General features: G+C 47.8%; 34 protein-coding genes (2 of these 34 cut by a window edge). 30 read left to right on the top strand and 4 right to left on the bottom strand.

What is annotated here, in order from left to right:
* The 28 genes from HYN48_RS00310 to HYN48_RS00175 form a co-directional block, all read left to right on the top strand.
* Positions 1 to 648 carry the 3' end of a cytidylyltransferase domain-containing protein gene (locus HYN48_RS00310; protein WP_108369240.1) on the top strand. The gene continues 1,137 nt to the left of window position 1, outside the view, so only the last 648 of its 1,785 coding nucleotides appear in the window; its start codon lies off the left edge, out of view; the stop codon is at positions 646 to 648.
* A 6-nt stretch (positions 649 to 654) separates the two neighbouring features.
* Positions 655 to 1,101 (top strand): NanQ anomerase/TabA/YiaL family protein, encoded by a 447-nt coding sequence (locus tag HYN48_RS00305; RefSeq protein WP_108369239.1) that lies wholly within the window; start codon positions 655 to 657, stop codon positions 1,099 to 1,101.
* Positions 1,102 to 1,103: 2 nt separating this feature from the next.
* Complete coding sequence (pseG, locus tag HYN48_RS00300) at positions 1,104 to 2,063, top strand: UDP-2,4-diacetamido-2,4,6-trideoxy-beta-L-altropyranose hydrolase (protein WP_108369238.1); 960 nt, start codon at positions 1,104 to 1,106, stop codon at positions 2,061 to 2,063.
* Positions 2,064 to 2,930, top strand: a complete 867-nt coding sequence (locus tag HYN48_RS00295) for a methionyl-tRNA formyltransferase (protein ID WP_108369237.1) — start codon at positions 2,064 to 2,066, stop codon at positions 2,928 to 2,930.
* Complete coding sequence (gene pseI, locus HYN48_RS00290; protein ID WP_108369236.1) at positions 2,930 to 3,973, top strand: pseudaminic acid synthase; 1,044 nt, start codon at positions 2,930 to 2,932, stop codon at positions 3,971 to 3,973. Before HYN48_RS00295 ends, pseI begins: the two co-directional genes overlap by 1 nt.
* A 14-nt stretch (positions 3,974 to 3,987) precedes the next feature.
* Positions 3,988 to 5,292 carry a lipopolysaccharide biosynthesis protein gene (locus HYN48_RS00285; RefSeq protein ID WP_108369235.1) on the top strand — a complete coding sequence of 435 codons (1,305 nt, stop codon included), beginning with the start codon at positions 3,988 to 3,990 and terminating at the stop codon, positions 5,290 to 5,292.
* Positions 5,285 to 6,814, top strand: a complete 1,530-nt coding sequence (locus tag HYN48_RS00280) for a hypothetical protein (protein WP_108369234.1) — start codon at positions 5,285 to 5,287, stop codon at positions 6,812 to 6,814. Before HYN48_RS00285 ends, HYN48_RS00280 begins: the two co-directional genes overlap by 8 nt.
* Positions 6,815 to 6,825: 11 nt before the next feature.
* Positions 6,826 to 8,361 (top strand): aldolase catalytic domain-containing protein, encoded by a 1,536-nt coding sequence (locus tag HYN48_RS00275; RefSeq protein WP_108369233.1) that lies wholly within the window; start codon positions 6,826 to 6,828, stop codon positions 8,359 to 8,361.
* A 2-nt stretch (positions 8,362 to 8,363) separates the two neighbouring features.
* The gene (locus tag HYN48_RS00270) at positions 8,364 to 9,089 is read left to right on the top strand and encodes a 3-deoxy-manno-octulosonate cytidylyltransferase (protein ID WP_108369232.1); all 726 of its coding nucleotides are present in this window, start codon (positions 8,364 to 8,366) and stop codon (positions 9,087 to 9,089) included.
* Positions 9,082 to 9,720: an HAD family hydrolase gene (locus HYN48_RS00265; RefSeq protein WP_108369231.1), complete on the top strand. Its 639-nt coding sequence runs from the start codon at positions 9,082 to 9,084 to the stop codon at positions 9,718 to 9,720. The genes HYN48_RS00270 and HYN48_RS00265 overlap by 8 nt, the downstream gene beginning before the upstream one ends.
* Positions 9,721 to 10,773, top strand: a complete 1,053-nt coding sequence (locus HYN48_RS00260) for a polysialyltransferase family glycosyltransferase (RefSeq protein WP_108369230.1) — start codon at positions 9,721 to 9,723, stop codon at positions 10,771 to 10,773. It begins immediately after the preceding gene.
* 8 nt (positions 10,774 to 10,781) lie between these two features.
* On the top strand, positions 10,782 to 12,035 hold the full coding sequence (locus tag HYN48_RS00255; RefSeq protein ID WP_108369229.1) for a hypothetical protein: 1,254 nt from the start codon (positions 10,782 to 10,784) through the stop codon (positions 12,033 to 12,035).
* Between the two features lie 133 nt (positions 12,036 to 12,168).
* Positions 12,169 to 13,155: a polysaccharide (de)acetylase gene (locus HYN48_RS00250; RefSeq protein ID WP_146171700.1), complete on the top strand. Its 987-nt coding sequence runs from the start codon at positions 12,169 to 12,171 to the stop codon at positions 13,153 to 13,155.
* Entirely contained in the window at positions 13,152 to 14,171 is a 1,020-nt protein-coding gene (locus HYN48_RS00245; RefSeq protein ID WP_108369227.1) for an NAD-dependent epimerase/dehydratase family protein, read from the top strand. The genes HYN48_RS00250 and HYN48_RS00245 overlap by 4 nt, the downstream gene beginning before the upstream one ends.
* Positions 14,168 to 15,268, top strand: a complete 1,101-nt coding sequence (locus tag HYN48_RS00240) for a glycosyltransferase (RefSeq protein WP_108369226.1) — start codon at positions 14,168 to 14,170, stop codon at positions 15,266 to 15,268. The genes HYN48_RS00245 and HYN48_RS00240 overlap by 4 nt, the downstream gene beginning before the upstream one ends.
* Position 15,269: 1 nt before the next feature.
* On the top strand, positions 15,270 to 16,454 hold the full coding sequence (locus tag HYN48_RS00235; protein WP_108369225.1) for a glycosyltransferase: 1,185 nt from the start codon (positions 15,270 to 15,272) through the stop codon (positions 16,452 to 16,454).
* A 7-nt stretch (positions 16,455 to 16,461) separates the two neighbouring features.
* Positions 16,462 to 17,607 carry a glycosyltransferase family 4 protein gene (locus HYN48_RS00230; protein ID WP_181248490.1) on the top strand — a complete coding sequence of 382 codons (1,146 nt, stop codon included), beginning with the start codon at positions 16,462 to 16,464 and terminating at the stop codon, positions 17,605 to 17,607.
* Between the two features lie 34 nt (positions 17,608 to 17,641).
* Positions 17,642 to 18,157 (top strand): acyltransferase, encoded by a 516-nt coding sequence (locus HYN48_RS00225; RefSeq protein ID WP_108369223.1) that lies wholly within the window; start codon positions 17,642 to 17,644, stop codon positions 18,155 to 18,157.
* A 7-nt stretch (positions 18,158 to 18,164) separates the two neighbouring features.
* Complete coding sequence (locus HYN48_RS00220; RefSeq protein WP_108369222.1) at positions 18,165 to 19,286, top strand: hypothetical protein; 1,122 nt, start codon at positions 18,165 to 18,167, stop codon at positions 19,284 to 19,286.
* A gap of 2 nt (positions 19,287 to 19,288) precedes the next feature.
* Entirely contained in the window at positions 19,289 to 19,891 is a 603-nt protein-coding gene (locus tag HYN48_RS00215; protein ID WP_108369221.1) for a sugar transferase, read from the top strand.
* Between the two features lies 1 nt (position 19,892).
* Positions 19,893 to 21,182, top strand: coding sequence for a phenylacetate--CoA ligase family protein (locus tag HYN48_RS00210; protein ID WP_108369220.1), 1,290 nt, complete (start codon positions 19,893 to 19,895; stop codon positions 21,180 to 21,182).
* A 3-nt stretch (positions 21,183 to 21,185) separates the two neighbouring features.
* Positions 21,186 to 21,833, top strand: coding sequence for an acetyltransferase (locus HYN48_RS00205; RefSeq protein WP_108369219.1), 648 nt, complete (start codon positions 21,186 to 21,188; stop codon positions 21,831 to 21,833).
* Between the two features lie 138 nt (positions 21,834 to 21,971).
* On the top strand, positions 21,972 to 22,586 hold the full coding sequence (locus tag HYN48_RS00200; RefSeq protein WP_181248489.1) for a YdcF family protein: 615 nt from the start codon (positions 21,972 to 21,974) through the stop codon (positions 22,584 to 22,586).
* A gap of 3 nt (positions 22,587 to 22,589) precedes the next feature.
* Positions 22,590 to 23,186: a sugar transferase gene (locus tag HYN48_RS00195; RefSeq protein ID WP_108369217.1), complete on the top strand. Its 597-nt coding sequence runs from the start codon at positions 22,590 to 22,592 to the stop codon at positions 23,184 to 23,186.
* Between the two features lie 71 nt (positions 23,187 to 23,257).
* Complete coding sequence (locus HYN48_RS00190; protein WP_108369216.1) at positions 23,258 to 24,400, top strand: DegT/DnrJ/EryC1/StrS family aminotransferase; 1,143 nt, start codon at positions 23,258 to 23,260, stop codon at positions 24,398 to 24,400.
* Positions 24,401 to 24,583: 183 nt separating this feature from the next.
* Positions 24,584 to 26,485 (top strand): polysaccharide biosynthesis protein, encoded by a 1,902-nt coding sequence (locus HYN48_RS00185; RefSeq protein WP_108373228.1) that lies wholly within the window; start codon positions 24,584 to 24,586, stop codon positions 26,483 to 26,485.
* A gap of 97 nt (positions 26,486 to 26,582) precedes the next feature.
* Positions 26,583 to 27,356, top strand: a complete 774-nt coding sequence (locus HYN48_RS00180; RefSeq protein WP_108373226.1) for a polysaccharide biosynthesis/export family protein — start codon at positions 26,583 to 26,585, stop codon at positions 27,354 to 27,356.
* Positions 27,357 to 27,358: 2 nt separating this feature from the next.
* A complete protein-coding gene (locus HYN48_RS00175; protein ID WP_108369215.1) occupies positions 27,359 to 29,779 on the top strand; it encodes a GumC family protein in 2,421 nt (806 codons plus the stop codon).
* 18 nt (positions 29,780 to 29,797) lie between these two features.
* Here the strand turns inward: HYN48_RS00175 and HYN48_RS00170 are convergent, their stop codons facing one another.
* The 3 genes from HYN48_RS00170 to HYN48_RS00160 form a co-directional block, all read right to left on the bottom strand.
* Complete coding sequence (locus HYN48_RS00170; RefSeq protein WP_108369214.1) at positions 29,798 to 30,532, bottom strand: tyrosine-protein phosphatase; 735 nt, start codon at positions 30,530 to 30,532, stop codon at positions 29,798 to 29,800.
* Between the two features lie 84 nt (positions 30,533 to 30,616).
* Entirely contained in the window at positions 30,617 to 30,829 is a 213-nt protein-coding gene (locus HYN48_RS00165; protein WP_108369213.1) for a hypothetical protein, read from the bottom strand.
* Positions 30,830 to 31,038: 209 nt separating this feature from the next.
* Positions 31,039 to 32,628, bottom strand: a complete 1,590-nt coding sequence (locus HYN48_RS00160) for a peptide chain release factor 3 (RefSeq protein WP_108369212.1) — start codon at positions 32,626 to 32,628, stop codon at positions 31,039 to 31,041.
* 149 nt (positions 32,629 to 32,777) lie between these two features.
* Here HYN48_RS00160 and HYN48_RS00155 point away from each other — a divergent pair, with 149 nt between their 5' ends.
* Entirely contained in the window at positions 32,778 to 33,419 is a 642-nt protein-coding gene (locus HYN48_RS00155; RefSeq protein ID WP_108369211.1) for a response regulator transcription factor, read from the top strand.
* On the opposite strand, the gene HYN48_RS00150 is transcribed toward HYN48_RS00155, so the two are convergent.
* Positions 33,416 to 36,433: a sensor histidine kinase gene (locus HYN48_RS00150; protein WP_108369210.1), complete on the bottom strand. Its 3,018-nt coding sequence runs from the start codon at positions 36,431 to 36,433 to the stop codon at positions 33,416 to 33,418. The two genes, HYN48_RS00155 and HYN48_RS00150, sit on opposite strands and share 4 nt — an antisense overlap.
* Before the next feature lie 829 nt (positions 36,434 to 37,262).
* Here HYN48_RS00150 and HYN48_RS00145 point away from each other — a divergent pair.
* On the top strand, positions 37,263 to 57,671 hold the start of the coding sequence (locus HYN48_RS00145; protein ID WP_108369209.1) for an Ig-like domain-containing protein. It continues 27,102 nt past the right edge of the window; the window shows 20,409 of its 47,511 coding nt (coding positions 1-20,409); the start codon lies at positions 37,263 to 37,265; the stop codon falls past the right edge of the window.

Genomic DNA, 57,671 nt, shown 5'->3' with positions numbered 1-57,671 from the left:
ACCAATGTCAACCATGTTATCCTGGCCACATCGACACTTGAAACCGATGCGCCTTTGAAGGACTACACATACAGTGACGCCGTGATTTTTCACCGCGGCGATCCGGAGGATGTCATACAGAGATATCTTGATATCATCAGGGAACTCAGGATTGACGTTGTCATCCGCGTGACAGCTGACAACCCTTACCTGGACAATGAAATCTGCCAGATTTTGCTGAAATCGCATTTTGAGTCCGGCGCCGATTACACTGCGGCCCGTAACGCCAGCGTGGGGACAAACATTGAGATCATGAACGCACAGGCTTTGGAAAAAGTAAAAAGCCATTTTCCGAATGCCGATTATTCTGAATACATGACCTGGTATTTCATGAACAATCAGGAGCATTTCAAGATCAATCTGGTCGACCTGCCTGAAATTTATGTGAGGGATTACAGACTGACCCTGGATTATGATGAGGACCTGCAATTGTTCAACCAGATTCATGAAAAGCTGTCCGGTATTCCGGATTACACTTTAAAGGATGTTATCGCTTTACTGGATGCTAACCCTGAGTTGGCCCAGATCAATGCCCACATCAATCCTGCCTATATGGTCAACCAGGAATTGATTGATACTCTAAACGAAAAAACAAAAATCAAATCCTAAGCCGCTATGATAACCGGAACACTGGAAAATATAAAAGATTATCAGGGCATTTACCCTGCGATTGCTGAATTGGTGTCTTATCTGCAGCACAATTCCCTGCACGATCTGGAAACCAAAACAGCATTGGAAACGATTACATTGATTCCGCTAAAAAGCGAGAAAACGGGAGAAAATTTTGACCCGCGTGTGCTTGAAGCCCATAAGATTCAGATGGACATTCACATCACCCTTTCTGGTGTTGATGTTGTCGCATACGCAGATTTAGATAAAGAGAGCGCCATTTTTAAGGAGTACGACAAGGACGGTGACTATTTACTGGCGCATTCCGATACCATTAAGACCATCAGCGTGCCTGCGGGTTATTTCTGCATCATCCCGAACCAGTTTGCACACATGGCATTGTACGCAGGCCATCAGGATGTGAAAAAGATTGTTGTAAAGTTTAACGCTTAAATTTGAAAAAACAGGTTTTTTTCAGGGCAGACGGAAGTGCACAGACCGGGCTTGGACATTTGGTGCGATGCCTTGCATTGGCACAAATGCTTCAGGACGACTTTGACATTGAATTTGTCTGCATGGAAATCCCTGATGTCATAAAGCAGGATATCATTGCCAGAGATTTTTCAGTGCGGGAAATTGCTTCGGAAAATGATTTCATTGACATACTTCCGACCGATGCCGTTGTCATCATCGACCATTATGGACTGAACGCGGATTTCCACAAAACCGTGATTGCAAAGGATTGCAAAGTGGTATGTATCGATGACCTGCACGAAAAGGAATTTTATGCGCACCTGATTATCAATCACGCGCCCGGAATTAAAAAGGGAGATTATAAGGCGCTGCCGAATACAAAATTTGCACTTGGTCCGGATTATGCCTTGCTGCGACCGGCTTTCCTTGAGGCGGCAAAGACGTCGGGAAGAAAAAATAAAATCAAAACCATCCTCATTTGTTTCGGTGGAAGTGATTATTTAAACCTGACACGTAAGATCACTGAACTTGTAGCCGATTTAAAGAAAGAGTATCAGGTTTTTGTGGTTACCGGCGCGGCGTATGCCTTTACCGACGAGTTATCGGCTTATTGTGTGGCCTATCCTGAAATTACACATTTCAGTGCCGTAAGCGAACAGCGGATGCTCGACCTGATGAAAAAATCAGACCTCGCGATCGTACCTTCGAGCGGGATCGTTTTTGAAGCGCTCGCCGCAGGTTGTAAAGTAATGAGTTCGTGGTATGTGGATAATCAACGCGAGATATTTGACGGTTTCCGTGACTTACAGGCTATCATACCACTAGACAGTTTTGAAGACATATCGGAGGAATTGTTCCTGAATATCGACAACATCGAAACCCGGCAGGTTATCGACGGTTTATCAGGACAACGACTCAATCAGTTAATCAGTACATTGTAAATGAGAATAGGGATTTTAGCATCGGGCGGACTCGGATTAAAGGTTTTGCAGCAGTGCAGCGACCTGTTGAATCCGGTGTTTATTGCCGCCGATTCGAAGTCGGACGGCATTATCGAATTTGCCAAACAAAACCAGATTCCGTTGTTTACCGGAAATCCAAGAAACGGAAGGCTCTTGTCTTTTTTAAACGAAAATGCACTGGGCTGCGACCTGCTGTTCTCCATAAATTACCTGTTCCTGATCGAGCAGGATATTTTGGATGCCATTCCGTCCTGCATCAATTTTCACGGAAGCTTGTTGCCGAAATATCGCGGGAGGACACCGCATGTATGGGCCATCATAAACAACGAATCGGTCACGGGAATTACAGCCCACTTCATCGATGATCAATGTGACACCGGCGACATTGTATTGCAAAAGGAAATCGGGATCGGACCTGAAATGACCGGTGCCGAAGTGCTCTCCCAATATGAAGCCTATTATCCGATGATGATTCGGGAGATTTACGACAAAATACAGACCGGGAAACTCTCGGTGACGGCGCAGGACCATAGCAAAGCCACCTATTTTGGAAAAAGGACACCTGAAGATGGACAGATCGACTGGAACTGGCAGAAGGAAAGAATCAAAAACTGGGTCCGCGCACAGGCCCACCCTTACCCCGGTGCTTTTACATTCCTTGATGGGGAGAAAATCACCATTGACAAGGTTACTTTTTCCGATTTCGGATTCGATTGCAACATTGAAAATGGGACTATCTTGCAAACAAACCCTTCCGTCCTTGTCAAAACACAGAACGGTGTCATCGAGCTTACGCAAATCCGCGACAATACAGATTTTTTAAAACAAGACAAAATTTTACGATAATGAAGATCGACAACTTTGAAATCAATAAGAACAGCCCTGTTTTTATCATCGCCGAACTTTCAGCGAACCATAACGGAAGCATTGAGGTAGCCATCGAAACCATCAAGGCGGCCAAGAGGGCAGGGGCTGATGCCATCAAATTGCAGACCTACACTGCGGATACCATCACCATCGATTCAGATAAGGATGATTTCCGGCTGAAGCAGGGCACGATTTGGGACGGCAAGACATTTTACAATTTATACCAGGAAGCCTACACGCCATGGGAGTGGCACAAGCAGCTTTTTGGCGAGGCTAAGAAAGCGGGACTGGTGTGTTTTTCTTCGCCTTTTGACCCGACCGCAGTGGAATTTCTCGAAGACCTGGATGCGCCGGCGTATAAAATAGCTTCTTTTGAAATCACGGACATTCCGTTGATAGAATTGACAGCTTCAAAAGGTAAACCAATCATTATCTCTACCGGAATTGCCGAACTGGAAGACATCGATCTTGCGGTAGACGCGTGCAGGAGAATGGGTAATAACGATATTGCATTGTTGAAATGTACCTCAAGCTATCCCGCCCCGATTGGCGAAGCCAACATGGTTATGGTGAAAGACCTGGCGGAAAGGTATGGCGTCATCAGCGGCTTGTCTGACCATACGATGGGAAGCACAGTGCCTATTGTAGCCACGGTCATGGGTGCGAAAATCATCGAAAAACACTTTATACTCGACCATTCCATTGGTGGGCCTGATGCCTCATTCTCTATGGATGAAGCTGAGTTTACCGCGATGGTAAAAGCCGTCCGGGAAGCAGAATCAGCGATGGGCACCGTGGATTACCAATTGACCGACAAGCAAAAAAGCGGACGTGAGTTTTCACGGTCGTTATACGTGGTAAGCGATATGAAATCCGGGGATGTCATCACACCCGAAAATGTAAGATCGATCAGGCCTGGTTTCGGCTTGCACCCGAAGCATTACAGCGAAATCTTAGGAAAGAAAGTCAATCGCGATGTTGAAAGGGGAATCGCCTTCAGCCTGGATTTTGTTGAAGCTTAATCGCACGATATCATATGATCGGTAAGATAAAAAAAGGACTCGCACAACCCGTCGTAAAACGGATGATGGTGTATGCACTCACGGATGGGCTCAGCAAAGCGGTGCCGTTCCTGATTATGCCCATCATTGCGTTGTATCTCAAACCTGCCGAATTTGGTATCGCCAGTAATTATATGGTATATACCAACATGGTTGGCGCTTTTATCGGCTTGGGGACGCAATCTTATTTTTCTGTCGACTATTACCGCACCGATATAAAGAACCGCGCGAAGTTACTTACAAACCTCGTCGCCATCAACTTCACCATCACCGTGCTGTCGAGTATCGTGATTTTACTCACAAGCGGCTACATCAAGAATTTTTTCGTGATTGGACTTGAATTCCAGTTGTTGGGAAGCCTGATGATGTTTTTTTCCGCGTTCACCGACCTGTTCGTAATTTATCTCAGGATGGAGGAAAAGCTGAAGCAATACAGCCGCTTCCAGCTGATGACCTCGTTGTCTTCCGCGTTGCTGAGCCTCCTTTTTATCACGGTGTTCCTGATGTCATGGGAAGGTCGCGTATACGCTTTACTGCTGAGCAACCTGATTCTTTTCATCATCGCGGCCATTGCTTTTGCTAAGAAAGGCCTGTTGAAGTTTACTTATGACAAGGCGATGGTAAAAGATGCACTGAAATTTGGTATACCATTATTGCCGCACCGCCTTTCCACCTGGATCAGGAGTGGTTTTGACCGACTTGTGATTACCAAAAAGCAAGGCATTAACGCGACGGGAATTTATTCGTTCGGGTCCAATATTTCCAATGCGGTAACGCTTTTCGTGAATTCGTTTTCTGCCGCCTTTACGCCTTATGTGTACAAGCAGCTTAAGATAGGAGAGGATGAAATCGAGAAGGATTTCGGCATCAAAAAGAAAATCGTAAAGACCTGTTACCTCGCTACAGTGATTTTTGGGGTATTGCTAGTCGTTTCCTACATTCTGCTGGCGCTGTTTATACAGATCTGCTTTGATTCTTCATACAGGGATGCCATCCTTTATATGCCGTTTTTCTTTATAAGTATCTTTTTTGGTTTCATATACAATATCGTTTCGATGTTTGTCTTTTACAGCAAGAAAACCAAGTTCCTGGGCATATTTACAATGACGATCGCGATCGTGCAGGCTGCCAGTGTCATTCCGCTTGTGAACTGGTTTGGCACGATGGGTGCCGCCTATTCGCTTTTGGTCGGCAGTTTCCTCAAAGCATTCATCATCATCATTTACAGCCAGAAAGTGTATCCTATGCCGTGGCTTACAAATTCGAAATCTTATGCCTGATAGTCCGAAAAACATATTATTTTATTTTGCATGGCAATTGAATCCCGTCCATTTCGGGGTGGTCATTGAGCAGCTCGAACGCGTCATCGCAGAAAATAAAGGCGAAGGGAAAATCTTCTTCTTAAGTTGTGATGGTGTCCTGAAACCGTGCCATACGAACCGGGAAGGCGATCCTGCAAAATGTACGTTATGCCAGTTTAATAACCATACAGCCTTAAGTCAGTATAAAGACAAAATCGAGGTACTCAAAATATCAGATTACAGTAAACATTTTACTGCACCGTCATTTGAATACAATTCTGTACCGGACATTAAAAAACTAAGGTATAAGGATGTGCAGATAGGATATGGCGCTTTTTCAACCTACATATCTGCGACCAGGAATCTTGAACCGGTGATGGATGCTGAGTTCCGCGAATACTTCGACAAGATGCTCGCCAGCCAGGTCATGCTCACCGACGTGGTTTTAGATCTTATCGAACAAAAGCAAATTGGAAGCAGTTATTTCTTCAACGGCCGTACCGCCGATACCAGGCCGCTGTATGACATTTGTAAAACCAGGGGAATTCCATTCGTCTCTTTGGAATTTGCCAGAAAGAATGACCAGGAATACTTCATTAACGAATTTTTCAACTGCCTGCCGCACGATATCGATTTCAACCATGAGCGGGTTTTACGTGTTTGGGAAACCGGTCCTGAATCAGAGGCGGACAAGATAGCATTCGGAACGGCATTTTACGAAAAGCGCAAAAACGGCATTGCCGACTCCGAGAAACGGAACTACGTTGCCGGACAGGACAAGGAATTGCTGCCTGAAAACTGGGATGAATCCAAAAAAAACATTGGCATTTTCATTTCATCTGAAGATGAGTTTGCTGCGATCGGCGACATTTTTGACAAGCTCGCCGTGTTTCCCACACAGGAGGAAGGCATCAAAGCCATCCTCGGGCGATTGGGTAACGCTGAAGGGTATCACTTTTACATTCGGGTGCACCCGAACCTCAAGGCGGTGAAATATTCTTATGTAACCCGGTTGCAGGATTTTCAGGACCAATATGACAATGTGACGGTGATCGACCCGAAATCAAGGATCAGCACCTATGCTTTGATCGACCATGCAGATGTGACCCTCGCTTTTGGTTCTACCGTGGGTGCTGAAGCGGCCTATTGGGGAAAACCATCTATCATCCTTGCAGCCTGCTGGTATTACCACCTTGACATCGGTTACAAGCCTAAAAATGTTGATGAGATTGTGATGCTGCTCGGACAGGAGCTCAGCGCAAAGTCGAAACTGGACGCTATCAAGTACGGTTATTATTTGTCGGGGGCTGAGAAGTTCATGCGCCCGAATGCATTCAACCCGTTTCCAATCACCTTTATGGGAAAAAAAATAGGGCTGGGACACAAACATCTTACCATTTTAGGAAGTCCGTTGCTTTACAGATTAACACTGACCACTTATAAATCAATCCTCGGATTACGAAAAAACAAAAAATTAACGATTCCCCGCAAAGGAATGTAGCAATAAGAATTATGGCAAAAATATTAGACTGTACGCTAAGGGATGGAGGATATTATACCAACTGGGATTTCAGCACGGACATTGTAAACCGTTATTTCACGTCGTTCAACCATTTACCGGTCGAATACCTCGAAATCGGCTACCGTTCAAAACCAATGGGCAAATATCTTGGGGAATTTTTCTATTGCCCGGATTATGTTCTTGAAAATGTAAAGCAGCTTTCCAATAAAAAGCTTGTCATCATCCTTGATGAAAAGGATGTGTTGAAAGAAGATGTGGCTGAACTCCTCAGGCCGTGTTTGGGGATTATTACAATGGTCCGTATGGCCATCGACCCGAAGAATTTCAAGCGCGCCCTGGGCCTTGCGGAAGAGGTCAGGAAAATGGGCTTTGAAGTGGGCTTTAACGTAATGTATATGTCCAAATGGAGGGAGCATCCGGAATTCCTGGCACAGCTTAAGGATGTACAGGGCCTTTGCGACATTTTTTATATGGTGGATTCTTACGGCGGCGTATTTCCTGAAGATGTCCGCAATACCTACAATCTCGTTAAGGGACAGGTTGATGTGCCTATCGGATTCCATGGCCACAACAACATGGAACTGGGCTTGATCAACACCCTGACCGCCATCGAATGCGGTGCCGATATCGTTGACTCGACCATCACGGGTATGGGACGCGGTGCCGGAAATCTCAAGACAGAATTGTTATTGACGGCACTGAATGCAAAGGAAAATCTGGAAGTGGATTTCAATGCCTTAAGCCAGGTCACTGACGCTTTTGAACAGTTGCAAAAAGAATACGAATGGGGTACGAACCTGCCCTATATGGTGTCCGGAGCCAATTCGCTGCCGCAGAAAGATGTCATGGAATGGGTCAGCAAAAGATATTATTCGTTTAACAGTATCATCCGTGCGCTCCACAACCAAAAAGAGAAAAAACAGGACAACGAGCATTTGCCGAAATTCACATCGGATAAAAAATATAAAAAAGCGCTGGTCATCGGCGGTGGCCCTTCCTCACTAAAGCATCGTACCGCGTTGCATAATTTCATTGAAAACACGGATGATTTATGCCTGATTTTTGCGAGCTCCAAAAATGCCGGTTATTTTGTAGATACCGATAAGGATCAATATTTCAGCCTCGTCGGGAATGAAGGTTTCAGGCTTTCTGCGGTATTTGATAAAATCGAGAATTTCCGGGGAACCTGCATCCTTCCTCCGTTTCCAAGGAAAATGGGAACTTTTATCCCGGAAAAAATCCGTAACCACAGTTATGAACTGGAGGGTGTTTTCACCAAAATCGTCGATGATTCCCATACCGTATTGGCACTGCAAACCGCTTTCGAACTGGGCGTTGAACAATTGTATTTTGCCGGGTATGACGGTTACAGCGATGATAAAATCGGAACAAAAGAGCAGGAGCTTTTCGTTGAAAACGAAGAACTTTTCAAAGCCGCTGCTGAAAAAGGAATCACACTTCATTCCCTGACACCAACACGTTATAAAGGATTAGGAACTGATTCCGTATACGCTCACCTTACATAATTATGGAAATTGTATTGATCATACCCGCGCGTTACAAGTCGACGCGCTTTCCCGGAAAACCGCTTACCGACATCAAGGGCAAAAGCATGATCCTGCGTGTTTTTGAACAATGTGCCAAAGCGTTCCCGAAAGAAAAAATTTACGTTGCCACAGAAGACAGCCGCATCGTTGACCATTGCAACCAGCATGGCATGCAGGCCATCCTGACATCCGACAATTGCCTTACGGGTACCGACAGGATCGCCGAAGCGGCGTTACAGATTGATGCTGATTACTACATCAATGTCCAGGGTGACGAACCCGTTTTCAATCCAGAAGACATCACAACCATTATTTCAAAACTGGAGGAATGCAACGGTGAGGTGATTAACGGGTATTGCGCGATTGACACTGACGAACAATACCGAAGCAGTTCCGTTCCCAAAGTGGTTTTCCGTCCGGACGGCCGCATGTTGTATATGTCGAGGAGCCCGATTCCGGGAAACAAGAATCATACATTCATCAAATCATGGCGGCAGGTTTGCATTTATGCTTTTCCAAAGAAGGCGCTTGCGGAATTTGCTTCCATAAAGGAGAAAACGCCATTGGAAGACATGGAAGATATAGAAATCCTGAGATTCCTGGAAATGGGTTATGAAGTCAGGATGCTTGAATTGTCAAACGATTCTGTGCCCGTCGATCATCCCGAAGACCTTGAAAAAGTATTGGAAAGACTCAAAGATGAATAATATAAAAGAGATTATCTGGGATTTTGACGGCGTCATTTTGCTGTCTGATGCCGTTCGGGAATATGGCTTCAGGAAAGTTTTTGAAGCCCATCCGGAAGAACAGGTCGAGCAATTGGTGCAATTCCATCTCAAGAATGGCGGTTTATCACGCTATGTGAAAATCCGTTATTTTTATGAGAATATCCTGAACCAGCCCATTTCCGAAGAGGAAGTCATGCAGCTCGCCGACAATTTTTCGGTCATCATGAGGGAAGCGCTGGTCAATGTCAACCTGTTGAATCCCGAATGGCTTGAATTAATGAAACAGATTGGTAAAAACTATGTGCATTCCATCGCATCGGGTTCAGACGGGAACGAATTAAACTATCTTTGCCGGGCGCTTGGCATCGCGGATCATTTCAAAATCATTTCAGGTTCACCCACGCCAAAAAAGCAGCTGGTGGCCGATATCATTGATGCCAGTGCGTTTTCAAAAGAAGAAATCGTGCTGATCGGCGATGCGATAAACGATCTTGAAGCAGCTGAATTCAATCAGATTCAATTCATCGGATACAACCATCACAGCTTAAAGGACACACCGTTTTTTCTCACTGATCTCACCAAAGCAGCACAAATATTAAGCAGGAATTAAATGAAAAATATCCTTTTTGCCATCAACACAGAATACCATGTTCTGGTCATCACGAGCCTGATTGAACAGTTGTATTCTGATAAAAGTCAATATAATGTCACCGTCTTACTGCATGTCAATGTCAAGGCAAACCGCTTTAAGAACCAGCTGAATTTTGAGGCGTTGGGCGTTGAGGTCGTGATTGTCGAAGTCGACATCCTGAGTAAGGTGTACAACCCGAAAATCAAGGAAACGCTTGATTACGTGTTGTCGAAACCGTATGAAAAACTGATCCTGTTTTTGGAGCAGGCCCCGATAAATCAGTACCTGATCAACAAACTCTCTCCGAAGGGCACAACCATCGCCATCGCTCCGGAAGGAACCCGGCCGTATATTACCATTGCAAGGTCGGCCATCCCGTCACGATTGAGGGCCACAATTAAGAATTACCGTTTTTTTAAAACACAGAAGCTGAGTGTGAATAAACTTTACTTCGTCAGCAACAAGAACGGTTTTCTCAAACAAACGGACGAGGTATGGATCAATCACCCGGAAAGCTATGACAATGTCACCCGTAAAAAAGTAGTGCCAATTTCATTGTATACTTCTGATAATGAAACTAAAAAGGCGTCTGAAATATTCAATTTCGATATCAGCAAGGAAATGACTGAAACCGAAGGCGTGCTTTTTTACATCAACCAATGGTATGTCGAGTTCAAGGTGTATGACTACGAACTGCAGGTGCTTCAGGCCATCCTGGACAAATATCCGGACAAAAAGATTTACATCAAGCTGCACCCGAACACGCACGCTTTCCAGATTGAGAAGTTTAAGAAAATGGATCGCATCGTGCTCAACACCAGTACCGTGCCGGCCGAGCTTTTCCTGATAAACCTGAAGAACAGCATTATTTTCAGTTTTTGGTCGGCCGCACTGTTGATCGGCAATCCATCGAGTAAGTTTTACTGGTTGCACAAACTGCTCGAAAAGCAAAAACTCATGGATTGGTGGTCGATTGTCAATCCCACAAAGCATATCAAAGAAGTGGAGGACATTAACGAAATCCAATTTTAACCCAGCAGATGTCGCAAAGCCAGGATAATACACAGAAGGACGATTCGCTATGGTTGCTGACCTTATTTTTGGTCAACCCATTCTTTTCGTTGGTCTTTTCAGTCCGTAATTACCTTTCTAAGTATTCGAAAAATATCATTTTACTTTTTTGTGGCTTCTACGGGTACACATTCTATCCTGTCCGGGAAACGATGGACTCGTTCCGTCACAGGGAGAACTTTTTGGAATGGGTGGGCGAGAGTAACCTTACCTTCGACCAGTTTACGACACGGCTTTACGGTGACGACGTAAAGTATGTTGACGTTTTCATGCCACTGCTGAAATTTGTGGTGAGCCGTTTTACTGACAGTCCAAGTGTGTTTTATGGGATACTTGGATTGCTTTTCGGATTTTATTTCTCGAGGAACATCTGGACATTGATCGAATATTCGGGTGAAAAGCTGAACCGCAACCTCAAGTTAACGGTATTCACATTTGCCTTCATCATCGGTCCATGGGAAATCAATTCTTTCCGCTTCTGGATTGCGGCACATATCTTTGTATACTACAGCTATCGTTTCCTGGTACTGAAGCAGAACCGGCATATCATCGGGTTACTCGTGACACCGTTCATCCACTTTGGATTCTTCTTTTCAGTGATTGTGTTCGGGGCCTATAAACTGATAGGCAACAGGCCACGTATTTACCTGATGCTGCTGGCCGCTTCACTCGTATTGAATAATTTCCCTGTCGTAAACGTACAAAGTCTTATTCCACAGACCTCCCTTGAAGGGATTAACAAAAAAACCTCAAGTTATACAAGTGAAGGATACATTGAAGACAGGGCCGAGGCAGCCACTTCGCTGAACTGGTATGTTACCTTTAAGGTGAAACCGCTTACATACACCACGTTCCTGTTCGCTTTCCTATTGTTTTTGCGAAGGCGGAAGGAGTTACTCAAAAGCGACCTTTTACCTTTGTTCTGTTTCACGATATTCCTGATGGCCATCTCATTTGCGGTCATGGGCGAAGTGCCTACGTTTTTCCGGTACTTCCGATTGTCGCTGTTGTTGTTTTATGGATTCCTGTTCCTTTTCCTGGCCAAATATGACGACGACTGGTACAAACGGTTTTACGGGCTGCATCTCGTTGTAGCGCTGTTTTACATGATCGTGGAAGTCAGGATCTGGTTTGATACCGCCACCATTGACACTTTTATCTCAAATCCGATAATCGCATTGATTTCGCAGACGTATATCTGCATGATAAATTTCATCAAATAAGGTGGGCCTTAAAAACTATATCAAAAGCAATCTTTACGCTATTTCCGGTTGGTCGACTTCACGGAAAATTATAGTCATTGAGAGTGATGACTGGGGAAGTATCCGGATGCAGTCAGCCGATGCCTTTAAAAAAATGTCCCAACAGTTTAAATTGAAGGACAATCCGTTCAACCGTGTTGATTCTTTAGAGACCGCAAAAGATCTGGAGCTGCTGTACGACTGTCTCACTTCGGTAAGAGATAAAAATGATAGGCATAGTATAATTACTGCCAATTTCCTGACGGCAAACCCTGACTTTGAAAAAATAAAAGCGGCCGGTTTTGAGGAGTATTTTTATGAGGACTTCAGGGATTCCTATCAAAGATATGATTGCGGAAGTGCTTTCGAACTGGTGCAAAAAGGGATTTCGGCCGATATTTTTTACCCACAATTCCACGGTCGCGAACATGTGCAGGTCGACTATTGGATGAATGACCTCAAAGCGGCAAAACAGGAAACGATTGCAGGTTTCGAACACAGGTTTTTTGGTTTCGGGCGCAATGAGATCAATCCCAAAGGATACCTGTCATCATTTTATACCGCTTCTGAAACGGAATTGAATAATGTAAAAAAAACAATCCATGAAGGACTGCAGCAATTCGAACAGGCTTTTGGATTTACATCGCGTTCCGTAATTGCACCACAGAACACCATGCATCCGAAACTACTGCCTTTCCTCAAGGAAAATGGCGTAGATGTGATTCAGGGCGCGCGCGTCAGGAAACAACCGCTGCTGAAAGCCGGTGAAAAACCTACCGCAAAAAGATTTATGGGCAGGGTGAATGAATTCGGGCAGATTGACATTGTCCGCAATGTCACTTTTGAGCCGGGATCCCATAGCGCCTCACAGGTGGCCAAAGCATTAAAGGAAATTGAAATCGCTTTCCGATGGAAAAAGCCGGCTGTAATCTGCAGCCACAGGCACAACTTTATGGGTACGCTCAAAGCTTCCAACAGGGAGAACGGCCTTAACCAACTGGGTGCTTTACTCAAAGCCATCTGTAAAAAATGGCCGGAAACTGAATTCATGACTACAGTCGAATTGGCCGATCTTATTAAATCATCAAAAAAGACAGGATGAAGAAAATACTGGTAACCGGAGCCGCAGGTTTCATCGGGTTCCACCTCGTTAAAAGACTACTCGAAGCCGGTCATAATGTCTACGGCATAGACAACCTGAATGCGTATTACGACGTCAGGCTCAAACTGGACCGCCTCAGGGAATTGGGTATTGACGTACAGGAAGAGAATTTCCTGCGGCAAAAAGAAGTCGTCAGCCATACTTTTAACGATTTTAAATTCCTTCAGCTGGACCTGACGGATGAGCACCGGCTTGACGTCCTTTTCGAAAAAGAAAAATTTGAAATTGTGGCCAATCTCGCCGCACAGGCCGGGGTAAGATATTCCATCGACAACCCAAAAGTGTATGTACAGTCAAACGTGGTCGGTTTTATCAATATACTTGAAGCCTGCCGCCAGAACAATGTAAAGCATTTGGTATACGCCTCAAGTTCCTCTGTGTACGGGAATCGCGATGAAGTGCCGTTTTCAGAACAGGACCGGGTAGACCATCCTGTAAGCCTGTATGCCGCTACCAAAAAGAGCAACGAACTCATGGCACACGTGTATTCCCATTTGTATGGGCTTCCTACAACGGGGCTGAGGTTTTTTACGGTGTACGGCCCATGGGGAAGGCCTGATATGGCGCCTTTCCTTTTTACAAAAGCGCTGTTCGAAGGCAAACCGATTAAGGTATTCAATAATGGCGATTTAAGGCGTGACTTTACATATATCGATGATATCATCCAGGGTGTAATTGGAATTATTGACAAAGAAGTCGAACAGTCCGATTATCGTGTTTTTAACATCGGGAATAACAATCCGGAAAAACTGATGGATTTTATTCAGTTCATTCAGGAATCTTCGGGAAAAGAAGCCATATTGGACTTCCTGCCGATGCAGGCCGGAGACGTATTCCAGACGTATGCAGACATCGATCAATTGCAGCAATATTCAGGTTATACACCACAAACATCCCTGAAAGAAGGCCTTCAGCAGTTTGTGCTGTGGTACAGGGATTATTATAAGATCCAGTGAAAAAGAAAGTACTTTTTTTATTGCCAACGCTTGATGCCGGCGGCGCTGAAAATTATGCGCTGCGCGTCGTCAATCATTATAAGGATGAATTTGATTTCAGCGTGCTGTCGGTAAAACTGAGAAAAGGGGATCTGCATGATAATTTTGAAAAGGTCGGCGCAAAGATTTTTTATATGTCCATAGGCTACCTCGACATCAAAAAAGTAAAAGCATTTTATGGCTTTTTGAAGTCAGAAGGATTTGATACCATTTGCACGTTCAACGGGAATTTCGGCGGACTTCCGATCGCGATTGCCAAAAAGGCCGGTATCCCCAACAGGATGGCTTTTTACAGACGGTCGACCAATGCTTTCGGGAATAATTTTTTCAAAAAGAAATACAATGATTTTGCCAACTTCCTGATCCGGAAGAACGCTACGGGGATCCTTTCGAACAGCCAGGCCGCTTTTGACAATTTCCACAAGAAATATTATCGGAATGATGCCCGGTATAAAGTCATTCCAAATGGTTCTGATGCGGCAAAATTTGATATTTCGATTTCAAAAAAAGAAGCAGCAGCAAAACTCGGAATTGATGAAAATACCTTTATAGTGGGGCATGTCGGTAGGTTTGATCCTGCAAAAAACCATAATACAATATTTAAAGTGGCTGCAAAAGTGATTTCGGAAAATCCAAACGTGCTTTTTCTTTTCTGTGGCAAAGACACCGACAGCGATGTTTTTAAGGCAAAACTTAAAGAAAATGGTATCATCGATAACTGTATCACATTAGGCCTCAGAAATGATCTTGAAATCGTTTATAAGGCGATGGATGTGTTTTATTTTCCTTCTGTCACCGAGGGTCAGCCAAACGCCCTTATTGAAGCCATGCTAAGTGATTTGCCCGTAATTACAGCCGATATTGCCTCTATTAGTGAAGCATTACCCGAAAATCATCAGCATATGGTCTTTAATCCGCTGGAAGTAAATTCCGTGGCCGATTTAATACTTGATTTTTCAAGGAAGCAAATCGATGAAAATAAATTCAAATGCGCGGCATGGGCACGGGTAAAATTTGATCTCGATAAAAACCTGAATCTTTTCAAAGAGCTTTTATAATATGGCGACAAAAGTACTTTTTGTCCATGACGGACCACTTTACCAGAATAATAACGGTGATTTTTTCGGAATCCACTATAATGACAGGATTAAAGCCAGATACCTGATGCTGGGCGATGAGCTTACGTTTTGCATGCGTCTGCGAAAAATTGAAGAAGGCAGCAGCGGGAAATTCAGCCCGATTTCACCTGATAATTTCAGCTTTATTGAATTCCCGAATTTTAAAAGTATCCGGAATTATTTACCCAACAAAGCCAAAGCCGTCAAAACGATTGAAGACGCTGTGGCTGCGAGTGATGTTGTTGTGGCACGCATGCCAAGCGCTTCGGGAACCATTGCGGTGAACGCGGCAAGAAAGTTCAATACGCCTTATCTCGTCGAATTTGTAGCCTGTACTTTTGATGCGTATTGGAATTATAACTGGAAAGGGAAAATGATCGCGCATTATAAATTGCATGAGCAGCAACAGCTTATAAAGGATTGCCCTTATGTAATTTATGTAACCAAGGAGTTCCTTCAAAACCGATACCCGACCAAAGGAAAAAGCATCAATTGCTCCAATGTTGAATTGAAGGATCTTTCCGAAGAAAAATTAAGCAAACGGCTCGAAAAGATTGCAGCAGGAATTCCTGAAACGCTTTCCATTGCCACGGTCGCCGCAATCGATGTGCCTTATAAAGGTCAGGATGACGTGATAAAAGCCATCGCTTTGCTTAAAAAGGCTGGCCGAAATGTGAAATATCACGTAATCGGTCAGGGAAAACCGGATTACCTCAAAGGCATTGCCGAGAAATATGGCGTGACCGATCAGGTTGAAATTGTCGGGGCTTTACCGCACGACCAAGTTTTTGAATTCCTGGAAAAAATGGATCTTTATATCCAACCGAGCAAGCAGGAAGGTTTGCCACGCGCGCTGATAGAAGCCATGAGTGTAGGCTGTCCGGCACTCGGGGCAAGAACGGCGGGAATTCCCGAATTGCTTTCGCCGGATAAGATTTTCAAGCCGGGTGCTGTAAAACAAATTGCCGAACTGATTACCGCTTTTACTCAACAGCAAATGACTGCTGAAGCAAAAAAGAATTTTTCGACTGCCAAAGAATACCAAAAAGACATTCTTGCTGACAGAAGGAGAGACTTCTACAATCTTTTCCTGAAAGAAGCCGTGCATGCAAATGCCAAACCTTAACCATAAAATGAAAAAGAAATTAATTGTAGGGATTACTGCGGAGCCCAGCGTGGACCTTTTAAACGGGCAGCTGGATTATTTTATAAAGAAAGGGTATGAAGTCTACCTGATGGCTCCTGAAGCGCCGCGTGTGACTAAATTCTGCGCGGAAGAAAATGTTCCGTTACTGGCTATAAAAATAGAGCGTGACATCAGCCCATGGAAAGATTTAAAGACATTATTCCAGGTTATAAAAGTATTCCGTAAAGTTAGACCGGACATCGTAAACCTGGGTACGCCAAAAGTCAGCCTGCTTGGGATGATGGCGGCAAAAATCACCGGAGTTCCGTTTAGGATTTACACCTGCCGGGGATTCCGTTTTGAGCATGAAAACGGAAAAAAACGGTCTTTCCTGATTTCATTGGAGAAAATTATTGCGAAGTGTTCCCACAAAATCATCTGCATCAGTAATTCAGTAAAAAAACTGGGGATGGATGAGGGTATTTTTAAGGATGAAAAAGCCTTTACGATTGCCAAAGGAAGCAGCAATGGGATCAACCTGTCGTTATTCGATCCTTTGGCAACAGATAAAGTTAAGGCTGAAGAAGCGCGAAAAGAGTATAACCTCGAAGGCTGTTTCGTATTCGGATACGTAGGCCGGATCGTAGAGCGTAAAGGCATTAAGGAATTGTACCATGCGTTTGATGCCTATTACAAAGAAAATAACAAAGCCCGACTATTGATGATTGGCCGGCCTTTCTGGGACCAGATCCGTGATACGCAACTGATTGAAAAGTTCAACCACCATCCCGGAATTGTCATGGCGGGAATGAAACCACAAACAGACGTTCCGCTGTATCTTTCGCTAATGGATGTTTTCGTACTTCCTGCATGGTGGGAAGGTTTCGGTAATGTGCTCATACAGGCTGCCGCAATGGGCATCCCGGTAATCAGCACCAAAGCGACCGGCTGCATGGATGCTGTTTCTGATGGATTTAATGGCCGGTTGATCAGCCCTTATTCTGAAGCGGAATTGGTTGACATGCTGCGCTATTTTTATGAACATCAGGAGGAGGCAAAACAAATGGGACGCAATGGTATCGAATGGGCTAAGAACTTCAGGCCGGAAATTATCTGGAAGGGTATTGAAGATGTGTATTCCTCCGGGAAATAGCCCCGCATTTTTATAGAATCTTAAATTATATCTTATGTTTAAAAAATTAGCTCACTATTACAAACTCAACTATTGGGATGGAGTAAGACACGCTAAGGACATGGGTGTCAGACTGGGTAAAGGCTGCTCGCTGTACAGCAGGAATTTTGGAAGTGAACCGTACCTGATTGAACTCGGAGACAGGGTACAGGTGGGGCTTGATGTGCATTTTTTTACACATGGCGCCAGCTGGATGTTCCGTGAAAAATATCCTGATTTTGATTTTTTCGGAAAGATAAAAGTGGGAAACAATGTATACATCGGCTATGGAACCATCATTTTGCCCGGCGTCACGATCGGCAGTAACGTGTTAATTGCAGCCGGATCCGTGGTCACGAAAAGCATTCCTGACAATGTGATAGCAGGCGGCAATCCGGCCAAACCGATCGGGAATTTAAGCGATCTCGAAGACAGGATCATGGACTACAACCTGAATTGCAAAAACATGAGCCGCAAAGAAAAAATGGAATTCCTGCTATCCCAGGATGATTCAAAATTTTTACAGAAATAACCGATATATGAGCTTAAAAAATCTGAAGCAGGCCTTGGCCAACAATATGAAAAACATCCGCGGCTGGAAAACTGACAGGAAGATTGTCGTGATTTCAGTGGATGATTACGGGAATGTAAAAGTGGACTCCAAAGAGGCCATTGAACAAATGGAAAAAGAGGGTGTAAAGCCGCTATCCCACTTTGATATCCATGACACCCTGGAGACCGGGGACGATCTGCAACAGCTTTTTGAAGTGCTTTCCAGCGTCAAAGACCGCCATGGAAATCCTGCAGTCTTTACGGCGTTCTCCCTTCCTGTAAATATTGATTTCGACAAAATGAAAGCCAATAATTACGAGAAGTACGAATATGAGCTGCTTCCTGAGACCTTTGCCAAACGAAAAGGATACGAAAATGTCTGGGCGCTGTGGCAGGAAGGAATGCGTAAGAAATTGATTGTGCCGCAATTCCATGGTCGCGAGCACCTGAATCTGAAGATTTTCAATGATGCGCTGAAAAATCGCGACAAGGCTACCCTAGTGGCACTCAAAAACCGCAGTTATACCTCGATATCATTAAAAAATTACCCTTCCTATACCGCCGCTTTCGATTTCAGTGATTTCAGTGAATTCGAATCGCATAACGAAATCATCGCTGACGGACTCAATGCGTTCGAGAAAGTTTTCGGGTTCAGGGCGACCCATTTCAACGCTCCGGGCGGAAGGGAAAATGCGGTGCTTCACAAAGCGCTCAAAGAAAATGGTGTGTTGTACATCGATACGCCGTTTGATAAAAAAGAACACCTTGGAGGCGGAAAATTCAAGCGCGTATTTAATTATACCGGAAAACAAAACGAACACGGACAGACATTCATGGTCCGCAACGTTGTCTTTGAACCGATCTGGAAGCGCGGATATGATCCTGTAGAACATGCGCTCAAGCAGGTTGAAGCGGCTTTCCGCTGGAATAAACCGGCGATAATCAGTTCGCATCGCGTCAATTATTCAGGATTGGTGGATCCGAAAAACAGGGAAAACGGATTGGGAGCCTTAAAAAAGTTGCTTTCGGAAATTACAAAACGCTGGCCGGACGTCGAATTCATGGCTGCAAATGAATTGGCAGAACAGATTGCAGCCTCAAAAAAATAGATATGTACAAATTTTTAAAACCTTTCCTTGAATCTTTTGCCGCGTTGGTGGCATTGGTCGTTTTTTCACCCATACTCATAGTGGTAACAATCCTGCTGTACATACAAAATGACGGCAAACCGTTCTTTTACCAAAGGCGTCCGGGCAAGGACCAAAAACCTTTTAATATCATCAAGTTCAAATCGATGACCGATGCCAGGGACGCTGAGGGAAACCTGCTTCCCGACAACGAGAGGATTACCCTGGTTGGGGCATTCGTGCGGAAAACGTCGATTGATGAAATTCCGCAGTTATTTAATGTCCTGAAATGGGATATGGGCATCATTGGCCCGCGTCCTTTACTTTTCAAATACATACCGCTTTACAACGCAAGGCAATTGCGCAGGCATGAAGTACGGCCGGGTATGACGGGCTGGGCACAGATTAACGGACGGAATTCGATAAGCTGGGCAGAGAAATTTGAGCTCGACGTGTACTATGTTGAAAATGTTACGCTGTGGCTGGACATTAAAATATTCTTTATGTCGTTTATGAAAATCTTCAAAAAGGAAGGCGTGAACCAAAGTGATGCGCGTCCGATGGAACCATTTAACGGAAGCAATTAAGATGGCAACATTCATTCAAAAACTAAGGGAGACGGCGTTCTGGACTATTGACGGCTTAAAAGGAGGCCATGTCAGGAAACACTACGATGACATTGTAAAAAGCATTGCCGAGGGCAGTCCTGAAAAACCTGAGAAACTCCGCAAGCTTTTGCAGCACGCTGCAGACACAGTGCCGATGTATAGAAATGTTACTACGGACAGCCTCGATAATTTCAGGGTGGTAAATAAGAACTTTATCCGCGAGGACAATAATGCATTCCTATCTTCCGCATTTTCCGAAAAGCAGCGGGTTGCAGCGGTAACGAGTGGTTCTACCGGAACCCCCTTCAAGGTTTTTCATGACAGGAACAAAAAAAGCAGGAACAGTGCCGATACGATTTATTTTGCGGGCAAAGCAGGATTTTCGGTTGGTGAAAAGCTGTATTACTTTAAAATCTGGAGTAAAAACAACCACAAGAGCTTTTCACAGCTTTACCTGCAGAATATGATTGCCGTTGATGTCATTCATTATGGAGACAAACAGATTGCCGCATTGATAAAAGACATGGAAAGCTATGGTGCCGATATCGGATTTCTGGGCTATTCCTCCGCATTGGAACTCACTGCGAAATATCTTGAAAAAACCAATCATGGCAAAGTAAAGGCGAAAGTGAACTCGATCATCGCGATGTCTGAAAGCCTGAATGATTATACAAGGGAGACGCTTGCGACATTCTTTGGCGTACAGCCGGTCTCGAGATATTCCAACATTGAGAATGGAATTATTGCCCAGCAGGAAACGGATGGTTCAAGGCGTTTCCTGATTAACACGGCAAGTTATCATCTTGAAATTCTCGACATGGACTCAGATGTGCCCGCGGCGCCGGGTGTGCCGGGCAGGATCGTGGTAACTGATTTGTACAATTATGCCATGCCGATGATCCGTTACGATACCGGAGACATCGGTTGTTTCGTGCCGGGTGACGAGCGTTACCTGCAAACGGTTGAGGGGCGGAAACTCGATTTGATTTATGATACGAAAGGCGAACTCGTTTCATCATACATCGTTTATAAAAATATGTGGCAGTATGTCGAAATCAACCAATATCAGTTTGTGCAGTACGGGCCTAAGGATTATGTCTTCAAGATTAATGCCGATAATGGTTTCAGCAGGGAGGAAAAACTGATTGGCGAGTTTAAGGAATACCTGGGCGAAGATGCCAATTTCAGTTTGGAATACGTAGATGAGATTCCGCTTTTGTCTTCAGGGAAAAGAAAGAAAATTATGAATACCTATCACAACAAACTGTAGCCGATGAAGGAGAAGTTAATCATTATTGGTGCAGGCAATATTGGTGGGTTTATTTCATACAACATCGATAGTTTCGGTGATTATGAAGTTCTCGGTTTTCTTGATGATAATACTGAAAAAATAGGGAAACAACTTTACGGTAATCCCGTTTTGGGGCCTATTGATTCGATTGACGAATACATTGGTGGGCAGCCACTTTCCGTGGTCGTAGCTATTGCCAATCCAAAAATCAAAAACAAGATTATCAATTTCCTGAAACCCAAAAACACGCGTTTCCCCAATTTTATTTCGCCCGATGTCTGGCTTTCCAAAGAAGTGACAATAGGGGAAGGGGTGATACTTTATCCGGGCGTTTGCATCAATTACGAAAGTATCGTAGGCGATTTTGTAGTCATGAATATGAACTGCAGCATAGGGCACAATTGCACGATTGAATTCGGATGTACATTGGCTCCCGGGGTGAATTTTGCAGGGTTTACCCATGCCGAATCATTCGCGGATATTGGTATTGGGGCAACCACCCGACAGGATATCGTAATCGGTCAGTTCAGTCGGATTGGCGGACAGGCCATGCTGTTGAAAAATGTACCGGAATATGCGATAGTCGTGGGGAATCCCGGAAGGGTCATAAAATTTGATACGCCTGCCTAAAAACAAAACGAAATGGGGTCAATTTTAAATCCGCTGCTGATTTTTTGGTTATTAATAATCGCCGCCGGAATATTTTACCGCTTCCATTTTCATAGAACGTATAAAACATTGATCGTTGTTGCGTTAACAGAGCTGTATTTGTTCACTTCCACACCACTGCCTATAGTGCTTGTCAGGCAGCTGGAAATTCAATACAAATCGAACTACGCAACCGCAAATAAAGATCTCAATCTGCCAATATTGGTGTTAGGCGGAGGCCACGTGAATGATGCCACATTGCCGTCGTTCGGCCAGTTAAACGAAAGCGCTTTGGCGCGTCTGGTGCAGGGTGTGATGCTGTACAGACAAAATCCGGGAAGGAAGCTGGTCTGCTCCGGCTATTCCCATTCAGGCAGGACACCAAACGCCACGGTGATGGCCAGTACGGCGGTCGGCCTTGGGGTAAATCCGAAAGACACATTACAGCTTGTCAAACCGTCTTCGACCTGGGAAGAGGCGGACGCATTCAAGATGCGTTTTGGCAGTAAAACCCGCTTTTTTCTCGTGACAAGCGCCATCCACATGCCCAGGGCCATGGAGACTTTCAGGAAGGCGGGATTGCATCCGCTTGCAGTGCCGACAAGCTTTATGGTTAAAAAAGATCCCGATAAGACGATCTATACCTGGCGCCCTTCGTGGTCTAAGATGCAGTTGAGTGAAAGGGCTTTACATGAATATTTTGGAATGTGGTATTACCGGTTATTCAAAGCTTAAGGCATGCTGATACGCATTTTCGACATTTTAATTTCAACGGTGGCCGCAATCATTGTACTACCATTGTTGTTCGTGTTGGCAATAGTCATGGTTATCAGGCAGGGATTTCCGGTTTTTTTTTCACAGAAACGCGTGGGAAGGGACTTCAGGCCATTTGAGATTTATAAACTGCGCACGATGAAGAAATCGAGTGAGGACGAACTCGGACTTACGAAGGGGCTTCACGATGAGCGCATTACGCCAATCGGACTTGTACTCAGAAAGTATAAAATCGATGAACTGCCGCAGCTTTTTAATATCCTTGCCGGAGACATGTCGGTTGTAGGCCCGAGGCCGCAGGTACCATTTTACGCAGAAAAATTCAGGCATTATTATGAGCGGGTACTTATGAGGAAACCGGGGCTCTTAAGTCCGTCAGCGATAAAGTTCAGCAATGAGGAAGAATTGCTCGACAAGGTGTCAGATCCGGTCGCGTATTATGAGCAGACGTTGGTACCTGTCAAATGTGAAATGGACATAGAACTGGTGAACGGCTTCAATCTTAAAAAATATTTTTCGGTACTCACAGCTTATTTCAAAAAAGTTATATTTAAGACTTAAATTTCACAATACGGCATTTGCCTTATTGGCATCAATGCAGCTTTTTTTAATTTCACATCATAAAACAGGACATGAATAACGACAAAATTTGGCTTTCATCACCACATATGGGTGGCAACGAACAAACGTATGTTCAGCAGGCATTTGATACGAACTGGGTGGCGCCTTTGGGGCCTAATGTGACAGGTCTCGAACAGGACCTTGAAAATTACCTTAATGAAGAAGTATTCGTGGGTGCGCTGAGTTCCGGAACCGCGGCAATCCATCTTGGCCTGATATTGTTAGGCGTTAAAGCGGGCGATGAGGTGATCTGCCAGAGTATGACTTTTTCAGCCTCGGCAAACCCGATCCTTTATCAGGGTGCCGTTCCGGTGTTTATTGACAGCGAACCTGATACCTGGAACATGTGTCCGGATGCGCTCGAGGAAGCGATCAAGGATAGGATTTCGAAAGGGAAAAAACCAAAAGCCATCATTCCGGTGCATTTGTATGGCGTTCCTTATAAGATTGATGAAATCAGGGAAGTCGCAGACCGTTATGGCATCCCGATCCTTGAGGACAGCGCGGAAGCTTTAGGAAGTGCGTACAAGGGTCGTAAATGCGGCACTTTTGGAGACATCAGCGTACTGTCATTTAATGGAAACAAAATCATCACCACGTCAGGTGGTGGCGCTATTGTAACAAAAACCAGGGAGTTAAAGGATCGGGCCGTATTTTTTTCGACGCAGTCGCGCGATCAGGCACCGCATTATCAGCATAGCGAAATTGGGTACAATTACCGGATGAGCAATATTTGTGCGGGTATCGGCCGCGGGCAGATGGAGGTTTTGGACAAGCATGTGCAGGCGAGGCGCGGGATGCATGATTTTTATCTTGCGGCGTTTGAGCAGGTGCAGGGTGTAAATGTTTTCGAGGTGCCCAATGAGGATTATTATCCAAACTTCTGGCTCACCTCAATTGTCGTTAATCCTTCTGAAACCAAAGGCGGAAAGACCCGTGAGGATTTCAGGCTTTATCTGGAAACACTTAACATAGAAAGCCGCCCTCTATGGAAGCCGATGCACCTCCAACCGATTTTTGCATCCTACCCGTATTATGGCGGGAAGGTAAGTGAAAAGCTGTTCGATGACGGACTTTGCCTTCCTTCCGGGTCAAATATGACTCAAAACGACAAGGACAGGATGCTCGAGGCAATCAAAGTTTTTTTTGGATAAACTCGGAAAAAATCTGCATATTTGAATTTGTTAACGGCAACGCCTTATATTTAACTTATTTTTGCCGGTAAATAGACATTATAAATACAATTCAGACCATTGGCCGCAATCAAAAAAAAGAATCTGGTATCATTCTCCAAGCTTGTTGTAGACAGGCTTAAAGGCATTGGTGATGTCAGGAATATGAGTTATCTGCCGCGTTGGATTATCCTGACGCTGGACATGCTCGTGGTCTCTTTTTGCGCCTTGATGACATTTAAAATGCTCGCCGAAATGGATAAGAATTTTATCCACACGGGGTTGATTCCGTTTATCGTCGGCGCGTACCTGCTGTTCAACCTGTTTTTTTTCTGGCTTTTCAGGACTTATTCCGGTATCATCAGGCATTCCTCGTTTATCGACGCCGTGAAGATTTTCATCGCGCTGTTCCTTACATTATTGTTTCTGGTCATTACCAATTACGCATGTCTTTTACTGAACGGGCACAAATTATTCATGAATGCGGGGTTGTTCATCAACTTCATATTTTCGTTTTGCGGTTTGTTCCTGTACCGTATCGTGGTCAAGCAGACCTTCGAGATTTATTTCTCCGGAAGGCAGTCCAATGACCTGATCCGGGCATTGATATACGGTTCAGATGCCAATGCAATATCGGTGGCCAATGCGCTCAAATCTGAAAAACCGCTGCGCTTCAGGATTGTCGGGTTTGTGGATAAGCAGAACCAGAATTCTTCCAAAAGGATCCTGAATCTACCCATCCTGAACCTGTCAAAAAGAATTCCTGTCATCATGCGTTCGATTGAAGCCGAGGCGCTCATTATCGCTGATAAAAGCCTTACTAAAGATGAAAAGCTGACGTTGGTTGACGAATGCCTCGAGTACAATTATAAGGTGTACACGGTGCCATTGATTTCCGATTGGGAAGACCGCAAGGAGATTTCCCAAAAGGTGAAAAATTTCCAGATCCAGGATCTTCTGGAGCGCAAACCGATTGTCCTGGACAACAAGTCGATTTCTTCGCAAATCCACAATAAGACGGTCCTGATAACGGGTGCTGCAGGCTCAATCGGCAGTGAAATTACCCGACAGGTGATTAACTTCAATCCGAAGCGGGTGATTATGCTCGATCAGGCGGAAACCCCTTTGCACCACCTGACGCTGGAAATCAGTAAATTGTTCCCACAGGCCAAGACTACGAGCATTATCGGTGACATCCGTAACAGGCCATCGATGGAACGGGTTTTTTCGAAATACAGGCCTGATGTGGTATACCATGCAGCGGCTTACAAACATGTGCCTTTGATGGAGGAAAACCCGGCACAGGCCATCTTCGTCAACGTGATGGGAACCAAAAACATTACGGATCTTTCCTGCGAGTACAATGTGGAAAGCTTCGTGATGGTATCGACCGACAAGGCCGTGAATCCGAGTAACGTAATGGGTGCCAGCAAGCGCATTGCTGAAAAATATGTACAATCGCTGCATTGCAGGCTGCTGAACAATACGACTGATTGCCGGACAAAATTCATCACGACGCGTTTTGGAAATGTGCTGGGTTCGAACGGGTCAGTGGTGCCATTGTTCACCGAACAAATTGCCAAAGGCGGCCCGGTCACGATCACGCATCCTGAAATCATCCGTTATTTCATGACGATTCCTGAAGCCTGCCAGCTGGTCCTTGAAGCCGGCGCTATGGGCAGGGGAGGAGAGATTTATATTTTCGATATGGGCAAGCCCGTAAAGATTATCGACCTGGCCAATAAAATGATACGCCTCGCGGGATTCACACCGGATAAGGAAATTAAAATCGAGATTGTAGGATTAAGGCCGGGCGAAAAATTATATGAGGAATTGCTCAATGATTCAGCGAAAACCCTGCCCACACACCATGAGAAAATCATGATTGCGCAGGAAGTATACGATGATTCTGAGGTGGCATCCGAGCAGATCGGCGAATTAATCGCCATCGCGCATGAGCATTGCGACAATGACAGGATCGTTACAAAAATGAAGGTGATTGTACCCGAGTTCAAAAGCATGAATTCGGATTTTGCGTCTCTGGATAAGGTCGTTGGGCCAAATTGATGGTTTGTCAGGGAATTTTAACCTGAAATCACTATATTTGCCACGCTTTCCAAAGCATCTGGTAAAGGGTTTTCTGCCCGGGAATAATATATATTTTATGATAAAGAGGATTTTTTGCGTGTTGTGTGTTGCAGTGTTTCTGTTTTCCTGCCAATCGAAAAAAAAGCTGGTCTATTTTCAGGGCATCGAAAATGTCAAAGGCGGCGGCAAGGCCGATTTCGAGCCGCTATTGCAGTCTGACGACCTTTTGCTGATCATCATTTCTTCTCCTGTGCCCGAAGCTGCAGTGCCTTACAACCTGATCACGTATTCGGCCTCTTCTCTTGAAGACCAGGACCGGAGTGGGGGGTCAGGCGTCAGGTATCAGACCTACCTGATTGATAAAGAAGGCAATATTGAATTCCCGATTTTGGGATCTATCAAAGTGGGCGGACTTACCAAAAGCGAGGCGGTGGACAAAATCAAGACGGCACTCAAGAAATACATCACTTCGCCGATTGTGAATCTCAGGATCGTAAATTACAAGATTTCGGTTATGGGTGAGGTCGTGCGTCCTGGACTCTACACAGTGCAAACCGAACGCATCACGCTGCCTGAGGCGTTAAGCCAGGCGGGGGACCTTACGATTTATGGTGACCGCAAGGAAATCCTGATCATCAGGGATGTCGATGGCGTGAAAACCCATCATTTCGTGGACATTACTTCGGCGGATTTCATCAATTCCCCATTTTACTACCTTGACCAGAATGACGTGGTGTATGTCAAACCAAACCAAACGAAAGTCAACTCATCCGTCGTAGGGCCTAACGTCACCGTCGGCATATCAGCAATTTCGTTATTAATCACCATAATCGCATTGATTGCGAGATAATTATGCAAAGCAATAAATCCTCCATTTCAGAAGACTTTTCGCAAGGCCAGTATAATATCAAGGAACAGATAGGCAAATACATCTTCCATTGGAAATGGTTTGTGCTGTCGTGCCTGCTTTGTTTGTTTGCCTGCTATTTCTATCTCCGCTACGCTACGCCCATCTATAAGGTTGAGGCGAGTATCTTAATCAAGGATGATAAAAAGGGAGGGGTGGCATCTGAGCTGACCTCATTCGGGGATTTAGGCCTTTTGGGTGGAGTAAAAAGCAACGTGGACAACGAAATTGAGGTGTTGCGTTCGCGGACTTTGGTTAAAAACACGATATTGGAATTGAACCTCAATGTCGCTTATTTTAACGAAGGAAGATTCAAGACGTCCCAGGCGTATAAAAATTCCGGTATCAAGGTTAACTTCATTAACAAGGCGCCTAATTTTTACGATACCGATACGACCTTCACCGTCACTGCGGTCTCTCCAACACAATATGAATTGTCGGATGAATTGCTGAAAAAGAAAGGACGGTTTTCTTATGGGGAGACGATCAAATGCAAATTCGGTGACATCGTCATCACGCGAAATATTCTTGACAATGGGCAATCGCCCAAAGTGGGTAAGACGCTTGTTAGGCTGATTTCAATCAATAAAGTGGTGAATTCTTACCAGGCCAGACTGAAAGTGGAGCCAGCCAATAAAATGACCACGAGCGTGCTCAACCTTACGGTGACTGATCCCGTGAAAGAGATCGGTGCGGATTTTCTTAACATGCTGATTTATAAATACAACGAGGACGCTATTAAGGATAAGAACGATGTAGCCAGTAAGACGAAAGATTTTATAAACAGCCGCTTGGAGAACATTACCAAAGAACTGGGAAGTGTTGAAGATAGCATGCAGATCTTCAAAAAGAGAAATAAAATCACCGATCTTGCTACCGACGCAGGTATTTTTGTAGAGACTTCAAGCGCAGTACAAAAAGAGATATTGAATACGGGATCCAGCATCAACGTGGTGGATTTCCTGATTGATTTCCTGAATAAGAGCGCAAGTAATGAAGTGATACCGGCCAATATGGTCCAGGAAGGCGATGCGTCTGAACTGATCTTTACCTATAATACAAAGGTGTCGCGACTAGGGCGCGTGGCTCCGGGCGGAACCGAAGACAACCAGTACGTAATCGATCTTAAGAATGAAATCGCAGATTTAAAGATGAGTTTGTTCAAAACGCTCAGAAACCTTAAATCTACCCTGCTGATTAAAAAACGCGACCTGGAAGCACAGGAAAATGTGATATCGGGTAAGATTGGTCAAATACCGGAACAGGAAAAGGTTGCAAAAGGTATCGCCAGGAACCAACAGATCAAAGAAACATTATTCCTGTATTTATTGCAAAAGAGGGAAGAAAATGCCATATCGCTGGCAGCAACTGCGGCGAATTCAAAGATTATTGATGCCGCGTATCCGAACCCGACAGCCATTTCCCCAAAAAGGGAATTCATTTACCTGCTGGGGATGTTTTTGGGGCTTCTGATCCCGTTCCTGATTATTTATATCCGTGACCTGCTGAACAGTAAGATCATCAACAGATTCGACGTAGAAAGCCGTGTGACGATTCCGTTTATCGGCGATGTGCCAAAATCTGAAACCCATGACGAACTGATCAGGGTGAACAGCCGCTCCAGTTCAGCTGAGGCGATGCGGATTATCCGGACCAATCTTGATTTTATCGTTACTGATACGCCGGATGGCTTAGCGAAGACCATTTTTATGACTTCTACTTTCCCTAAGGAAGGGAAGACATTTATCTCGGTCAACCTCGCGGGCACGTTCGCCTTGTCAGGCAAAAAAGTATTGCTTGTAGGGCTTGACATCAGGAACCCAAAGCTCGACGAATACATGACATTGCCAAACCGGGGTATCACCACGTATCTGTCGTCCAAGGACGTGAACATAGATGACCTGATCATTAAACTGGAAGGCTATGATAATTTTTATGTACTTCCTGCAGGCGTCATTCCGCCTAACCCGGCCGAATTGCTGCTCAGCGATAAAGTTGGTAAGTTGTTTGAAAAAATCAAGAAAGAGTACGATTACATTATCGTTGATACCGCTCCTGTCAGCCTGGTAACCGATACATTGCTCATCGCCAAATATGCCGATTCGGTAATATATGTTGTACGGGCGAACTTCCTTGACAAGCGCATGCTGAAGATTCCGCAAAGCCTTTATGAGGATAAGAAACTGCCGAATATGTCAATCCTGCTTAATGATACGTACAGTAAGAAAGGCTACGGCTATGGATATGGATACGGCTACGGTTATGGCTATGGCTACGGTTATGGTTACGGCTATGGCTATGGCGTAGAAGTCAAGAAAGATCCGTGGTACGTTACCCTCCTCAACAAATTTAAAAGGAAGCCTTAGGCTTCCTTTTTTTTTTATTTACCGGAAAATCTTGTTGTTTTCTATTGCGGCTGTCAGGGAAGCTGTGTCTTTAATACCAACTTTATTGCCAAATGCCCTGATGTGGTTTTTGTGATGTACGTCAGAGCCTGCAAAATCAATCAATCCGTTGTCCAGTAGCCATTTGGCAGTCCGAAAGACGGCTTCCCCGTAATAACCTGTAACCGATAGTAAGTTAATTTGAAAGTCGCAGCCTGCCTTTTTTAATTTTCGGTATTCCTCCAGATTTCCATGATAAAAGAGATAGCGCTCTGGATGGGCTAAAACCGGCTTGTAACCCGCAACCTGGAGATCAAAGAGGATGCTGTACAACTGTATCGGCGCGTTGATATAGGACATTTCAACAAGCACATAATTATCTTTTAAGGTCAACAAGGGCTCAGATTGAAACTGGTTCACAAAATGGTTGTCCATCAGGTACTCCGACGCCGCGCGGAGTGGCGTGTTAATGCCGGCAGCCTCAAGCAAATTCCTGGTGTCGGTTTCCTTCGAAATGATGTCTTCCCGTGTGTTGTCCCAAACAGTAAAAATCGTGTGCGGTGTCGTGATAAAAGCCGTGGTGCCAAATTCGATCATGCTTTCGACAAGGAATTGGGAATCCTCGAAAGTGACAGCGCCATCGTCAATCCCAAAGAGGATATGCGAATGGATGTCGACATAATCGGCACCTAAAAGGTCTCTCAAAAAAGGTTTTGGTTTGCTAAAAAAAAACAATTTCGTTTGTTTTAAAGTGAAGTGTATATAAACAAAAAAAGCACCAAACGTATTGGTGCGAGTTTTGCTTTAATATCACTGATATTATGCTTCCTGCCTTTTTCTGTAAACTTTGAACTGATAAAAAGCAAAGGCAACACCTAATATAGCAAGCCAGATAAGTTGAGTATTTATCGGCGTTGGATCATTTCCCCCTGACCCTGGATCTTCATCCGGATCCGGAATCTGTGCAAAAGTCGCGAAACTTGCAGTCAACATGACTATCGAAAGCAAGAATTTTTTGTAATGAAATTTCATAATAATATCGATTTTAGATTTTAAACTTTTTGTAAATATAACATTTATTTTTATAAAACCAATGGCGATGCACTTTTTTTAAAAAAATAGGCTGTAAACCCGTGTTAAAAACTCTTAATCTTTGACAAAATTAAAATAAAAATTTAAATGAAAAGCCTTTTTACTAAACAAAAATTAAAAATATCATTGTTTCGGGACTGAAAGCAGCATTAATCGGATTCGGACGTAAAAAACAGTTTAACCGTTGGATATTTACTCTGTGTCATCTGTATTGTAAATTCAGAATCGGCCAAAAATACCAGCTGCTGGTACTTGTCTTTGGCAAGGAATTTCTGTTTGATGCGCTTAAACTCTTTAAATTCCTCATTTTTGGGGTCCTCAGGTCTTACCCAGCAGGCCTTATGTACCGGGAAGTTCTCATACGTACACTTGGCCCCGTATTCGTGTTCCAATCGGTATTGGATGACCTCATACTGTAAGGCGCCGACCGTACCGATGACCTTCCTGTTGTTCATTTCCAGGGTAAAAAGCTGTGCTACACCCTCATCCATAAGCTGGTCAATGCCTTTGTCCAGTTGCTTCGCCTTTAGCGGATCGGCATTATTGATGTATCGGAAATGTTCCGGTGAGAAACTCGGAATCCCCTTAAAACTCATGATTTCGCCTTCCGTAAGCGTGTCTCCGATCTTGAAGTTTCCGGTATCGTGCAACCCCACAATATCTCCGGGGTAGGAAATGTCTACAATTTCCTTTTTTTCGGCAAAAAATGCGTTCGGACTTGAAAATTTTAAGTTTTTATTTTGTCTGACGTGCAGATACGGTTTGTTTCTTTCAAACGTACCAGATACGATTTTAACAAATGCAAGTCGGTCGCGGTGCTTTGGATCCATATTCGCATGGATCTTGAAAACAAATCCCGACATTTTATTTTCATCGGGCTTAACCACGCGTGTTTCGGATTCTTTCGGAAGGGGCGAAGGGGCGATTTCCACAAAGCAATCCAACAATTCCCTTACGCCAAAATTGTTCAGTGCCGAACCGAAAAACACCGGCTGCAGGCGGCCTTCAAGATATTCCGCTCTGTCAAATTTCGGATACACTTCGTCAATCAGCTCCAGCTCCTCGCGAAGCTTTCCGGCCGGCTTTTCGCCAATAATCTTATCAAGTTCAGGACTTTGCACATCGCTGAATGCAATCGTTTCCTCAATATTCTTACGGCTGTCACCGCTAAACAGGTTGATGTTCTGTTCCCAAAGATTGTAAATGCCCTGGAAGTCGTAGCCCATCCCAATGGGAAAGCTCAACGGCGTTACGGTCAGTCCGAGCTTCTGTTCCACTTCGTCCATCAGGTCAAACGCATCCTTTCCTTCGCGGTCCAGCTTGTTGATGAAAACGATCATCGGGATGTTGCGCAGGCGGCAGACGGCCACAAGTTTCTCGGTTTGCTCCTCGACCCCTTTCGCCACATCGATGACCACGATCACACTGTCGACGGCGGTGAGGGTCCTGAAAGTATCTTCAGCGAAATCCTTGTGCCCCGGTGTGTCGAGGATGTTGATTTTCTTATCCTTATAGTTGAAGGCGAGTACTGACGTAGAAACCGAGATTCCCCTTTGGCGCTCTATTTCCATAAAATCCGAAGTGGCGGCTTTCTTTATTTTGTTGTTCTTAACGGCGCCGGCTTCCTGGATAGCACCGCCGAAAAGCAGCAGTTTCTCTGTCAGCGTCGTTTTTCCGGCATCCGGGTGTGAAATGATCCCGAAGGTGCGGCGTCTTTTGATTTCGTCTGTGAAACTCATAGTTTTTGAAATTGGGTGCAAAAATAGTGTTTCTTGAGCAATTTAAATATTTTTGAAAACGCGTCCGGCCAATGTTTTTTGATTTATTATTTTTTTTAATCGAAACATTTCATCTATATTTGGAAAGAGCCAATCATTCTTAAGCATTTATGGACAGCCCGTTAAATATTCTCATTGCTGATGACCACAGCGTAGTCCGGCAGGGAGCTTCAATGATTCTGAAACAGGCATTTGAAAACGCCAACATCGTACACGCCGAAATTTTCTCAAAAGTGCTCGACCTGCTTCACAGGCAGCCTTTTCACTTTATCGTGCTCGACATCGCCATTCCCGAAGGGACCGGTGTAAAAATGATTGAACAAATCCGTGCGATACAGCCCCATGTCAAGGTACTGATGTTCTCCGCCTACGAAGAAGAACTGTATGCACTTCGTTATCTTAAGGCGGGCGCAGACGGCTATCTCAATAAGCTGAGTTCGGAGGAAGAATTCAGGTTGGCGTTCCTGGCGATGATCAATAATGAAGGATACGCCAGCGACTACATCAAAGCCAAAATTGTCGGGCTCCAGCATAAAAAGCAAACCGATAATCCTATTGAGGCGCTTTCAAACCGGGAACTTGAAATTGCAAGGCTGCTGGTCAATGGTGACGGGAACCTTGAAATAGGCAACAAGCTCAAGCTGCAGAACAGCACGGTGAGCACATACAAGACACGTATTTTTGAAAAACTTTCAGTAAACAGTGTGGTGGGGCTGATAAGCGTCTTCAAGGCTTACGATGTGACAGCTTAATTTTTCTTTAGTACAATCCTGATTGTGGTTCCGCTGTTTTCCTTGCTGCTGAATTCAATGGTGCCATTGAGGATCAGCAACAATTCGATGACAATGTAAAGTCCGAGTTTTGAATGCTTTTTAACTGCGTTATTTTCATAGTTTTCCATCAGGGACGTATAGTGTTGTTTCGTCCTTTCGTCCATCCCGATGCCGGTATCCTTTACGGTAATCTCCGTCTTCTCAGCAGTGACCGATGCGCTGATAATGATTGATCCGTTTCCGGTATATTTTACTGCATTGTCAAGAATGTTGTGGAGTATGATCGAAAAAAGCTGCCTGTTTGTGACCAGCGAAACATCTTTTGGGATCAGGTTCCTGATCACCGTTTTTTGTGACTGGGCGATGCTTTGGAAAAATCCGATTTTCTCTGCTGCCATTTTGTGCAGGCTGAATTCTTCTGTGTCTGGCTCGTCGTGCTTGTAGGCTTTGGAATATTCTAGCAGGTTGTCGATAAAGTTGAACATCTGGGTTGATGACGTGAAGATGGCTTTCAGGTTTTCGCGCATCTCTTCCTTACTGTCATTTTCGGATTCATACATCATCTGGCTGGCCATCGCCATGAATTTAAGCGGCGTCTTGATGTCGTGCGTAATGTACTGCATGAGTTTCGCGTTACTTTCGACCTGCATCCGAAGGTTGTCCTTAGTGCCCCTTAACGTGCTTATCGTGTTTTTAAGGTCATGGGTCTGGTCGTTGATGGTTTTCTCAAGAAGCGCATTTCGTTTTCGGATGAATTGCAGCCTGACATTGTAACCCGCAAAAATCAGCAACAGCAGCAATGTGGCCATGAGAAGCTGAAACCATACTGTCTGCCAGAACGCCTGCGGGACAACGATCGTAATGCGCTTGTAATCATATCGGGCATCGAAGCCGTTTAGCTTGCGGATGGTCAGGGTGTAGGTTCCCGGATGCAGATTGGTGAACGTGATGCTGCGGTGTTCCTGCAAAGCCATCCATTCCTGCGAATCCGGGCCGTCAAGACGTGCTTCAAAATTCAGGTTGGACTGGTTACCGTAGTACGGACTTGACACGGTGAAGGTCACCCTTTCAAAATTACGTCCAAGTTCGATGCTGTTGCCCGGTGTCACATTTTTACCATCCACAATAATTTCGTCAATAAAGATGTCATTATCTGGAACGATGGGCTTTACGGCATCCGGATTAAACACCACGACGCCGTGCAGTGACGGAAACAGGAATTGCCCGTTGCCGAGCTTCGCGCCGCAGGGCTGGCAGCCGCCGTTGAACTCGTTGGTGAGGAAACCGAAACTTTTATCATAATATTGGTAATACACCGCATGGCATCGCGCGGCGGCATAGTCGATCAGGTTTTTCCTTTTCACCTGAAACAGTCCTTTATTGGTTGAGATCCAGAAAAAGCCATTCCGGTCTTCCAGCATGCAATGTGAGCTGCTCAGGTATCCGTTTTTGTCCTGCGGGAAAGAAGTGATTTTTTTGTTTCGGTAAAGGAACAGGCCTTTTTCATACGAAGTGAGCCAGATATACTGCTCGGTATCAATGTAGATACTCCGTATCTTGATATTTTCGGAGCCGCGCACTGCCATCGGTTTCCCGGAAATATCGTCCAGGACATATAGGCCGTTTTTTGTACCGAGCCAGATTTTACCGTTTCGGTCCTCGGTAATGCAGTTTATCTTGGTGTCCAGATCTGCCTGTTTTATAAATTCAGGCTTCAGGTCGGGTTTGAAGTGGTAGAGTTTGCCCGAATTTTTTCTGCGTTTGGCGAGATCCATCCATATCGTTCCGTTCTTGGCCACGTAAATGACCGAAATGTCATCAATAAAATCCCATTCTTCAGGGTGCCTGAATCCGTCGGATTTTTTGTAGCGGTACAGCAATGAAAAGTAGCTGGTCCAGATGTCGCCGTGCTGGTCGATGGCAATGTCGTATTTGTCTGTCTGGAAATCCAGATTTCGGATGATTTTCCTGCGGTCCATGAAAATGCCCGACGACGACACCGCAACCGAATCGTTATAAGGATGTAGGGCGTAAAATATTTCAAACAAATCCGGATGCTGGTCTTTCGAGGGCGTTACGGTAGTAAATGTCGGAATGCTGTAAATCCCCAGTCCTTTTTTGATGCTGCCCAGATAAATGGTACCGTTTGCCGTGTCAGAATAAATGGCCCAGACATTGGCCGATTTCAGGTCCTGGTTTGCAATCAGCAGCGTTTCGGTCAGTTCGTCCGATTGGATTCCGAGCTGGTACAGGTTTTCGTTGTTGTAAAGGAAAACCTGTTCCGAAATGATATTCCAGTAAATCTGCCAATCGCTTGCCGGTGTGAGCGACAACCTGCCTGCAGAAATCTTTCCATCGCGGATGATGCTGTAGTTTCCGTCAGGCGTCAGGTACACCAGATTTTTGCCAAGCGCAAAAAAGTACTTATTGGCCTCGTAAATGAAATGGATTCGGTAGTCCGGTTTTCCGTCTGCGAAAAAATGGGAAACCGAGTCGTTGACGATATAATATTGCTCGCCTTCAGGAAGCGGAATCTTGTAGGGCCTTTTGGGGCGACCGAAAAAATAGCTCGGAGTGCCCTCACACGTAAAAACGTTCTTTTCGCCGGGATCATCAAACCAGGGGTTGGGGTGTTTTTTCGGATCGATTTTTACCGCGTGCCGCTGGTTGATGAAAATAATGTCCTCGGTATTTTCGGTAGAGGAGTAAAGTGAGTCTTTTTTGGCGCTGCCCCTCAAATAGGTGATGCGGTTGTTCCTGATGCCGGTATTGCGGCTGTCAAAAATCTTAAAATCCCTGCCGTCAAAGCGCACCAGTCCGTTTTCGGTGGTCATCCAGATAAATCCGTATCGATCAGGGCCTATTGATTTGATGCTGTTCTGTGGCAACGACTCGCTGTCAGTAGTCCAACGAATCTCGTTTCCGGCTTGTGGCCACACGGAAAAACAGGAGAGGAGGGTGAACAGAAAAATGGTCTTCGCCAACGATGCCATAAGGACTGTTTTTGGTGGATGCAATGTAGGAAAAAAACAGGAGCTGTGGTCTGACAGCGCACAGGAATTGCGTCGGCTGACGGGGCAAAATGGTATCAACAACAATTTGTTGGAAAAATATGGCCGGATGTTGTCGTGCCTATTAGTGTCTTGTGATTATTGGGATTATCACTAGATATCTTTGACAATGTAGTGTTGCGGAGCAACGGTAATTTAAACATGGAAGAAATCATCAGTACACTTAAGTGTTTGTCAATCTATCGATTACCTCTTAAGGCGGTCGTTATTCAAAATTACGCTAACGATAAATTTCGTATCGAGGAGTATACATGATGCAGCTGATAGCGACCAAAAAGCTTGTGCATTGAACCGGAATTCCGGAAAATTACTTTTTCCTGAATTACCTCGAACTGTCCTGCTTTCACCTCATTTTTTTGCCTAAACACTTTACTATTCGGAACTTTGCTTCGTAGTAATAATTCTACAAATCATTTTTTTTAAGATTTCTTTTGTCTGAATTTTTTTGTTGACATTTGCATATTATTAACATTTATTTGTTGAAAAAAATAAAGTTCAATGCTGATAGGACGGGTTCTCAAAGGGTAAATCCATTGACGGATCCATTTCGTATGTATTCGAATTATCTGGGCGTTAAGTTATTTTTAACTTTTTGCGGAGGTTTATTTTGAGTGTGTACGCCTTTTATCTTTGGGCCTGAAATTTATCATAGCGTATATCAGATGCAGGAAGGCTTGCCGCCTTACTGCAATATTTATTAAAGTTAGTTTACCATTTACATAGTTATATTTCCTTACAAAATATATTCTTTATGAAAAGAGCTCTACAATTCAAAAGCGTAATTTTTACATTGGCATCGACAGCCTTGCTGTTACTTGGCAGCCATGCCAATGCACAGGTTGTTGCTGTTGACGATAACATAACCACATCGCAGGGTAAAACCGTCTCCGTGAATGTGCTGGCAAATGATACCGGAAACGTCAACCCGGCATCGATTGTTATCATCGTGCAGCCTGCCCAAGGTACGTTGCAGGTTGGAGCCAATGGAAACATCACTTACCTCCCGAATGGTAACTATGTCGGTTCTGACCAATACACCTACCGTGTATGTGACAACACCGTGCCGACGCCATTGTGTGACACCGCCGATGTGAACATCACGGTGAATCCGACTTTTCAGGATCCGTGTCTTGAAGCCAACAGGGCCAAGACGTATTACATGCCTTTCCCCGAAGCCAATCTTTGGGATGCATTCAGGAGGGCATCAAACCAGGCGGGAACCAATTCACTAGGTAACGGAGTAAGGAACGTTACCAGTATCAAGAGCCCGTATCCTAATGTTATTCTTACTTACGATCAATGGGAAGATGGTTATGAAGCCGATATCTCCAATCCTGTCCAGTCAACGACTCAGGTTTGGGGTGACGGAAACCTCAATAACGGCGTCGCTCCCGGATACCCCACGGACATACTTCCAGGAGGGGCCAGTATCGTATTGGATGATTTCTTTGCTTACGGAACCGCCAACAGGGGGAATACCCCTCCGATCACCGACATACATTATGATGGAAAGGATAAATTATACAGTACGAATGATATCGCTGTGTCGAAGGTTACGGGCGACAACGGACAGTTTGCCTTACAGCTCGCGAAATCCGATGTGTATGACACGACCCGTTTCGGGACGCTGTTCGTAATCGGATTCGGTGAGGACCAGGCGGCAACCTCGCCTGCTTTCAGCTACACCGCTTTATTTGTCAGGGCGCAGCAAAACGGAACCGTGGTCAGTCTTGATTACGACGGAAACGGTTCCATCGACGCCACGCAGAACCTCAATGAGGGCGAGGTATGGTTTTACGATGGGGCGGCCGGCGCATCGACCGGAGTGGATAATGCCACCAAGGCTACCTTTATTAATAACGCGACGGATATCAAAGCGGGAGCTACCCTGACTTCCAATTTCCCTGTTGGTGTTGACGTGTTGTTTGGTGGACTGGATAACTTCGGTACACGTAACATCAATATTTTCCAATCCCTGTTCTATGGGGATGAATATTATACGCCGGTTTCGGAAACCCGTAATGACGGACCTCCGCGTACGGCACCGACGAAAGTTCACATGTACAACCCGTTGAACACGGCCAACACAGTAAATTACAACAGCGGAACCACGCCTGCGTTTTCATCTGTTGTTATCCCTGCCAAAGGATCTGCCGTGGTGTCGCTTACAGATTTAGGTACCGGTTACCATTTCGTAAGTACCACAGGAGACGCCTTCACCGCCATCCAGATTATGGACGATGACGCGGCCGGATCAAACTACGACTGGGCCATCTCGTTGATTGCGTCAGAAAGGCTGACGAATTTTACAAGTATTGCCTGGGCGCCGGGATCGCTTAACAACGCCGCGGGAACCAACTACAACCCGATTTGGGTCACGCCGACGGCCAATACCATCGTGTATGCAAAATACGATGGTGACCTGACAGCCACAGGTCCGTTCCTGAGTCCGTGTGGTGTGCCCTACAACGTGCAGTTCCCGCTGACTGCGTTACAAGGTCAACGGATCCTGAACCCCAGCGGCAACCAGGGCGGTATGGCACTCTTTACCTGCGACGGCACACCTTTTGCTGCCGTGTACGGAGAGGACGCGAGCACCGCAAGTACTGCCAGTCCTGCGCTCGACGTAGGTACGGTGATGCAGCCTAAGTGTTTGACTAATCTGATCATCGCCAACGACGACAACGAGGTGACCGAACCCAATACACCTATTATAGTAGGGGTGTTGAGTAATGATGCCGGTTTTCTCGCCACAGTGAATCCGTCGTCAGTGATCATACTTACGCAGCCGACCCAGGGTACTGTTCAGGTAAACGCAAATGGAACCATAACATATACGCCGAACCTGAACGTGGGTATTCCTACGCCGGCGACCGATACCTTCAGGTATCAGGTATGTTCCAAAGAATATGTGAATACCTGCGATGATGCTTTGGTTACCATTAAGATTACATCATGTAACGCCAAAGCATCTGAAGCGCTGATTACCGGAAAGGTATTTGTCGAACAGTTGCCTGACGACAGCGCTTACACTGTGGGAGAGAAATTAATAGACGCCATACCGGTCAACCTGTACTACGATGCAAACTGTAATGGTACAGTCAATGTCGGTACAGACCCGCTGCTGCAAACCACTACTTCAGATTTATCCGGAAACTACGAATTCAGTGTAGTTCCCGGATTTTATGCGAAAGATGATTTCGAACCAGCTGCCGCGAACGGTAATGACGGTACGATCAACTGGACGTCGAACTGGGTAGAATCAGGTGCAGGAACCAACGACATTACAGTGTCGCCTACGAGTATCGGACCTGATCCGGCCGCCGGTTTCTCTAATGTGCTGATCTTGAACGGTGCCAACAAGACGGCGACAAGAACAGTTACTTTTGCAAATGCCATACAAGCGACGCTTTCGTTCCGTTATAGAAGGGATGCCCTCGAAGCGACAGAAAGTTACACTGTCTCTGTAAATGGAACCATATTGCAGACGATTAACAGGCTTGTTACAACCGACCCGGCCTACACCAGTGTCACCATTACAATACCGCCTGCGAATTTCAATGCCAATGGCGTGAATTCAATAGCGTTTACATCTACAAACCTGAACGACAACGCGGATTTCCTTTATGTTGATGATGTGCAGGTGACCTACGCGGTCAACACGGCCTGTTATATCGTAAGCCAGGATGTGAGCGGTACGGGAGGTAGGTTTACAAACTCCAATCTCAACAGCTATGGCGTAACAATAAACAGTGGATTGGGAACGTGCTTCAAAAACAATTTCCTTGGGGTGATTGCGCATTTGACTGCGGTTGCCGACTCCTTTAATATAGTAACCGATGTACCGCAGACGCTGAATGTCCTTGCGAACGACACTCCGGGTATGCCAAACACATCGTCTGTCACTATCATTTCCAACCCGACAAATGGTGTAGTTACAGTAAATCCTGACGGTACGATAACCTATACGCCGAACAGTGGTTATACCGGTGCGGATTCATTCCAATATAATGTCTGCAGCGCTGACGACCCGACGGTATGTTCAACAGCGACCGTAACATTGGCAGTAGCCTGTGCCTCAATCCCTGGGCAAAACGTCGTTGCAGGTCTTGTGTATAATGACACCAATAAGAATGGTGCCCGCAACGTAGGCGAGTCCGGTATTCAGAGTGTTTCAGTAAACCTCTACAACGATCCTAACAATAACGGCGTGATTGATGGAGGCGAAACCATCAACCAAACTGTAGCCACGACAAGTGGAGGCGGATACCAATTTACGATTACGCCACCATCCACAAACGGCACATTCCTTGACAGCTTCAATACCGTTGGAAACGGTACCGGAAGCAACGGTACAACTGCCTGGGCAGGAAACTGGACTGAGCTAGGTGAGGCCGACGGTTTTGCCGCCGGTGATATACAGGTAGTTGCCGCCGGACTCCGCATCAGGAACGTAAACAAAGGTGCTACGAGGACTGCGAACATGAATGGATTTGAAGTCGCGACGCTTACTTACGCTTATACAACCGCCTCGCTTGAAGCGGGCGATGCCATTGTCGTTTCTGTAGCAACTTCGGCAGGAGGTCCTTTCACCACATTGGCTACGTATACGAGTGCCAGCACTACACCTGGAACAGGATCTTTTGATATTTCTGCATTCATCTCTGCAACGACAACCATACGTTTTCAATGTACTTCAGGCGATGCCACGGATACCGTTACATTTGATAACGTACAAATTGCGTACACCAATTATACTGCTGCAAACTATAACGTAAGGCTGGCGACACCACTTCCGGCTACTTATGTGCAGACTTCTGCGCCTACATCCTATCCGGTGAATTTTACCGGTGCAGGTGCAGCGTCCTGTTCGAAAAATTTCGGAATTGTAGTTTCGACAGATTTGGCAGTCACGAAAGGAGTGAACAATGCAACACCTAATGTAGGTGAAAATGTTACCTTCACCGTTACGGCTACTAACAATGGCCCGGGTGCAGCAACAGGCGTAATCGTAAATGATTTATTGCCGTCCGGATATTCATTGGTTTCGGCCTCGCCGTCTATCGGATCCTATAATCCCGGTACCGGAGTCTGGACAATTGGCAATATGACTAACGCACAAGTCCGCACATTGACCATCACCGCTACCGTTCTTGCGACGGGAACGTATTCAAATACTGCTACAATTTCAGGAAATGAGTTGGATCAGACAACAGGAAATAATACCGCAGTGAGTACGCCGGTTCCTGTACCCCATTCAGAGATCAGCGTAACCAAAGGTGTCAGCAATGGCACGCCTAATGTTGGTACGAACGTCACGTTTACAGTGACTGCAGCCAATGCGGCCGGTTACACGAATGCGACGGGTGTTACGGTGACTGATTTGCTTACGTCAGGATATACTTTCGTAAGCGCTACGCCTTCCGTGGGTACATATAATAATGGTACCGGCGCATGGAATATTGGCAACCTTAACGCTGGAAGCAGCGCCACTTTGCAAATTGTCGCTACGGTCAGGGGCAGCGGAACTTATCTGAATACTGCGAGCGTTACCGCCACTACACCTTCTGATATTGTTAACGGCAATGATTCGGCCAGCATCACGACGACGCCATCGCCACGCGTAGATATCAGCATCACTAAAGGCGTAAGCAACCCTACACCAAATGTGGGATCGAATGTCACTTTTACTGTAACCGCGGCGAACAATGCGAATTTCAGCAACGCTACAGGAGTTACCGTTACTGACCTTCTGCCGACGGGTTACACTTTTGTAAGTGCTACACCATCTGTTGGAACATATAATAATGGTACCGGGTTATGGACTTTAGGTACATTGAACTCAGGAAGCAGTGCTACATTGCAAATCGTGGCAACGGTATTGGCCACGGGCACATACGGAAATACCGCATCTCTTACAGCCACCACACCGCAGGATGATGTGCCTGGAAATAATTCACAGACAAACACGCCAACTCCTTCTCCGCGAAGTGACATTAGCGTTACTAAAGGGGTAAATAATGCAACCCCAAGCGTCGGATCCAATGTGACGTTTACCATTACCGCCGCCAACGCTGTAAATTATACCAATGCTACCGGTTTGACGATTACGGATTTATTGCCATCCGGTTACACCTTTGTAAGCGCAACGCCGTCTGTGGGTACTTATAATAATGGTACCGGAGTTTGGAACATCGGCAACCTGAACGCGGGATCCAATGCGACCTTACAGATCGTGGCCACCGTCCGCGGAACAGGAACTTACGCGAACACTGCGTCGCTGACAACCGTCACTCCAACTGATGCGAATAATGTCAATGATTCTCAAACCAATACGCCAACCCCTACGGCCCAGGCAGAGATCGCCATCACCAAGGGAGTTGACAATGCCACCCCGAACGTGGGTACGAACGTGACCTTCACGGTTACCGCCGCCAACAGCGCTGCCTACAGCAACGCAACAGGAGTTACGGTAACCGACCTGCTGCCGACGGGCTATACCTTCGTAAGCTCGACACCATCGACAGGAACTTATAACAGCGGAACAGGTATCTGGAACATCGGCAACCTGAACGCGGGATCTAATGCGACCTTACAGATTGTTGCCACGGTACGTGGATCGGGTGTCTACCTGAACACGGCCTCGCTGACCACCTCGACACCACCTGATGCGGTACCGGGGAACAACACGGGCAGCAACACCCCGACACCATCACCACGCGCTGAGATTGCCATCACCAAAGGGGTTGACAACGCCACACCAAGCGTAGGGTCTAACGTTACCTTCACCGTTACCGCAGCAAACAATGCGGCATTCAGCAATGCCACCGGCGTAACGGTAACCGACCTGCTTCCGACGGGTTACACCTTTGTAAGCGCTACGCCATCGACAGGAACATACAACAATGGTACAGGGATCTGGAACATCGGCAACCTGAATGCCGGATCGAATGCAACGCTTCAGATCGTTGCTACGGTACGCGGATCAGGAGTGTATGCCAACACCGCTTCCCTCACCACTACAACACCACAGGATGATGTCCCTGGAAACAACACATCGACCAACACGCCAACCCCTACGGCCCAGGCAGAGATCGCCATCACCAAGGGAGTTGACAATGCAACCCCGAATGTGGGTACGAACGTGACCTTCACGGTTACGGCCGCCAACAGCGCTGCCTACAGCAACGCAACAGGAGTTACGGTAACCGACCTGCTGCCGACGGGCTATACCTTTGTAAGCTCGACACCATCGACAGGAACTTATAACAGCGGAACAGGTATCTGGAACATCGGCAACCTGAACGCGGGATCTAATGCAACCTTACAGATTGTTGCCACGGTACGTGGATCGGGTGTCTACCTGAACACGGCCTCACTGACCACCTCGACACCGCCTGATGCGGTACCGGGGAACAACACGGGCAGCAACACCCCGACACCATCACCACGCGCTGAGATTGCCATCACCAAAGGGGTTGACAACGCCACACCAAGCGTAGGGTCTAACGTTACTTTCACCGTTACCGCAGCAAACAATGCGGCGTTCAGCAATGCCACCGGCGTAACGGTAACCGACCTGCTTCCGACGGGTTACACTTTTGTAAGCGCTACGCCATCGACAGGAACCTACAACAATGGTACGGGGATCTGGAACATCGGCAACCTGAATGCCGGCTCGAATGCAACGCTTCAGATCGTTGCTACGGTACGCGGATCAGGAGTGTATGCCAACACCGCTTCCCTTACCACGACAACACCACAGGATGATGTCCCTGGAAACAACACATCGACCAACACGCCAACCCCTACGGCCCAGGCTGAGATCGCCATCACCAAGGGAGTTGACAACGCCACCCCGAACGTGGGTACGAACGTGACCTTCACGGTTACGGCGGCCAACAGCGCTGCCTACAGCAATGCTACCGGGGTAACGGTAACCGACCTGCTGCCGACGGGCTATACCTTTGTAAGCTCGACACCATCGACAGGAACTTATAACAGCGGTACAGGTATCTGGAACATCGGCAACCTGAACGCAGGATCTAATGCGACCTTACAGATTGTTGCCACGGTACGTGGATCGGGTGTCTACCTGAACACGGCCTCACTGACCACCTCGACACCGCCTGATGCGGTACCGGGGAACAACACGGGCAGCAACACCCCGACACCATCACCACGCGCTGAGATTGCCATCACCAAAGGGGTTGACAACGCCACACCAAGCGTAGGGTCTAACGTTACCTTCACCGTTACCGCAGCAAACAATGCGGCATTCAGCAATGCCACCGGCGTAACGGTAACCGACCTGCTTCCGACGGGTTACACTTTTGTAAGCGCTACGCCATCGACAGGAACCTACAACAATGGTACGGGGATCTGGAACATCGGCAACCTGAATGCCGGCTCGAATGCAACGCTTCAGATCGTTGCTACGGTACGCGGATCAGGAGTGTATGCCAACACCGCTTCCCTTACCACGACAACACCACAGGATGATGTCCCTGGAAACAACACATCGACCAACACGCCAACCCCTACGGCCCAGGCAGAGATCGCCATCACCAAGGGAGTTGACAATGCCACACCGAACGTGGGTACGAACGTGACCTTCACGGTTACGGCCGCCAACAGCGCTGCCTACAGCAACGCAACAGGAGTTACGGTAACCGACCTGCTGCCGACGGGTTATACCTTTGTAAGCTCGACACCATCGACAGGAACTTATAACAGCGGTACAGGTATCTGGAACATCGGCAACCTGAACGCAGGTTCTAATGCGACCTTACAGATTGTTGCCACGGTACGTGGATCGGGTGTCTACCTGAACACGGCCTCACTGACCACCTCGACACCACCTGATGCGGTACCGGGGAACAATACGGGCAGCAACACCCCGACACCATCACCACGCGCTGAGATTGCCATCACCAAAGGGGTTGACAACGCCACACCAAGCGTAGGGTCTAACGTTACTTTCACCGTTACCGCAGCAAACAATGCGGCGTTCAGCAATGCCACCGGCGTAACGGTAACCGACCTGCTTCCGACGGGTTACACTTTTGTAAGCGCTACGCCATCGACAGGAACCTACAACAATGGTACGGGGATCTGGAACATCGGCAACCTGAATGCCGGATCGAATGCAACGCTTCAGATCGTTGCTACGGTACGCGGATCAGGAGTGTATGCCAACACCGCTTCCCTCACCACGACAACACCACAGGATGATGTCCCTGGAAACAACACATCGACCAATACGCCAACCCCTACGGCCCAGGCAGAGATCGCCATCACCAAGGGAGTTGACAACGCCACACCGAATGTGGGTACGAACGTGACCTTCACGGTTACGGCCGCCAACAGCGCTGCCTACAGCAATGCTACCGGGGTAACGGTAACCGACCTGCTGCCGACGGGCTATACCTTTGTAAGCTCGACACCATCGACAGGAACTTATAACAGCGGTACGGGTATCTGGAACATCGGCAACCTGAACGCAGGATCTAATGCGACCTTACAGATCGTTGCTACGGTACGTGGATCGGGTGTCTACCTGAACACGGCCTCGCTGACCACCTCGACACCACCTGATGCGGTACCGGGGAACAACACGGGCAGCAACACCCCGACACCATCACCACGCGCTGAGATTGCCATCACCAAAGGGGTTGACAACGCCACACCAAGCGTAGGGTCTAACGTTACCTTCACCGTTACCGCAGCAAACAATGCGGCGTTCAGCAATGCCACCGGCGTAACGGTAACCGACCTGCTTCCGACGGGTTACACTTTTGTAAGCGCTACGCCATCGACAGGAACATACAACAATGGTACGGGGATCTGGAACGTCGGCAACCTGAATGCCGGCTCGAATGCAACGCTTCAGATCGTTGCTACGGTACGCGGATCAGGAGTGTATGCCAACACCGCTTCCCTTACCACTACAACACCACAGGATGATGTCCCTGGAAACAACACATCGACCAACACGCCAACCCCTACGGCCCAGGCTGAGATTGCCATCACCAAGGGAGTTGACAATGCCACACCGAACGTGGGTACGAACGTGACCTTCACGGTTACGGCCGCCAACAGCGCTGCCTACAGCAATGCTACCGGGGTAACGGTAACCGACCTGCTGCCGACGGGCTATACCTTTGTAAGCTCGACACCATCGACAGGAACTTATAACAGCGGTACGGGTATCTGGAACATCGGGAACCTGAACGCAGGATCAAATGCGACCTTACAGATTGTTGCCACGGTACGTGGATCGGGTGTCTACCTGAACACGGCCTCGCTGACCACCTCGACACCCCCTGATGCGGTACCGGGGAACAACACGGGCAGCAACACCCCGACACCATCACCACGCGCTGAGATTTCGATTGCAAAATCTCCGAGTACGCCTACGCCTGCTGTCGGCTCAAACATAACATTTACGATAACGGCATCAAACGATGCAAATTTCAGTAACGCTACAGGTGTTACTGTAACCGATATTCTTCCAACAGGTTACGCCTATGTCAGCGCTAACCCTTCAGTTGGTTCGTATAATAATGGAACAGGAATCTGGACTATTGGTAACCTTGCCGCCGGAAACACAGCGAGTCTGGACATTGTCGCCACTGTTCTTGGAGCGGGCGTGTATGCCAACACCGCTTCACTTACGACGACGACACCTCAGGATGATGTTCCTGGAAACAACTCGTCAACAAGTACGCCAACACCAACGGCTCAATCGGAGATCAATGTTGTTAAGATCGTCGACAATGCAACTCCTGCAGTCGGCACCAATGTGACCTTTACCGTTACGGCCTCTAATGCTTTAGGATATTCTGATGCGACGGGCTTGACCATTACGGATTTGCTTCCGACGGGTTATGTCTTTGTAAGTTCAAACCCATCTGTCGGAACTTATAATAGTGGCAGCGGATTGTGGACCATTGGAAATCTCAACGCGGGCGCTTCCGCTTCTTTAGATATCGTAGGCACTGTATTAGGCAGCGGAAACTACTTGAATACTGCAAGCTTATCGTCTGTGACGCCACCGGACGCAAACAACGGAAACAATACAGGTTCCAATCAACCGACACCAACGGCAGCTACTGAGTTGAGTGTCGTTAAGGGTGTGGATAATCCTACTCCGGATGTGGGCTCTAACGTCACTTTTACTATTACGGTTGCCAATGCAATTGGCTTCAGTAATGCAACCGGCGTTCAGGTTACAGATAACCTCCCTACAGGATATGCTTTCGTGAGTGCCAATCCATCTGTCGGAACATATAATAACGGTACCGGAGTTTGGGCAATTGGTAATCTTAATGCCGGCAGCAGTGCCACGTTAGATGTTGTCGCCGCTGTACTTGGTTCAGGATCATATGGCAACACGGCTACTGTGTCCGGAACGCTTCCGGATAATGATGGTGGAAATAACTCTTCTACAAATACACCGGTTCCTGTCCCACAGGCTGACAGAAGTCTGGTAAAATCAGTAAACAATCCTACTCCAAACGTAGGAAGTACGGTCACCTTTACACTTACTGCTTCAAATGCGGGGCTTAGCGCTTCAACCAATACAACGGTTACCGATGTGCTGCCTACAGGTTACACGTTCGTGTCATCGAATGCTTCGTTAGGAAGTTACAACCCAGGCACAGGTGTATGGACAATCGGAACATTGGCCAGTGGCGGTTCTGAGACATTAGATATTACTGTTTCGGTGAACGCTACGGGTAATTACAACAACGCTGCGAGCATCACAGGTACCGAGAATGATCCTACTCCAGGAAATAATTCGGATTCAGAATCTACAATTCCTGTTCCGCAATCTGATAGGAAAGTGACGAAAACCGTCGATAACCCTAATCCGGCGACCGGGAATACCATTACATTTAATATCCTTGCCGAGAACGATGGGCCGAGTGATTCAACCGGTGTGATTGTCAATGACCTGCTTCCTTCCGGATATACTTATGTATCGTCTGTTGCTTCTGTCGGATCATACAATCCTGCAACGGGAGTATGGTCAATAGGAAATTTAGCTAACGGTGGCTCTGAAACCCTGGATGTGACCGTTACGGTACTTGCCACAGGAGTGCGCACCAACACTGCCACGATTACCGGAAATGAAACGGATCCTGTACCAGGCAATAGTTCTGATTCTTCGACACCGGGTGTGGTCAATACTGCACCGGTTGCGGTCGATGATGCTAACACAACTGCTGAAGATACAACTCTTACTGTGGCTGATGGTTCTGCAGATGATTTATTGCAAAATGACTCAGACATCGATTTGAATACCTTAACAATTTCTCAGTTCACTGTAAATGCGATTAGCTATCCTGCCGGGGCTACTGCTGTAATTGCTGAAGGTAGTTTAACAATTAATGCTAATGGTAGCTATACGTTTGTGCCAACGCCGAACTTTAACGGCCTTGTGCAGGCAATTCAATATACAGTTACTGATGGTATCGACACGGATACCGCTAACCTGACTATAAATGTCACACCAGTTAACGATTTGCCATCTGCTGGAAATGATACGATAACAGTAGGGGAGGACAGCATAAACAATGTTGTGGTCTATGCTGTAAATGATACTTATGGCGGAGATGGTCCCGGAGTAGTGGCTGTTGCTATTGCTACGCCGGCTGCAAATGGAACAGCCACTGTTAATAATCAGGGCACCTCAGATCCTACAGACGACACTATTATTTACACGCCAAACGCAAATTATAATGGAAATGACTCATTTGCATATACTATAACCGATGCGAACGGCGACAGCTCAACGGCTACGGTGAACGTTACGATCGCACCTGATGCTCCTGGTACTGACGTGCCGGTGGCAGCCAATGATACGGCCAGCGTTACAGAAGACCAAAGCGTAAACATCGCGGTACTTGCCAACGATACCTTCGGCCCTGACGGACCATCGATCGGCGCGATCGCCATTGCGACGCCTGCAGCGAACGGAACCGCAGTGGTGAACAACAACGGCACACCGAACGACCCTACGGACGATACGGTAGACTATACCCCGAATGCGAACTTCAACGGTTCGGATTCCTTCACCTACACGATCACCGACTCGAACGGCGACAGCTCAACGGCTACGGTGAACGTTACGATCGCCCCTGATGCGCCTGGTACTGACGTGCCGGTGGCAGCCAATGATACGGCGAGCGTAACAGAAGACCAAAGCGTAAACATCGCGGTACTTGCAAACGATACGTTCGGGCCTGACGGACCATCGATCGGGGCTATCACAATCGCGACGCCTGCGGCGAACGGAACCGCAGTGGTGAACAACAACGGCACGCCGAACGACCCTACGGACGATACGGTAGACTATACCCCGAATGCGAACTTCAACGGTTCGGATTCCTTCACCTACACGATCACCGACTCGAACGGCGACAGCTCAACGGCTACGGTAAACGTTACGATCGCACCTGATGCGCCCGGTACTGACGTGCCGGTGGCAGCCAATGATACGGCGAGCGTAACCGAGGACCAAAGCGTAAACATCGCGGTACTTGCAAACGATACGTTCGGGCCTGACGGACCATCGATCGGGGCTATCACAATCGCGACGCCTGCGGCGAACGGAACAGCCACGGTGAACAACAACGGCACGCCGAACGACCCTACGGACGATACGGTAGACTATACCCCGAATGCGAACTTCAACGGTTCGGATTCCTTCACGTATACAATTACAGACTCTAACGGCGACAGCTCAACGGCTACGGTGAACGTTACGATCGCACCTGATGCGCCCGGTACTGACGTGCCGGTGGCAGCCAATGATACGGCGAGCGTTACCGAAGACCAATCGGTAAACATCGCGGTACTTGCCAACGATACCTTCGGGCCTGACGGACCATCGATCGGCGCAATCACAATCGCTACGCCTGCAGCGAACGGAACTGCCACGGTGAACAACAACGGCACGCCGAACGACCCTACGGACGATACGGTAGACTATACCCCGAATGCGAACTTCAACGGTTCGGATTCCTTCACGTATACAATTACAGACTCTAACGGCGACAGCTCAACGGCTACGGTAAACGTGACGATCGCCCCTGATGCGCCCGGTACTGACGTGCCGGTGGCGGCCAATGATACGGCGAGCGTTACCGAGGACCAATCGGTGAACATCGCGGTACTTGCAAACGATACCTTCGGGCCTGACGGACCATCGATCGGGGCTATCACAATTGCTACGCCTGCAGCAAACGGAAGCGCAGTGGTGAACAACAACGGCACACCGAACGACCCTACGGACGATACGGTAGACTATACCCCGAATGCGAACTTCAACGGTTCGGATTCCTTCACCTACACGATCACCGACTCGAACGGCGACAGCTCAACGGCTACGGTGAACGTGACGATCGCCCCTGATGCGCCTGGTACTGACGTGCCGGTGGCAGCCAATGATACGGCGAGCGTTACCGAGGACCAAAGCGTAAACATCGCGGTACTTGCCAACGATACCTTCGGCCCTGACGGCCCATCGATCGGCGCGATCGCAATCGCGACGCCTGCAGCGAACGGAACCGCAGTGGTGAACAACAACGGCACGCCGAACGACCCTACGGACGATACGGTAGACTATACCCCGAATGCGAACTTCAACGGTTCGGATTCCTTCACCTACACGATCACCGACTCGAACGGCGACAGCTCAACGGCTACGGTAAACGTGACGATCGCACCTGATGCGCCCGGTACTGACGTGCCGGTGGCAGCCAATGATACGGCGAGCGTAACCGAGGACCAAAGCGTAAACATCGCGGTACTTGCAAACGATACCTTCGGCCCTGACGGACCATCGATCGGCGCGATCGCCATCGCTACACCGGCGGCGAACGGAACTGCCACGGTGAACAACAACGGCACACCGAACGACCCTACGGACGATACGGTAGACTATACCCCGAATGCGAACTTCAACGGTTCGGATTCCTTCACCTACACGATCACCGACTCGAACGGCGACAGCTCAACGGCTACGGTAAACGTTACGATCGCCCCTGATGCGCCCGGTACTGACGTGCCGGTGGCGGCCAATGATACGGCGAGCGTTACCGAGGACCAAAGCGTAAACATCGCGGTACTTGCAAACGATACGTTCGGGCCTGACGGACCATCGATCGGCGCGATCACAATCGCTACGCCTGCAGCGAACGGAAGCGCAGTGGTGAACAACAACGGCACGCCGAACGACCCTACGGACGATACGGTAGACTATACCCCGAATGCGAACTTCAACGGTTCGGATTCCTTCACCTACACGATCACCGACTCGAACGGCGACAGCTCAACGGCTACGGTGAACGTTACGATCGCACCTGATGCGCCCGGTACTGACGTGCCGGTAGCGGCCAATGATACGGCCAGCGTTACAGAAGACCAAAGCGTAAACATCGCGGTACTTGCAAACGATACGTTCGGGCCTGACGGACCATCGATCGGCGCGATCGCCATCGCTACGCCTGCAGCGAACGGAAGCGCAGTGGTGAACAACAACGGCACGCCGAACGACCCTACGGACGATACGGTAGACTATACCCCGAATGCGAACTTCAACGGTTCGGATTCCTTCACCTACACGATCACCGACTCGAACGGCGACAGCTCAACGGCTACGGTGAACGTGACGATCGCACCTGATGCGCCCGGTACTGACGTGCCGGTAGCAGCCAATGATACGGCGAGCGTTACCGAGGATCAAAGCGTAAACATCGCGGTACTTGCAAACGATACGTTCGGCCCTGACGGACCATCGATCGGCGCGATCACAATCGCTACACCTGCAGCGAACGGAAGCGCAGTGGTGAACAACAACGGCACACCGAACGACCCTACGGACGATACTGTAGACTATACCCCGAATGCGAACTTCAACGGTTCGGATTCCTTCACGTACACAATTACAGACTCGAACGGTGATACGTCAACCGCTACAGTGAATGTTACGATCGCCCCTGATGCGCCCGGTACTGACGTGCCGGTAGCGGCCAATGATACGGCGAGCGTTACAGAAGACCAAAGCGTAAACATCGCGGTACTTGCAAACGATACGTTCGGGCCTGACGGCCCATCTATCGGCGCGATCACAATCGCTACACCTGCAGCGAACGGAACTGCCACGGTGAACAACAACGGCACGCCGAACGACCCTACGGACGATACGGTGGACTATACCCCGAATGCGAACTTCAACGGTTCGGATTCCTTCACCTACACGATCACCGACTCGAACGGCGACACGTCAACGGCTACGGTGAACGTTACGATCGCCCCTGATGCGCCTGGTACTGACGTGCCGGTGGCAGCGAACGATACGGCCAGCGTTACCGAGGACCAAAGCGTAAACATCGCGGTACTTGCAAACGATACTTTCGGCCCTGACGGACCATCGATCGGCGCGATCGCCATTGCGACGCCAGCGGCGAACGGAACTGCCACGGTGAACAACAACGGCACGCCGAACGACCCTACGGACGATACGGTAGACTATACCCCGAATGCGAACTTCAACGGTTCGGATTCCTTCACCTACACGATCACCGACTCGAACGGCGACAGCTCAACGGCTACGGTAAACGTTACGATCGCCCCTGATGCGCCCGGTACTGACGTGCCGGTAGCGGCCAATGATACGGCGAGCGTTACCGAGGATCAAAGCGTAAACATCGCGGTACTTGCAAACGATACCTTCGGCCCTGACGGACCATCGATCGGCGCGATCGCCATTGCGACGCCTGCAGCGAACGGAAGCGCAGTGGTGAACAACAACGGCACGCCGAACGACCCTACGGACGATACGGTAGACTATACCCCGAATGCGAACTTCAACGGTTCGGATTCCTTCACCTACACGATCACCGACTCGAACGGCGACAGCTCAACGGCTACGGTAAACGTTACGATCGCCCCTGATGCGCCCGGTACTGACGTGCCGGTGGCGGCCAATGATACGGCGAGCGTTACCGAGGATCAAAGCGTAAACATCGCGGTACTTGCCAACGATACTTTCGGCCCTGACGGACCATCGATCGGGGCTATCACAATCGCTACGCCTGCAGCGAACGGAAGCGCAGTGGTGAACAACAACGGCACGCCGAACGACCCTACGGACGATACGGTAGACTATACCCCGAATGCGAACTTCAACGGTTCGGATTCCTTCACGTATACAATTACAGACTCTAACGGTGATACGTCAACCGCTACAGTGAATGTTACGATCGCCCCTGATGCGCCCGGTACTGACGTGCCGGTAGCGGCCAATGATACGGCCAGCGTTACCGAGGACCAAAGCGTAAACATCGCGGTACTTGCAAACGATACCTTCGGCCCTGACGGACCATCGATCGGCGCGATCGCCATTGCGACGCCTGCAGCGAACGGAAGCGCAGTGGTGAACAACAACGGCACGCCGAACGACCCTACGGACGATACGGTAGACTATACCCCGAATGCGAACTTCAACGGTTCGGATTCCTTTACCTACACGATCACCGACTCGAACGGCGACAGCTCAACGGCTACGGTGAACGTTACGATCGCCCCTGATGCGCCCGGTACTGACGTGCCGGTGGCAGCCAATGATACGGCCAGCGTTACCGAGGACCAAAGCGTAAACATCGCGGTACTTGCCAACGATACCTTCGGGCCTGACGGACCATCGATCGGCGCGATCGCCATTGCGACGCCAGCAGCGAACGGAAGCGCAGTGGTGAACAACAACGGCACACCGAACGACCCTACGGACGATACGGTAGACTATACCCCGAATGCGAACTTCAACGGTTCGGATTCCTTCACCTACACGATCACCGACTCGAACGGCGACAGCTCAACGGCTACGGTGAACGTTACGATCGCCCCTGATGCGCCCGGTACTGACGTGCCGGTGGCAGCCAATGATACGGCGAGCGTTACCGAGGACCAAAGCGTAAACATCGCGGTACTTGTAAACGATACCTTCGGCCCTGACGGACCATCGATCGGCGCGATCACAATCGCGACGCCTGCGGCGAACGGAAGCGCAGTGGTGAACAACAACGGCACGCCGAACGACCCTACGGACGATACGGTAGACTATACCCCGAATGCGAACTTCAACGGTTCGGATTCCTTCACGTATACAATTACAGACTCGAACGGCGACAGCTCAACGGCTACGGTGAATGTTACGGTTGCCCCTGATGCGCCCGGTACTGACGTGCCGGTGGCGGCCAATGATACGGCGAGCGTAACCGAGGACCAATCGGTAAACATCGCGGTACTTGCAAACGATACTTTCGGGCCTGACGGACCATCGATCGGGGCTATCACAATCGCTACACCAGCGGCGAACGGTACGGCTACAGTGAACAACAACGGCACACCGAACGACCCTACAGACGATACGGTGGACTATACCCCGAATGCGAACTTCAACGGTTCGGATTCCTTCACGTATACAATTACAGACTCGAACGGCGACAGCTCAACGGCTACGGTGAACGTTACGATCGCACCTGATGCGCCCGGTACTGACGTGCCGGTGGCGGCCAATGATACGGCGAGCGTAACAGAAGACCAAAGCGTAAACATCGCGGTACTTGCAAACGATACGTTCGGGCCTGACGGACCATCGATCGGCGCGATCGCCATCGCTACGCCGGCAGCGAACGGAAGCGCAGTGGTGAACAACAACGGCACGCCGAACGACCCTACGGACGATACGGTAGACTATACCCCGAATGCGAACTTCAACGGTTCGGATTCCTTCACCTACACGATCACCGACTCGAACGGCGACAGCTCAACGGCTACGGTGAACGTTACGATCGCCCCTGATGCGCCCGGTACTGACGTGCCGGTGGCAGCCAATGATACGGCCAGCGTTACAGAAGACCAAAGCGTAAACATCGCGGTACTTGCCAACGATACGTTCGGGCCTGACGGACCATCGATCGGGGCTATCACAATCGCTACACCGGCGGCGAACGGAACAGCCACGGTGAACAACAACGGCACGCCGAACGACCCTACGGACGATACTGTAGACTATACCCCGAATGCGAACTTCAACGGTTCGGATTCCTTCACGTACACAATTACAGACTCGAACGGCGATACATCTACTGCTACGGTGAACGTTACGGTTGCCCCTGATGCGCCCGGTACTGACGTGCCGGTGGCGGCCAATGATACGGCGAGCGTTACCGAGGATCAAAGCGTAAACATCGCGGTACTTGCAAACGATACTTTCGGGCCTGACGGCCCATCTATCGGCGCGATCACAATCGCTACACCTGCAGCGAACGGAAGCGCAGTGGTGAACAACAACGGCACACCGAACGACCCTACGGACGATACGGTAGACTATACCCCGAATGCGAACTTCAACGGTTCGGATTCCTTCACCTATACAATTACAGACTCGAACGGCGACAGCTCAACGGCTACGGTAAACGTTACGATCGCCCCTGATGCGCCCGGTACTGACGTGCCGGTGGCGGCCAATGATACGGCGAGCGTTACCGAGGATCAAAGCGTAAACATCGCGGTACTTGCAAACGATACGTTCGGGCCTGACGGACCATCGATCGGGGCTATCACAATTGCTACACCTGCAGCGAACGGAAGCGCAGTGGTGAACAACAACGGCACACCGAACGACCCTACGGACGATACGGTAGACTATACCCCGAATGCGAACTTCAACGGTTCGGATTCCTTCACCTACACGATCACCGACTCGAACGGCGACAGCTCAACGGCTACGGTGAACGTTACGATCGCCCCTGATGCGCCTGGTACTGACGTGCCGGTGGCAGCCAATGATACGGCGAGCGTTACCGAGGACCAAAGCGTAAACATCGCGGTACTTGTAAACGATACCTTCGGCCCTGACGGACCATCGATCGGCGCGATCACAATCGCGACGCCTGCGGCGAACGGAAGCGCAGTGGTGAACAACAACGGCACGCCGAACGACCCTACGGACGATACGGTAGACTATACCCCGAATGCGAACTTCAACGGTTCGGATTCCTTCACCTACACGATCACCGACTCGAACGGCGACAGCTCAACGGCTACGGTGAATGTTACGATCGCCCCTGATGCGCCCGGTACTGACGTGCCGGTGGCGGCCAATGATACGGCGAGCGTAACCGAGGACCAATCGGTAAACATCGCGGTACTTGCAAACGATACTTTCGGGCCTGACGGACCATCGATCGGAGCCATCACAATCGCTACACCAGCGGCGAACGGTACGGCTACAGTGAACAACAACGGCACACCGAACGACCCTACAGACGATACGGTGGACTATACCCCGAATGCGAACTTCAACGGTTCGGATTCCTTCACGTATACAATTACAGACTCGAACGGCGACAGCTCAACGGCTACGGTGAACGTTACGATCGCACCTGATGCGCCCGGTACTGACGTGCCGGTGGCGGCCAATGATACGGCGAGCGTAACAGAAGACCAAAGCGTAAACATCGCGGTACTTGCAAACGATACGTTCGGGCCTGACGGACCATCGATCGGCGCGATCGCCATCGCTACGCCGGCAGCGAACGGAAGCGCAGTGGTGAACAACAACGGCACGCCGAACGACCCTACGGACGATACGGTAGACTATACCCCGAATGCGAACTTCAACGGTTCGGATTCCTTCACCTACACGATCACCGACTCGAACGGCGACAGCTCAACGGCTACGGTGAACGTTACGATCGCACCTGATGCGCCCGGTACTGACGTGCCGGTAGCGGCCAATGATACGGCCAGCGTTACAGAAGACCAAAGCGTAAACATCGCGGTACTTGCCAACGATACCTTCGGGCCTGACGGACCATCGATCGGGGCGATCACAATCGCGACGCCTGCGGCGAACGGAACCGCAGTGGTGAACAACAACGGCACGCCGAACGACCCTACGGACGATACGGTAGACTATACCCCGAATGCGAACTTCAACGGTTCGGATTCCTTCACCTACACGATCACCGACTCGAACGGCGACAGCTCAACGGCTACGGTAAACGTTACGATCGCACCTGATGCGCCCGGTACTGACGTGCCGGTGGCGGCCAATGATACGGCGAGCGTTACAGAAGACCAA

Origin of the sequence: Flavobacterium magnum (genome assembly GCF_003055625.1) — a bacterium.
Lineage (GTDB): Bacteria > Bacteroidota > Bacteroidia > Flavobacteriales > Flavobacteriaceae > Flavobacterium > Flavobacterium magnum.
This window is presented reverse-complemented; position numbering and strand designations above follow the sequence as displayed.

Coding starts and splice junctions, on each gene's coding strand:
- HYN48_RS00305 (WP_108369239.1), top strand. CDS start 655: ATGATAACCGGAACACTGGAAAATATAAAAGATTATCAGGGCATTTAC.
- pseI (WP_108369236.1), top strand. CDS start 2,930: ATGAAGATCGACAACTTTGAAATCAATAAGAACAGCCCTGTTTTTATC.
- HYN48_RS00270 (WP_108369232.1), top strand. CDS start 8,364: ATGGAAATTGTATTGATCATACCCGCGCGTTACAAGTCGACGCGCTTT.
- HYN48_RS00175 (WP_108369215.1), top strand. CDS start 27,359: ATGCAAAGCAATAAATCCTCCATTTCAGAAGACTTTTCGCAAGGCCAG.
- HYN48_RS00205 (WP_108369219.1), top strand. CDS start 21,186: ATGAAGGAGAAGTTAATCATTATTGGTGCAGGCAATATTGGTGGGTTT.
- HYN48_RS00215 (WP_108369221.1), top strand. CDS start 19,289: ATGTACAAATTTTTAAAACCTTTCCTTGAATCTTTTGCCGCGTTGGTG.
- HYN48_RS00150 (WP_108369210.1), bottom strand. CDS start 36,433: ATGGCATCGTTGGCGAAGACCATTTTTCTGTTCACCCTCCTCTCCTGT.
- HYN48_RS00235 (WP_108369225.1), top strand. CDS start 15,270: ATGGCGACAAAAGTACTTTTTGTCCATGACGGACCACTTTACCAGAAT.
- HYN48_RS00230 (WP_181248490.1), top strand. CDS start 16,462: ATGAAAAAGAAATTAATTGTAGGGATTACTGCGGAGCCCAGCGTGGAC.
- HYN48_RS00225 (WP_108369223.1), top strand. CDS start 17,642: ATGTTTAAAAAATTAGCTCACTATTACAAACTCAACTATTGGGATGGA.
- HYN48_RS00180 (WP_108373226.1), top strand. CDS start 26,583: ATGATAAAGAGGATTTTTTGCGTGTTGTGTGTTGCAGTGTTTCTGTTT.
- HYN48_RS00165 (WP_108369213.1), bottom strand. CDS start 30,829: ATGAAATTTCATTACAAAAAATTCTTGCTTTCGATAGTCATGTTGACT.
- HYN48_RS00295 (WP_108369237.1), top strand. CDS start 2,064: ATGAGAATAGGGATTTTAGCATCGGGCGGACTCGGATTAAAGGTTTTG.
- HYN48_RS00195 (WP_108369217.1), top strand. CDS start 22,590: ATGCTGATACGCATTTTCGACATTTTAATTTCAACGGTGGCCGCAATC.
- HYN48_RS00245 (WP_108369227.1), top strand. CDS start 13,152: ATGAAGAAAATACTGGTAACCGGAGCCGCAGGTTTCATCGGGTTCCAC.
- HYN48_RS00160 (WP_108369212.1), bottom strand. CDS start 32,628: ATGAGTTTCACAGACGAAATCAAAAGACGCCGCACCTTCGGGATCATT.
- HYN48_RS00210 (WP_108369220.1), top strand. CDS start 19,893: ATGGCAACATTCATTCAAAAACTAAGGGAGACGGCGTTCTGGACTATT.
- HYN48_RS00265 (WP_108369231.1), top strand. CDS start 9,082: ATGAATAATATAAAAGAGATTATCTGGGATTTTGACGGCGTCATTTTG.
- HYN48_RS00190 (WP_108369216.1), top strand. CDS start 23,258: ATGAATAACGACAAAATTTGGCTTTCATCACCACATATGGGTGGCAAC.
- HYN48_RS00220 (WP_108369222.1), top strand. CDS start 18,165: ATGAGCTTAAAAAATCTGAAGCAGGCCTTGGCCAACAATATGAAAAAC.
- HYN48_RS00155 (WP_108369211.1), top strand. CDS start 32,778: ATGGACAGCCCGTTAAATATTCTCATTGCTGATGACCACAGCGTAGTC.
- HYN48_RS00280 (WP_108369234.1), top strand. CDS start 5,285: ATGCCTGATAGTCCGAAAAACATATTATTTTATTTTGCATGGCAATTG.
- HYN48_RS00285 (WP_108369235.1), top strand. CDS start 3,988: ATGATCGGTAAGATAAAAAAAGGACTCGCACAACCCGTCGTAAAACGG.
- HYN48_RS00250 (WP_146171700.1), top strand. CDS start 12,169: ATGTCCCAACAGTTTAAATTGAAGGACAATCCGTTCAACCGTGTTGAT.
- HYN48_RS00260 (WP_108369230.1), top strand. CDS start 9,721: ATGAAAAATATCCTTTTTGCCATCAACACAGAATACCATGTTCTGGTC.
- HYN48_RS00275 (WP_108369233.1), top strand. CDS start 6,826: ATGGCAAAAATATTAGACTGTACGCTAAGGGATGGAGGATATTATACC.
- HYN48_RS00185 (WP_108373228.1), top strand. CDS start 24,584: ATGAGTTATCTGCCGCGTTGGATTATCCTGACGCTGGACATGCTCGTG.
- HYN48_RS00255 (WP_108369229.1), top strand. CDS start 10,782: ATGTCGCAAAGCCAGGATAATACACAGAAGGACGATTCGCTATGGTTG.